This is a genomic window from Microbacterium sp. S1037 (assembly GCF_048381605.1).
Classification (GTDB): Bacteria; Actinomycetota; Actinomycetes; order Actinomycetales; family Microbacteriaceae; genus Microbacterium; species Microbacterium testaceum_B.
The window spans coordinates 1,397,521-1,453,414 of the sequence record NZ_JBLWIG010000001.1; the positions used below are offsets into that span (position 1 = coordinate 1,397,521).

General features: G+C 65.0%; 63 protein-coding genes (1 of these 63 cut by a window edge). 48 read left to right on the forward strand and 15 right to left on the reverse strand.

All coding sequences use genetic code 11. The annotated features are described in order from the left end of the window. Nucleotides 1-65: 65 nt before the first annotated feature. From rpsG to ACMW4R_RS06160, 4 genes are all read left to right on the forward strand, one after another. Nucleotides 66-536: a 30S ribosomal protein S7 gene (rpsG, locus tag ACMW4R_RS06145; protein WP_058595427.1), complete on the forward strand. Its 471-nt coding sequence runs from the start codon at nt 66-68 to the stop codon at nt 534-536. A gap of 86 nt (nt 537-622) precedes the next feature. Beyond that, nucleotides 623-2,737 (forward strand): elongation factor G, encoded by a 2,115-nt coding sequence (fusA, locus tag ACMW4R_RS06150; protein ID WP_418299440.1) that lies wholly within the window; start codon nt 623-625, stop codon nt 2,735-2,737. 159 nt (nt 2,738-2,896) lie between these two features. After that, nucleotides 2,897-4,090 carry an elongation factor Tu gene (tuf, locus tag ACMW4R_RS06155; protein ID WP_058595425.1) on the forward strand — a complete coding sequence of 398 codons (1,194 nt, stop codon included), beginning with the start codon at nt 2,897-2,899 and terminating at the stop codon, nt 4,088-4,090. Between the two features lie 241 nt (nt 4,091-4,331). Further along, nucleotides 4,332-5,171, forward strand: coding sequence for a hypothetical protein (locus tag ACMW4R_RS06160; RefSeq protein WP_418299441.1), 840 nt, complete (start codon nt 4,332-4,334; stop codon nt 5,169-5,171). A gap of 31 nt (nt 5,172-5,202) precedes the next feature. Here ACMW4R_RS06160 and ACMW4R_RS06165 read toward each other — a convergent pair whose 3' ends face one another. Genes ACMW4R_RS06165 through ACMW4R_RS06180 form a run of 4 tightly spaced genes read right to left on the reverse strand, consistent with a single transcriptional unit; the run spans nt 5,203 to nt 9,584 of the window. Further along, on the reverse strand, nt 5,203-6,432 hold the full coding sequence (locus ACMW4R_RS06165) for a hypothetical protein (RefSeq protein ID WP_418299442.1): 1,230 nt from the start codon (nt 6,430-6,432) through the stop codon (nt 5,203-5,205). Further along, a complete protein-coding gene (locus tag ACMW4R_RS06170) occupies nt 6,413-7,795 on the reverse strand; it encodes a hypothetical protein (protein ID WP_418299443.1) in 1,383 nt (460 codons plus the stop codon). Before ACMW4R_RS06170 ends, ACMW4R_RS06165 begins: the two co-directional genes overlap by 20 nt. Beyond that, the gene (locus ACMW4R_RS06175; protein WP_363338072.1) at nt 7,792-8,886 is read right to left on the reverse strand and encodes a glycosyltransferase family 4 protein; all 1,095 of its coding nucleotides are present in this window, start codon (nt 8,884-8,886) and stop codon (nt 7,792-7,794) included. The genes ACMW4R_RS06170 and ACMW4R_RS06175 overlap by 4 nt, the downstream gene beginning before the upstream one ends. Next, complete coding sequence (locus tag ACMW4R_RS06180; protein ID WP_363338074.1) at nt 8,883-9,584, reverse strand: acyltransferase; 702 nt, start codon at nt 9,582-9,584, stop codon at nt 8,883-8,885. The genes ACMW4R_RS06175 and ACMW4R_RS06180 overlap by 4 nt, the downstream gene beginning before the upstream one ends. Before the next feature lie 345 nt (nt 9,585-9,929). Between ACMW4R_RS06180 and ACMW4R_RS06185 the strand changes: the two genes are divergently transcribed. Further along, entirely contained in the window at nt 9,930-11,696 is a 1,767-nt protein-coding gene (locus ACMW4R_RS06185) for a DUF4012 domain-containing protein (RefSeq protein ID WP_418299444.1), read from the forward strand. A gap of 43 nt (nt 11,697-11,739) precedes the next feature. Here ACMW4R_RS06185 and ACMW4R_RS06190 read toward each other — a convergent pair whose 3' ends face one another. Beyond that, complete coding sequence (locus tag ACMW4R_RS06190; RefSeq protein ID WP_418299445.1) at nt 11,740-12,021, reverse strand: hypothetical protein; 282 nt, start codon at nt 12,019-12,021, stop codon at nt 11,740-11,742. After that, entirely contained in the window at nt 12,018-12,449 is a 432-nt protein-coding gene (locus ACMW4R_RS06195) for a GtrA family protein (RefSeq protein WP_418299446.1), read from the reverse strand. The genes ACMW4R_RS06190 and ACMW4R_RS06195 overlap by 4 nt, the downstream gene beginning before the upstream one ends. Before the next feature lie 114 nt (nt 12,450-12,563). On the opposite strand from ACMW4R_RS06195, the gene ACMW4R_RS06200 reads away from it, so the two are divergent. Genes ACMW4R_RS06200 through ACMW4R_RS06210 form a run of 3 tightly spaced genes read left to right on the forward strand, consistent with a single transcriptional unit; the run spans nt 12,564 to nt 15,354 of the window. Continuing rightward, nucleotides 12,564-13,343 (forward strand): glycosyltransferase family 2 protein, encoded by a 780-nt coding sequence (locus ACMW4R_RS06200; RefSeq protein ID WP_363375535.1) that lies wholly within the window; start codon nt 12,564-12,566, stop codon nt 13,341-13,343. 8 nt (nt 13,344-13,351) lie between these two features. Next, nucleotides 13,352-13,822, forward strand: coding sequence for a VanZ family protein (locus tag ACMW4R_RS06205; protein ID WP_363375537.1), 471 nt, complete (start codon nt 13,352-13,354; stop codon nt 13,820-13,822). After that, nucleotides 13,819-15,354: a hypothetical protein gene (locus ACMW4R_RS06210; protein ID WP_418299447.1), complete on the forward strand. Its 1,536-nt coding sequence runs from the start codon at nt 13,819-13,821 to the stop codon at nt 15,352-15,354. The genes ACMW4R_RS06205 and ACMW4R_RS06210 overlap by 4 nt, the downstream gene beginning before the upstream one ends. Before the next feature lie 44 nt (nt 15,355-15,398). Here ACMW4R_RS06210 and ACMW4R_RS06215 read toward each other — a convergent pair whose 3' ends face one another. Then, nucleotides 15,399-16,004 carry a low molecular weight phosphatase family protein gene (locus ACMW4R_RS06215; protein ID WP_418299448.1) on the reverse strand — a complete coding sequence of 202 codons (606 nt, stop codon included), beginning with the start codon at nt 16,002-16,004 and terminating at the stop codon, nt 15,399-15,401. Beyond that, nucleotides 16,001-17,425 (reverse strand): polysaccharide biosynthesis tyrosine autokinase, encoded by a 1,425-nt coding sequence (locus tag ACMW4R_RS06220; RefSeq protein ID WP_418299449.1) that lies wholly within the window; start codon nt 17,423-17,425, stop codon nt 16,001-16,003. The genes ACMW4R_RS06215 and ACMW4R_RS06220 overlap by 4 nt, the downstream gene beginning before the upstream one ends. Nucleotides 17,426-17,584: 159 nt before the next feature. Between ACMW4R_RS06220 and ACMW4R_RS06225 the strand changes: the two genes are divergently transcribed. From ACMW4R_RS06225 to ACMW4R_RS06235, 3 genes are all read left to right on the forward strand, one after another. Further along, nucleotides 17,585-18,985, forward strand: a complete 1,401-nt coding sequence (locus ACMW4R_RS06225) for a hypothetical protein (RefSeq protein WP_418299450.1) — start codon at nt 17,585-17,587, stop codon at nt 18,983-18,985. A gap of 149 nt (nt 18,986-19,134) precedes the next feature. Beyond that, nucleotides 19,135-20,859 (forward strand): DUF4012 domain-containing protein, encoded by a 1,725-nt coding sequence (locus ACMW4R_RS06230; RefSeq protein WP_418299451.1) that lies wholly within the window; start codon nt 19,135-19,137, stop codon nt 20,857-20,859. 113 nt (nt 20,860-20,972) lie between these two features. Then, entirely contained in the window at nt 20,973-21,905 is a 933-nt protein-coding gene (locus ACMW4R_RS06235; RefSeq protein WP_418299452.1) for a nitroreductase family protein, read from the forward strand. Nucleotides 21,906-21,924: 19 nt separating this feature from the next. Here ACMW4R_RS06235 and ACMW4R_RS06240 read toward each other — a convergent pair whose 3' ends face one another. The 3 genes from ACMW4R_RS06240 to ACMW4R_RS06250 form a co-directional block, all read right to left on the reverse strand. Beyond that, nucleotides 21,925-23,712: a hypothetical protein gene (locus ACMW4R_RS06240; protein ID WP_418299453.1), complete on the reverse strand. Its 1,788-nt coding sequence runs from the start codon at nt 23,710-23,712 to the stop codon at nt 21,925-21,927. A 371-nt stretch (nt 23,713-24,083) separates the two neighbouring features. Beyond that, on the reverse strand, nt 24,084-25,529 hold the full coding sequence (locus tag ACMW4R_RS06245; protein WP_418299454.1) for a lipopolysaccharide biosynthesis protein: 1,446 nt from the start codon (nt 25,527-25,529) through the stop codon (nt 24,084-24,086). Nucleotides 25,530-25,557: 28 nt separating this feature from the next. Beyond that, on the reverse strand, nt 25,558-26,871 hold the full coding sequence (locus ACMW4R_RS06250) for an O-antigen ligase family protein (protein WP_418299455.1): 1,314 nt from the start codon (nt 26,869-26,871) through the stop codon (nt 25,558-25,560). A 367-nt stretch (nt 26,872-27,238) separates the two neighbouring features. Between ACMW4R_RS06250 and ACMW4R_RS06255 the strand changes: the two genes are divergently transcribed. From ACMW4R_RS06255 to ACMW4R_RS06275, 5 genes are all read left to right on the forward strand, one after another. Continuing rightward, on the forward strand, nt 27,239-29,230 hold the full coding sequence (locus ACMW4R_RS06255; protein WP_418299456.1) for a glycosyltransferase: 1,992 nt from the start codon (nt 27,239-27,241) through the stop codon (nt 29,228-29,230). Then, on the forward strand, nt 29,227-30,351 hold the full coding sequence (locus ACMW4R_RS06260) for a glycosyltransferase (RefSeq protein WP_418299457.1): 1,125 nt from the start codon (nt 29,227-29,229) through the stop codon (nt 30,349-30,351). The genes ACMW4R_RS06255 and ACMW4R_RS06260 overlap by 4 nt, the downstream gene beginning before the upstream one ends. A 332-nt stretch (nt 30,352-30,683) precedes the next feature. Further along, nucleotides 30,684-31,463: a glycosyltransferase gene (locus tag ACMW4R_RS06265; RefSeq protein WP_418299458.1), complete on the forward strand. Its 780-nt coding sequence runs from the start codon at nt 30,684-30,686 to the stop codon at nt 31,461-31,463. Then, a complete protein-coding gene (locus ACMW4R_RS06270; RefSeq protein ID WP_363375570.1) occupies nt 31,450-32,355 on the forward strand; it encodes a glycosyltransferase family 2 protein in 906 nt (301 codons plus the stop codon). The genes ACMW4R_RS06265 and ACMW4R_RS06270 overlap by 14 nt, the downstream gene beginning before the upstream one ends. Continuing rightward, complete coding sequence (locus ACMW4R_RS06275) at nt 32,352-33,407, forward strand: hypothetical protein (RefSeq protein ID WP_418299459.1); 1,056 nt, start codon at nt 32,352-32,354, stop codon at nt 33,405-33,407. Before ACMW4R_RS06270 ends, ACMW4R_RS06275 begins: the two co-directional genes overlap by 4 nt. Here the strand turns inward: ACMW4R_RS06275 and ACMW4R_RS06280 are convergent. The 3 genes from ACMW4R_RS06280 to ACMW4R_RS06290 form a co-directional block, all read right to left on the reverse strand. Beyond that, a complete protein-coding gene (locus tag ACMW4R_RS06280) occupies nt 33,371-34,051 on the reverse strand; it encodes a glycosyltransferase (protein WP_363375576.1) in 681 nt (226 codons plus the stop codon). The genes ACMW4R_RS06275 and ACMW4R_RS06280 overlap by 37 nt on opposite strands. Before the next feature lie 430 nt (nt 34,052-34,481). Further along, the gene (locus ACMW4R_RS06285) at nt 34,482-36,476 is read right to left on the reverse strand and encodes a hypothetical protein (protein WP_418299460.1); all 1,995 of its coding nucleotides are present in this window, start codon (nt 36,474-36,476) and stop codon (nt 34,482-34,484) included. Nucleotides 36,477-36,761: 285 nt separating this feature from the next. Continuing rightward, nucleotides 36,762-37,223 carry a DUF732 domain-containing protein gene (locus ACMW4R_RS06290; protein WP_418299461.1) on the reverse strand — a complete coding sequence of 154 codons (462 nt, stop codon included), beginning with the start codon at nt 37,221-37,223 and terminating at the stop codon, nt 36,762-36,764. A 156-nt stretch (nt 37,224-37,379) separates the two neighbouring features. Between ACMW4R_RS06290 and ACMW4R_RS06295 the strand changes: the two genes are divergently transcribed. After that, complete coding sequence (locus ACMW4R_RS06295; RefSeq protein ID WP_058596249.1) at nt 37,380-37,595, forward strand: hypothetical protein; 216 nt, start codon at nt 37,380-37,382, stop codon at nt 37,593-37,595. Nucleotides 37,596-37,651: 56 nt separating this feature from the next. On the opposite strand, the gene lepB is transcribed toward ACMW4R_RS06295, so the two are convergent. Next, on the reverse strand, nt 37,652-38,290 hold the full coding sequence (gene lepB / locus ACMW4R_RS06300) for a signal peptidase I (protein WP_241490565.1): 639 nt from the start codon (nt 38,288-38,290) through the stop codon (nt 37,652-37,654). 607 nt (nt 38,291-38,897) lie between these two features. Between lepB and rpsJ the strand changes: the two genes are divergently transcribed. The 31 genes from rpsJ to truA form a co-directional block, all read left to right on the forward strand. Beyond that, the gene (gene rpsJ / locus ACMW4R_RS06305; RefSeq protein WP_013584016.1) at nt 38,898-39,206 is read left to right on the forward strand and encodes a 30S ribosomal protein S10; all 309 of its coding nucleotides are present in this window, start codon (nt 38,898-38,900) and stop codon (nt 39,204-39,206) included. Between the two features lie 8 nt (nt 39,207-39,214). Then, nucleotides 39,215-39,874: a 50S ribosomal protein L3 gene (gene rplC / locus ACMW4R_RS06310; RefSeq protein ID WP_058596247.1), complete on the forward strand. Its 660-nt coding sequence runs from the start codon at nt 39,215-39,217 to the stop codon at nt 39,872-39,874. A gap of 4 nt (nt 39,875-39,878) precedes the next feature. Continuing rightward, on the forward strand, nt 39,879-40,541 hold the full coding sequence (rplD, locus tag ACMW4R_RS06315; RefSeq protein WP_058596246.1) for a 50S ribosomal protein L4: 663 nt from the start codon (nt 39,879-39,881) through the stop codon (nt 40,539-40,541). Continuing rightward, on the forward strand, nt 40,538-40,837 hold the full coding sequence (rplW, locus tag ACMW4R_RS06320) for a 50S ribosomal protein L23 (protein ID WP_058596245.1): 300 nt from the start codon (nt 40,538-40,540) through the stop codon (nt 40,835-40,837). The genes rplD and rplW overlap by 4 nt, the downstream gene beginning before the upstream one ends. Before the next feature lie 24 nt (nt 40,838-40,861). Further along, entirely contained in the window at nt 40,862-41,701 is an 840-nt protein-coding gene (gene rplB, locus ACMW4R_RS06325; RefSeq protein WP_013584012.1) for a 50S ribosomal protein L2, read from the forward strand. A gap of 12 nt (nt 41,702-41,713) precedes the next feature. After that, nucleotides 41,714-41,995 (forward strand): 30S ribosomal protein S19, encoded by a 282-nt coding sequence (gene rpsS / locus ACMW4R_RS06330; protein WP_013584011.1) that lies wholly within the window; start codon nt 41,714-41,716, stop codon nt 41,993-41,995. Between the two features lie 25 nt (nt 41,996-42,020). Next, nucleotides 42,021-42,419, forward strand: coding sequence for a 50S ribosomal protein L22 (gene rplV, locus ACMW4R_RS06335; protein ID WP_013584010.1), 399 nt, complete (start codon nt 42,021-42,023; stop codon nt 42,417-42,419). Then, a complete protein-coding gene (rpsC, locus tag ACMW4R_RS06340) occupies nt 42,419-43,177 on the forward strand; it encodes a 30S ribosomal protein S3 (protein ID WP_013584009.1) in 759 nt (252 codons plus the stop codon). The genes rplV and rpsC overlap by 1 nt, the downstream gene beginning before the upstream one ends. Then, the gene (rplP, locus tag ACMW4R_RS06345) at nt 43,177-43,596 is read left to right on the forward strand and encodes a 50S ribosomal protein L16 (protein ID WP_013584008.1); all 420 of its coding nucleotides are present in this window, start codon (nt 43,177-43,179) and stop codon (nt 43,594-43,596) included. Before rpsC ends, rplP begins: the two co-directional genes overlap by 1 nt. Then, nucleotides 43,596-43,907, forward strand: a complete 312-nt coding sequence (gene rpmC / locus ACMW4R_RS06350; RefSeq protein WP_013584007.1) for a 50S ribosomal protein L29 — start codon at nt 43,596-43,598, stop codon at nt 43,905-43,907. Before rplP ends, rpmC begins: the two co-directional genes overlap by 1 nt. Next, nucleotides 43,907-44,233, forward strand: a complete 327-nt coding sequence (gene rpsQ / locus ACMW4R_RS06355; protein ID WP_058596244.1) for a 30S ribosomal protein S17 — start codon at nt 43,907-43,909, stop codon at nt 44,231-44,233. Before rpmC ends, rpsQ begins: the two co-directional genes overlap by 1 nt. A 35-nt stretch (nt 44,234-44,268) precedes the next feature. Beyond that, nucleotides 44,269-44,637 carry a 50S ribosomal protein L14 gene (rplN, locus tag ACMW4R_RS06360; protein ID WP_013584005.1) on the forward strand — a complete coding sequence of 123 codons (369 nt, stop codon included), beginning with the start codon at nt 44,269-44,271 and terminating at the stop codon, nt 44,635-44,637. Nucleotides 44,638-44,639: 2 nt separating this feature from the next. Further along, complete coding sequence (gene rplX / locus ACMW4R_RS06365; protein ID WP_058596243.1) at nt 44,640-44,999, forward strand: 50S ribosomal protein L24; 360 nt, start codon at nt 44,640-44,642, stop codon at nt 44,997-44,999. A 2-nt stretch (nt 45,000-45,001) separates the two neighbouring features. Beyond that, nucleotides 45,002-45,592, forward strand: a complete 591-nt coding sequence (rplE, locus tag ACMW4R_RS06370) for a 50S ribosomal protein L5 (protein WP_058596242.1) — start codon at nt 45,002-45,004, stop codon at nt 45,590-45,592. Between the two features lie 91 nt (nt 45,593-45,683). Further along, on the forward strand, nt 45,684-46,082 hold the full coding sequence (gene rpsH, locus ACMW4R_RS06375) for a 30S ribosomal protein S8 (protein ID WP_058596241.1): 399 nt from the start codon (nt 45,684-45,686) through the stop codon (nt 46,080-46,082). A 6-nt stretch (nt 46,083-46,088) separates the two neighbouring features. Beyond that, nucleotides 46,089-46,625, forward strand: coding sequence for a 50S ribosomal protein L6 (gene rplF / locus ACMW4R_RS06380; protein ID WP_058596240.1), 537 nt, complete (start codon nt 46,089-46,091; stop codon nt 46,623-46,625). 2 nt (nt 46,626-46,627) lie between these two features. Beyond that, nucleotides 46,628-46,987 (forward strand): 50S ribosomal protein L18, encoded by a 360-nt coding sequence (gene rplR, locus ACMW4R_RS06385; protein WP_058596239.1) that lies wholly within the window; start codon nt 46,628-46,630, stop codon nt 46,985-46,987. Continuing rightward, nucleotides 46,984-47,664, forward strand: a complete 681-nt coding sequence (gene rpsE / locus ACMW4R_RS06390; protein WP_013583999.1) for a 30S ribosomal protein S5 — start codon at nt 46,984-46,986, stop codon at nt 47,662-47,664. The genes rplR and rpsE overlap by 4 nt, the downstream gene beginning before the upstream one ends. Beyond that, nucleotides 47,664-47,849: a 50S ribosomal protein L30 gene (rpmD, locus tag ACMW4R_RS06395; protein WP_013583998.1), complete on the forward strand. Its 186-nt coding sequence runs from the start codon at nt 47,664-47,666 to the stop codon at nt 47,847-47,849. Before rpsE ends, rpmD begins: the two co-directional genes overlap by 1 nt. After that, on the forward strand, nt 47,849-48,382 hold the full coding sequence (rplO, locus tag ACMW4R_RS06400; RefSeq protein ID WP_058596238.1) for a 50S ribosomal protein L15: 534 nt from the start codon (nt 47,849-47,851) through the stop codon (nt 48,380-48,382). The genes rpmD and rplO overlap by 1 nt, the downstream gene beginning before the upstream one ends. 109 nt (nt 48,383-48,491) lie before the next feature. Beyond that, nucleotides 48,492-49,814, forward strand: coding sequence for a preprotein translocase subunit SecY (gene secY / locus ACMW4R_RS06405; protein ID WP_058596253.1), 1,323 nt, complete (start codon nt 48,492-48,494; stop codon nt 49,812-49,814). Further along, nucleotides 49,811-50,407 (forward strand): adenylate kinase, encoded by a 597-nt coding sequence (locus ACMW4R_RS06410; RefSeq protein ID WP_058596237.1) that lies wholly within the window; start codon nt 49,811-49,813, stop codon nt 50,405-50,407. The genes secY and ACMW4R_RS06410 overlap by 4 nt, the downstream gene beginning before the upstream one ends. Nucleotides 50,408-50,409: 2 nt before the next feature. Next, complete coding sequence (map, locus tag ACMW4R_RS06415) at nt 50,410-51,252, forward strand: type I methionyl aminopeptidase (RefSeq protein ID WP_418299462.1); 843 nt, start codon at nt 50,410-50,412, stop codon at nt 51,250-51,252. Continuing rightward, nucleotides 51,249-51,953 carry a DsbA family protein gene (locus ACMW4R_RS06420; RefSeq protein ID WP_058596236.1) on the forward strand — a complete coding sequence of 235 codons (705 nt, stop codon included), beginning with the start codon at nt 51,249-51,251 and terminating at the stop codon, nt 51,951-51,953. Before map ends, ACMW4R_RS06420 begins: the two co-directional genes overlap by 4 nt. A gap of 141 nt (nt 51,954-52,094) precedes the next feature. Then, nucleotides 52,095-52,316, forward strand: coding sequence for a translation initiation factor IF-1 (infA, locus tag ACMW4R_RS06425; protein ID WP_013583992.1), 222 nt, complete (start codon nt 52,095-52,097; stop codon nt 52,314-52,316). 61 nt (nt 52,317-52,377) lie between these two features. Next, the gene (gene rpmJ / locus ACMW4R_RS06430) at nt 52,378-52,494 is read left to right on the forward strand and encodes a 50S ribosomal protein L36 (protein WP_005050492.1); all 117 of its coding nucleotides are present in this window, start codon (nt 52,378-52,380) and stop codon (nt 52,492-52,494) included. Between the two features lie 179 nt (nt 52,495-52,673). Further along, entirely contained in the window at nt 52,674-53,048 is a 375-nt protein-coding gene (gene rpsM, locus ACMW4R_RS06435; protein WP_013583991.1) for a 30S ribosomal protein S13, read from the forward strand. 36 nt (nt 53,049-53,084) lie between these two features. After that, complete coding sequence (gene rpsK / locus ACMW4R_RS06440) at nt 53,085-53,483, forward strand: 30S ribosomal protein S11 (RefSeq protein ID WP_013583990.1); 399 nt, start codon at nt 53,085-53,087, stop codon at nt 53,481-53,483. Between the two features lie 178 nt (nt 53,484-53,661). Continuing rightward, the gene (locus ACMW4R_RS06445; RefSeq protein WP_013583989.1) at nt 53,662-54,651 is read left to right on the forward strand and encodes a DNA-directed RNA polymerase subunit alpha; all 990 of its coding nucleotides are present in this window, start codon (nt 53,662-53,664) and stop codon (nt 54,649-54,651) included. Between the two features lie 43 nt (nt 54,652-54,694). Continuing rightward, nucleotides 54,695-55,255 (forward strand): 50S ribosomal protein L17, encoded by a 561-nt coding sequence (rplQ, locus tag ACMW4R_RS06450; RefSeq protein ID WP_418299463.1) that lies wholly within the window; start codon nt 54,695-54,697, stop codon nt 55,253-55,255. 78 nt (nt 55,256-55,333) lie between these two features. Next, nucleotides 55,334-55,894, forward strand: partial view of a tRNA pseudouridine(38-40) synthase TruA gene (gene truA / locus ACMW4R_RS06455; protein WP_058596234.1) — the 5' portion only. The gene runs 297 nt beyond the window's last position; only the first 561 of its 858 coding nucleotides appear in the window; it begins with the start codon at nt 55,334-55,336; its stop codon lies beyond the right edge, outside the window.

Here is a 55,894-nt window from a genome sequence, read left to right on the forward strand (position 1 = left end):
ACCCAGGCTGTCAAGAACCGTAAGCAGGCTCGTAGCCGCTACGGCGCGAAGAAGGGCTGAGAACCATGCCTCGTAAGGGTCCCGCCCCGAAGCGTCCCGTCGTCAACGACCCGGTGTACGGCGCTCCCGTCGTCACCCAGCTGGTCAACAAGATCCTCGTCGACGGCAAGAAGTCCATCGCCGAGGCGATCGTCTACGACGCCCTCCGTGGCGTCGAGGCGAAGAACAGCCAGGACGCCGTCGCCACGCTCAAGAAGGCGCTCGACAACGTCCGTCCCACCCTCGAGGTCAAGAGCCGCCGCGTCGGTGGCTCGACCTACCAGGTTCCCGTCGAGGTCAAGCCGCACCGTGCGAACACCCTCGCGCTGCGCTGGCTCGTGAGCTACGCGAAGGGTCGTCGCGAGAAGACGATGACCGAGCGTCTGCAGAACGAGATCCTCGACGCCTCGAACGGCCTCGGTGCCGCGGTCAAGCGCCGCGAAGACACCCACAAGATGGCCGAGTCGAACCGCGCCTTCGCGCACTACCGCTGGTAAAACCCGCGGAGGGTCTGTGACCGAACCCGGTCGCGGACCCTCCGATGGGCCCGGCACCAACCTCCCAACAGGTAAGGAAGACACCCGTGGCACAAGACGTGCTCACCGACCTGCACAAGGTCCGCAACATCGGCATCATGGCGCACATCGATGCCGGCAAGACCACGACGACCGAGCGCATCCTGTTCTACACGGGCGTCAACCACAAGATCGGTGAGACGCACGATGGTGCGGCGACCACCGACTGGATGGAGCAGGAGCAGGAGCGTGGCATCACGATCACCTCCGCTGCTGTGACCTGCTTCTGGGAAAAGAACCAGATCAACATCATCGACACCCCCGGTCACGTCGACTTCACGGTCGAGGTGGAGCGCTCGCTCCGCGTCCTCGACGGTGCCGTCGCCGTCTTCGACGGCAAGGAGGGCGTCGAGCCCCAGTCCGAGACCGTGTGGCGTCAGGCCGACAAGTACGACGTCCCCCGCATCTGCTTCGTCAACAAGATGGACAAGCTGGGCGCCGACTTCTACTTCACGGTCGACACCATCGTCAACCGTCTGAAGGCCAAGCCCCTCGTCATCCAGCTCCCGATCGGTGCCGAGAACGACTTCGTCGGCGTCGTCGACCTGGTCTACATGCGTGCCCTGGTCTGGCCCGGCGACGCCAAGGGTGATGTCACCATGGGCGCCAAGTACGAGATCCAGGAGATCCCGGTCGACCTCGTCGAGAAGGCGCAGGAGTACCGCGAGAAGCTCCTCGAGACCGTCGCCGAGTCCGACGACGCGCTGCTCGAGAAGTACTTCGGTGGCGAAGAGCTCACCCACGAGGAGATCAAGGGCGCCATCCGCAAGATGACGATCGCCAGCGAGGTCTACCCCGTGCTGTGCGGCTCGGCGTTCAAGAACCGCGGCGTGCAGCCCATGCTCGACGCCGTCGTCGACTACCTCCCCTCGCCCCTGGACGTGCCCGCCATCGAGGCGCACGACCCCAAGGACGAAGAGGTCGTCATCGAGCGCCACGCCGACCGCGACGAGCCCTTCGCGGCCCTCGCGTTCAAGATCGTGACGCACCCGTTCTTCGGTCGCCTCACCTACATCCGCGTCTACTCGGGTCACCTCGACTCCGGCGCCCAGGTCGTCAACGCGACCAAGGGCAAGAAGGAGCGCATCGGGAAGATCTTCCAGATGCACGCCAACAAGGAGATGCCGGTCGAGTCGGTCACCGCGGGCCACATCTACGCCGTCATCGGCCTCAAGGACACCACCACCGGTGACACCCTGTGCGACCCGGCCAACCAGGTCGTCCTCGAGTCGATGACGTTCCCGGAGCCGGTCATCGAGGTCGCGATCGAGCCCAAGACCAAGGCCGACCAGGAGAAGCTGGGTGTCGCCATCCAGAAGCTCGCTGAGGAAGACCCGACGTTCCGCGTCGAGCAGAACGCCGAGACCGGCCAGACCGTCATCAAGGGCATGGGCGAGCTCCACCTCGACATCCTGGTCGACCGCATGAAGCGCGAGTTCAAGGTCGAGGCCAACGTCGGCAAGCCCCAGGTGGCGTACCGCGAGACCATCCGCAAGTCGGTCGAGCGTCACGACTACACCCACAAGAAGCAGACCGGTGGGTCGGGTCAGTTCGCGAAGATCCAGTTCGCGATCGAGCCCCTCGAGGTCACGGCCGACAAGACCTACGAGTTCGAGAACAAGGTCACCGGTGGTCGTATCCCGCGCGAGTACATCTCGCCGACCGACCAGGGCTTCCAGGACGCCATGAACGTCGGCGTGCTCGCCGGCTACCCCATGGTGGGTGTCAAGGCGATCCTCCTCGACGGTGCCTCGCACGACGTCGACTCGTCGGAAATGGCGTTCAAGATTGCCGGCTCGATGGGCTTCAAGGAGGCCGTCCGCAAGGCGAACCCCACCATCCTCGAGCCGATCATGGCCGTCGAGGTGCGTACTCCCGAGGAGTACATGGGCGACGTCATCGGCGACCTGAACTCGCGTCGTGGCCAGATCCAGTCGATGGAAGACGCCGCCGGCGTCAAGGTCGTCCGGGCCAACGTGCCGCTGTCCGAGATGTTCGGCTACATCGGCGACCTGCGCTCGAAGACCTCGGGTCGCGCCGTCTACTCGATGGAGTTCGACAGCTACGCCGACGTCCCGAAGGCCGTGGCTGACGAGATCATCCAGAAGAACAAGGGCGAGTAACACCGCTCTCCGGATGCCGGGAACTCGGGTTCCTGCTCGGGTTCCCGGCATCCACTCAAACTCAATACCGACTCTCTAGTAACCTGAGAACCATCCCCGTGGAGAATCGGTCGCAATCCAGCGCCCGAGACTTCGCAACTACGTCCTGAGGAGGACCCAGTGGCTAAGGCCAAGTTCGAGCGGACCAAGCCGCACGTGAACATCGGAACGATCGGTCACGTCGACCACGGCAAGACCACGCTCACCGCTGCCATCTCGAAGGTGCTCGCCGACAAGTTCCCGTCGGCCACCAACGTCCAGCGTGACTTCGCGTCGATCGACTCGGCGCCGGAAGAGCGTCAGCGCGGTATCACCATCAACATCTCGCACGTCGAGTACGAGACCCCGAAGCGTCACTACGCTCACGTCGACGCGCCCGGCCACGCCGACTACATCAAGAACATGATCACCGGTGCCGCTCAGATGGACGGCGCGATCCTCGTGGTCGCCGCCACCGACGGCCCGATGGCTCAGACCCGTGAGCACGTTCTGCTCGCCAAGCAGGTCGGCGTTCCCTACCTGCTCGTCGCGCTGAACAAGAGCGACATGGTCGACGACGAGGAGATCCTGGAGCTCGTCGAGCTCGAGGTTCGCGAGCTGCTGTCGTCGCAGGACTTCGACGGCGACAACGCCCCCGTCGTCCGCGTCTCGGGCCTCAAGGCTCTCGAGGGTGACGAGCAGTGGGTCAACTCGATCGTCGAGCTCATGGAAGCCGTCGACGAGTCGATCCCCGACCCGGTGCGTGACAAGGACAAGCCGTTCCTCATGCCCATCGAGGACGTCTTCACCATCACCGGTCGTGGAACGGTCGTCACGGGCCGCGCCGAGCGCGGTACCCTCGCGATCAACTCCGAGGTCGAGATCGTTGGCATCCGCCCGACGCAGAAGACCACGGTCACGGGTATCGAGATGTTCCACAAGCAGCTCGACGAGGCCTGGGCCGGCGAGAACTGTGGTCTGCTCCTCCGCGGCACCAAGCGTGACGACGTCGAGCGCGGCCAGGTCGTCGTGAAGCCCGGTTCGGTCACCCCGCACACCAACTTCGAGGGCACGGCGTACATCCTGTCCAAGGAAGAGGGCGGCCGCCACAACCCGTTCTTCACGAACTACCGCCCGCAGTTCTACTTCCGTACCACGGACGTGACCGGCGTCATCACGCTGCCCGAGGGCACCGAGATGGTCATGCCCGGTGACACCACCGAGATGTCGGTCGAGCTCATCCAGCCGATCGCCATGGAAGAGGGCCTCGGCTACGCGATCCGTGAGGGTGGCCGCACCGTCGGTGCCGGTACCGTCACCAAGATCCTCAAGTAAGTCTTTCCAGACTTCACTCGGCAAGGGCCGGGCCTTCGGGCCCGGCCCTTCGTCGTTCCCGGATGTCGTTCCCGGATGCCGGTCCTTCACGCCGCTACCGGGTGCAGTGCCGGATGCCGACACCCCGGGCCGCCGTGAGAGGAGCACGTCGCACGGCTTCGGCGCCTGAGCGAGACGGCGGTGCGGGGGAGCCGATGCCCGGGAGGTGGGGCCGATCGGGTGAAACCCGTAAGCTGAACGGGTGAGTGACACCCCCTTCGAGCCGAGTCGGCGCTCCCGTCGCGAGGCCCGAGCGGCCGTCGACACCCCCACGACAGACCGAATCATCGGTGTCGATAACGGTGATGCCCCCACTGAGCAGACGCGCTCTTCGCGCGCCGAGACCGAAACGCGGCCCGGGTCGCGGGCGGTGGAGCGGCCCTCCGGGAGTTTCTTCGGCACGTGGAAGCCGCTCGTCGCGGCAGCAGCCGCGTTGGTCGTGGCCGTGGTTGTCGGGCTGATCGTGACGGTGGCTTTCGACGGCGCGGCCGGTCGCAGCGCGGGCAGCATGTTGGCATCCATCGTCGTCGGCGGCACCGGGCTGGGCCTGATGGCGCGCACGCGTCCCGCCGGATTCTTCCGGGTGCGCGGCCTCGACGTGCTGTGGGGGCTCGTCCTCGGGGCGATCATGCCCTTCATCGCCGGGATCGGCGCGGTCTCGCGTGGGTGGCCCGCCTTCGAGGCGCTGTCGCTGCGGTGGTTGATCCTGGGGGTCGCGGCACCGTTCCTCGTCGTGATGATGCTCACGTTCTTCGCCATCGGTTTCGTCTATCCGGCGGCTCTCGCCTACGCGTCGACGCGCTTCTCGCCGACCATCGCCCGTGTCGTCTCGGGCGCGGTCTCGGCCGTCGCTTTCGCCGTCATCCCGATCGTCTTCGCGGGGAACGTCTCGGGTATGCCGTTCGCCCTCCCCGTCGGGCTGGGGATCGCGGCATCCGTGTTCGTCGCTCTGTCGCGCCGCTTCTGGGGACCGCTCCTGATGGGCCTGGTCTTCACGAGCGTGTGGGTGATGCTCTCGATCGCGGGGTTCGTCCTCGCCTGAGCGAGGGTTCGCGACACCCCCACGTGCCTGGTCAGCGGTTGCGCAGAACCGGAAACGCCGTGACGGCGAAGACCGTCATTACGAGCAGCTGAACCGCGGCGACCCCGCCCGCCGCCCCGGCGACGCCAGCGAGCGATGAGCCCACGAGCACCGCCGGAACGATGAGCAGCGCTCCGACGCAGACGGCGGTCAGGTAGGCGCCGTCGCGGCCCGCGGGGAGGACCACGCACATCCCCATGGCGGTGGCCAGCGTCATCGCAGCCAGCGCGATCCCTCCGAAGAGGGCCGTGAACGTCGAGATCTCGAAGCCGGGTCCCAGCACCACGGGCGTCGCCCACGGCACGACCAGGGCGAACCCCGCGCCGAGGGCGACGGCGAGGACGACGTGGATGCCGACGGCCCGGCGCATGCGTCGGAGGCCCGCGTCACCGGAGGCCGACGACACCCAGCCCTGGAAAGAGCCGGTGATCATGTAGACGCCGATGTAGCCGTACTTGAGCACGCGGTCGAACGGGGCGAATCCGATGGCGGCCGGAGAGCTCGCCACGCCGAGCGTGGAAAGGGGAGCCGTCTCGGAGAAAGTGAGGAGTCCCGCGGCCAGTGCGGTACGCCAGCCGCCCCGGTAGGCGCCCCGCGCGTCGGCGAGGGCCGCTCGCACGGAGAAGCGTTCCCGGAGGCCGATGAACCAGGTCGCGGCGAGGAAGGCCGCGAGAGTGCCGACGAGCAGGATCGCGGGGTACAGCAGCGGTGTGGCCGTGAGGAGCGCGGCGAGCGCCCCGGCGAGGTTGAGGACGATGCGCGGCACGGCGTCGAAGATCAGGGAGAGCAACGGTCGGCCGACGCCCACCGCGTACCAGCTGAGCGACAGTCCCTGCAGCGAGAAGGCGAGCGCGGACACGATCGCCAACGCGTGGTCGTCGGCGTGACTCGCGAAGGCGGCGACGATGGCGACGAGCGGCAGGACGAGCAGACTGTTGGCGCCTCGGACGACGATACTGGCGCGAAAGACCCGGGCGGGGTGCGACGAGCGCGCGGCTTCGACGGGGCCTCGGACGGCCCATCCGAACGTGATGATCGTGGCCGCCAGGGTGCCGAGCGCCTGGCCGATCGCGATCTCGGCGAAGCCGTCAGGCCCGGCCGCGCGGGTGATGAGCGGCAGCGCGATGAGGGGCGAGATCGCTGACACCGCCGAGACGGCCGTCAGCAGCGCGACGCTCCGGGCACGGTGCGGGCGCGGTGCCTCAGACGCGGTCGAGGTCACGTTCGTCCTCGGTGAGGGGCCGCAGAAGCACCGCGATGAGGATCCACGTGACCGCGAACCAGAACATGCTCGTCAAGGTCGCCGAGAGCAGGTACGACGCGAGGAGGCCGGCTGCGACGGGCTTCCGCTCCCGGGGCACGCAGACGAACACCGTCACGAAGAAGAGGACCAGCACCCCGAGGCCGACGATCCCGCCGTCGTAGAGCACCTGGACGGGCAGCATGATGATGTGCCCGCTGATCCCCGGCGTGCCGGGCTGCTCGTGGCGAAGGCCGAACGTGTTCGTCCCGTTGCCGAGCCAGAGGTTGACGCCCTTCATCTCCTGGGCGGCGAGCCCCGCGACCTCGAGCCGGAACCCGATCGTGCCGCCCACGAAGTCGACGTCGCCGATCTTGTTCTGCTGCTCGGGGTTCGTCGGGTCGGGCTCCCGCGTGGGCGCGGGTGACGGCGTGGTCCCCGTCGAGGATGTGGAGACGGATGCCGACGGGCTCGCCGTCGCGGGAAGGGTGCGGTCGGCGGGCGCGGTGCCTCCCATTGCGGCGATGATTCCGTACGTGACCACGAGCGTCGCGATGAGGATTCCCGCGGGGAGGATGCGGGTGATGCGCTCTCGCCACGAGGAACGCAGCGAGAAAAGCGTGAAGACGGCGAAGATGCCCAGCCCCAGAACGAGGCTGAACACGGCGGTCCGCGTCTGAGAGGCGACGAGCCCCAGCGGCACCGCCACCGCGACGGCGGCGATCTCCCACCGGCCGATACCCCTGCGGGTGATCGTGAGAAGGGTCCAGAAGATGAGGATCGACGCGTAGATGTTCGCCTCGATCGCGGTCACCCGCGCGACGTACACCTCGTAGAGGTAGTCGAAGTCGGTGCCGAGCGCGACCTGCCCGCGCGTGAGGTTCGCCACGGCGTATGCCGCGAAGCCGACCAGGGCCCACGGCGCCACGGACAGACGACCGAGCCGCGCGGCGAGATCCGCGCCTTCGGCCAGCGCCATCATCGACACCAGCAGGAGCAGGTCGATGACGAGCCAGATGAGGATCGATGCACTCCAGGTCAGGCTCGGCGAGAAGAGCAGAGTCGTGACGACATTCCATACGACGAAGGCCGCATACACGAGCGGGACGGGATGCCGCAGCGCACGGAAGAACGCTCCCCGCAAGACGGGGTGCACGAGCATCCAGCCGGCCAGGAGCAGGGGCACGACCTGTTCCACCCGCACCCGGAAGCCGACGATCTCGGCGTCGTAACGTCCGAGGAACGAACTCACCACGACCGCGGCGATCAGCCCGAGCGTGATCAGGCGCGTCCGGGCGGTGAGACTCGGTCGCGCGTAGGCCGTGGAGGCGGTGAAGAGGCTCATGATCGGGGCACCAGGTCCCAGAGCTCGGCGCGGATGCGGCGGTCGAAGGTATCTCTCGCGAAAAGCCGATCGAATCTCTCTCGCGCGGCGGCGGCGGCCGCACGGATCGCGCCCTCGTCCAGCGCATCGAGGGCCTTCGCCCAGGCGTCCGCGTCGCCGGGAGTGACGAGCAGCGGGCTCTCGCCCACGATCTCGCGGAGTCCGCCGGCATCGCTGACGAGCAGGGCGCGACCCGCACCGAGCGCTTCGATCGCGATCGTCGGCAACGGGTCGGGTAGCACGCTGGGAACCACGACGACATGTGCGGCGTCGAGGTGGGCGCGGACGTCCGTTGTGCGACCGATCACGTCGATCTGCGACCGTCGCGGCGATGCCTCGACGAGAGCCCGCACGTCCACCGCCTCACCGATGGGCGGGGCGTCGCCGAGGATCTCGAGATGAAGGTCCGTCCGCGCCATGCGGTTCCACGCGTCCAGGAAGACGCGATGACCCTTCCACGCGTTCCAGCGGCTCGCGATCACGACGCGGATGCCGTTCGCGAACGACGGGAGATCGGTTGGCGGGGCGTTGTCGAAGCCGTTGTGGACGACCGTCGTGCGCCCGCGCAGGTGCGAGGGGAGCGCCCGGGCCACCGCGGAGCTGACCGCGATGATGTGATGGGCGTATCGCAGGAACGGGATCACGGCGCGTGAGCTCGACCCGATGTGCTCGTGAAGGTGGAGGACCACACGGGCGCCGGCCAGTCGAGCGGGCGGCGCGGTCAGCGCGGCGGCGGCGGTGTTGACGTAGACCAGGGCCGGACGCGCGGCGATCAGTCGCATGCCGGTCGCCATGGCGCGGCGGGCGAGTCCGAGAAGACGTGACGGACGCAGGTAGGCGCGACGCATGATCGGGAGGGGGAGATGCCGAACCCGGATGCCCTGCTCGGCGAGCCGGCGCGAGAGTTCGCGTTCCGGGTAGTCGAGGTCGGTCGGCAGCCACACCTCGAGGTCGAGATCGTCGGGGACCGTGCGTAGGACTTCGAGGAGCACCCGGTCGGCGCCGTACATCTCGTCGGAGGGGTGCACGACGATCGCGCGGCGACGACTCACGAGGTGACCCTCTTCTTGAGCTCGCGGGCCGGGATGCCGCCGTAGACGGCTCCCGCCGGCACGTCGCGAGTCACCACCGCTCCGGCAGCGACCACTGCACCGTCGCCGATCGTCACGCCGGAGGTGATCGTGACACCGCTCGCGATCCAGCACCCGGAGCCGATCGTGATCGGCGCCCACTCCACGCCCTGGGACTTCACATCTCGCGAAGGGTCGCTCATGACGTGGTCCTCCGCGAACACACGGACCCCGGGCCCGAGCATGGTCTTCTCGCCGATCGTGACCCCGCCGGAACACCCGATGTAGCAGCCGGGCGAAAGGCTGCTACCGTCCCCCATGACGAGTCCGACCCCGATCGCGCGCGAGTAGTAGCTGCTCGGGCGGATGAGCGTTCCGGTGCCGATCGAGACGCGGTCACCGAAGCGGATGCCGTCCCGGCTCAGGCCCTGGATCTCGGCGAAGTCCTCGACGATGAGGTCCGTGCCGGCGTGAACGAGGTGTGCGTTGCGCACGCGCACGCCACGCCCGATGAGAGGGAGGCCGCGTGCGGAGCCGAGGCGCGGGCGAAGAGCTGCGCCGCGCAGGGCCATGGGCCCGACCTTCGTCGCGAGTTGCGCGCTCACGATCTGCCACCGATCGCTGCCGACCTCGCGCAGTCGCTCGCGCTGTTCGCCGACGATCTTGTGCAGAATTCCCATTGTTCAGCGAGTCCTTTGGCAATGCGGGCGAGGACGGAGGCTGAGAGGTCGGACCGAAATTGTCCATTCGTTCAGACCGACCACGAAGCGCCGCACGACGATCCCTGTCGAGCCCCCCTGTGAAGTATCCCCGGAATCCACGGTGAAATCTGGGATCTTCCCGAGAGCAGAACCCCCTCGCCGGGGAAGAAAGGCGAATGCCATCGCGTCCCGCCCTTGTATTTCCCGGCCGGACTTGCTCGTTCCCGGAATGCTCTGAACCGACTCAGGTAGCATACCGATCGCGCGGCAGGTGCCCGTCGCGCCCGACGCCGGATGACCGACTCGCGGCGTGATCGGATGAAAATGTCACGTAAGCCCACGCGCCGCCTTCGACCTCGCACGATCGCCTGGATCTCCCTCGGGGCTCTGAGCGCGGTCCTTGTCGCCCTGGCCGCCGCGGTGGCCATCGGAGGCTTCATTGCGCAGAAGGAGCTGCGAGCGGCTGTGCCCGTCGTGTCGAAGATGCAGGAGCAGTTCGGGTCGGATGACCGTGCCGCGCTGGCATCGTCAGTGTCGGAGTTGCAAGGGCACGCGGCCTCTGCTCGCGGTGCCGCTGACACGCCGCTGTGGTGGATTGCCGAACAGGCTCCTTTCATCGGGCCGTCCCTGCACGCCGTCCGCGAATCGACCGTGGCCGTTGACGAACTGGCGCAAGGGATTCTGCCCGCGCTCGTCGACGTTGATCCAGCGATCCTCCGCCCGACCGGCGGAGCGTTCGATGTGAATGCGATGTCGCAACTCGCTGGGCCCGTTTCGGAAGCTGCGGCTTCAGGTGAGCGTGCGGCGGACGCGTTGTCCGGTGTAGACCTTCAAGACACGCCAGGAATGCTGCGCGGACCGCTGTCACAGCTGACGGGCGCCGTGGCCACTCTCCAGCCGGCGCTCTCCCGGGCGAACGCTCTGATGCCGCAGCTGGCTTCGCTTATGGGACAGGACGGCCCCAAGAACTACCTCCTCCTTGTCCAGAACAACGCTGAGGCACGCGGTACCGGCGGGATTCCGGCCTCTGTGGTCGAACTCCGTGTGGAGAACGGCAAGATGGAGATTGTCAAGCAGGCCACGAGTCGAAGCTTCAAGAACAAGCGCGAAACGCCGATTCTTCCGCTCGATGGCGATGTCGTGAAGCTCTACGACGACAAGGTCGGCCGCTGGTCGCAGGACATGACGTCCACGCCTGACTTCGAGTTGTCCGCTCATCTGGCCGAGGCCTACTGGAAGGAATCTTTCGGCACCTCCGTTGACGGTGTGATGTCTATAGATCCGGTTGCGCTCTCGTACGTTCTTCGAGCGACGGGGCCCGTGAAGCTGAAAACCGGGGACGAGCTGACAGCAAGCAATGCCGTTCAGACGCTGCTCAGCGACGTTTACGCTCGATATCCGAACAACGCGGACCAAGACGAGTTCTTTGCCTCGGCCGCGGTGGAGATCTTCGACGCGGTGTCATCGGGCGATTTCAAGCCCGTCGCGTTCGCCGAAGCAGTCAACCAGGCGGTCAACGAGAATCGACTGTACTTCTACCCGTTCGACGACGCGACGCGCGGTGCTCTGGCAGGCTCGCGCCTGCTAGGGCCGCTTCCGGCGAACGAGCGCGACGGGCAGACGACTCTGGGTGTATTCGTCAATGATTTGACTCAGTCGAAGCTGAGCTTCTACACGAGCATTGCGACCGAGGTGCAGGTGAATCGCTGCTCGGCCACGCCTACGTACACCACGGTGATGACGTTTGCGAACACTTTGGACCCGTTGACCGCCGAGGGTTTGGTCCCGTACGTCGACACCGCCAGCAGGTACGACAAGGGAACGGTAGGTACGGACTTGCAGTTTTACGGCCCCGCGGGAGGCAAGTTCGTCAACGCAGCGCTCGACGGAGTGGATGTCTCGATCACGACGGGTGAACACTTGGGGCGTCCGGTCGGGCGGATGTGGATTGTGAATCCGATGGGCACTCAACACACTCTTGCCGTGAAGTTCGAGGGCGAACCGGATGACGGTGGCACTGTCTCGCTTGTGCACACCCCGATGGTGAATCCCGTTACGGCTACCGTCGTCGAGGTCCCTTGCGGCAACTGATGGCCGTGGCGTCGTAGCGCCGACTTCAGGGAAGCGATCGCCGTCAGAGGACGGAGAACACGTACGCGTAGCCCGCCAGCAATCCGAGATTCATCAGACCTGCAAGAGGTGCGAGCAAGCCGACCCCGCGGCGGACGATGACCGCCGCGACTGCGAGAGCGAGGCCTAGGAAGGCGCCTGCCGTCCCGAGGGCGAGCGTGTTCGTCAGAGAGATCGTTTCGATGAAGACCGCCCATAGGCGCAGCACCACGATCAGCTGGAAGCCGAGGGACGCCAGCGCGGCGAGCAGGGAGAGGGTTCCGAGGACTCGGGGGGCGGTCTTCACGGGCCGAGCCTACCCGAGCGCTGTTCAGCCGCCGGAATCGGCCGGGCGGGTGGGAAGACGAAGAAGTGGTAAAGCGCGAAGCGCAGAACGGTGACAAATGCGATCGACACGAGATTGACGATGTTGAGCCCCAGGGCCCCCGCCTCCCCGTAGATCGCCTCCAGAGCGCGCTCTCCGCCCCACACGCCCGCGGCGCCGGCGCCAGTACAGAGCGCGTTGACGAGGAGGAAACGAACGATTTGCCGACCTGTGCCCGTACGGGAGCGGGAGCGGAACGCCCACTCTCTGTTGCCGAAGTAGGCGTTGATGAGGGCGATGAGTGAGGCGATCACCTTCGCCGCGACCGGGCCGACCCCCGCGATCATCAGCAGGTTGAAGGCCGCAATCTCGATCCCGGTGCTGATCGCTCCCACGATGAGGAACCGCACGGACAGTGCGCCTGCGCGACGAAGATTCCTGGTGCGCCCCACGAGTGTCATACGCTACAGGTTCGGGGGAGATGGCGGGTGAATCGAGCCCCGGAGAGAAGCGGGGATGCCAGGGTGCAGGCGCAAGATCATGTCACGGTTGTGATACCAGCCTTCAACGAGGCCGAGGCGCTGCCGACATTCCTTGCCGAGATACAGGCTTCGTTTGCCGCTGTGGGCCGAACCGCAACACTCATCGTCCTGGACGACGCGTCGACTGACGAGACGGCCCGAGTCGGTTCCTCCTTCGCGCGGGTAGTTCGGTCTCCAATCAATCGCGGTCATGGCCCGACCGCGCTCGCGGCCTACGGCGAAGGTCTGCGCAGCGCTCCGGGGGCGATCGTCCATGTCGACGGTGACGGTCAGTTCTATGGTGACGACATCGTCCGTGTCGCGGTCGCTCTAGACCAATCGCAGGCCGATGTCGTCCACGGTGTGCGGCGCGGACGCTCCGATCCGTGGTTCCGTCGCTGTCTGAGCGCTCTGGTGAGGTTTGCAGTTGTTTTCTTGTGCGGTCAGTCCGTTCCTGATGTGAACACGCCCCTTCGTGCGTATCGTCCTGACGCCCTCGCTCGTCTGCTCGACGGGGTTCCCGCCGACGCGCTCGTCCCGCATGTCCATTTCTCTATCGCCGAGGCACGAGATCGACTCCGGGTTCGGTACGTCGCCGTCGAGAGCATCCCTCGTCGGGGGGCGGTTGCACAGGGCACGATGTGGGGAGGCGGTCATTCGCGCGTCATTCTTCCCCCTCCCCGTCTCGTGCGCTTCGCCGGTCGTGCGCTCGCCGAACTCTGGTGGATTGATATCGTCGGTGCGCGGTCTCGCCGACCTTCCTCAGGAGATGTGCGCGGTTGAGCATGCGCGTGAAGATCGCCGTCACGGGTCTCGCTATCTGCATGATCGTGGTTCTCCTGGCTACGTTGTCGCCGACACCTATCGACCGCGGATATCGTCCTGTCATCGAACGCTTCTTGTCGGTTCTCCGCCGCAGCGGTGCACCGGAATGGTTCGGATATCACTGGTTCGAATTCTTCGCGAATGTCCTCATGTTCATTCCAGTCGGCTTCTTCCTGGCGCTGATGTTCGCGACAAAATTCCGCTGGATCTCGTTGCTGCTGGTTTCGGCGCTGTCCGCAACTCTGGAACTCGCACAGTTCTTCTTCCTGCCCGCGCGATTTGCCGCAGTCGACGACGTTGTTGCCAACTCGCTGGGTGGGTGGGTGGGCGTCGCCGCGGCAGCGCTTGTCGTCACCTTGGTCCACGTTCGCGACCGCCGGGTTATCGACACATGGCGCGAGCATAATCTCGTCGCCGTGAGAGGCCCGGCCCAATGACCCGTCATTTCTCACTCGCGGGCTTTGCGACCGCGTCAGCTGCGCTCCTCGTCAGCACCGCGGCGTACCTCCCGATGCTCGTCAGCGGACATCTCACCCGAGACTCGGGTGTTTTTCTCTACACCGGGATGGTCATCTCCCGAGGAGGAATGCCGTATGTCGACTCGTGGGACCATAAGGGCCCTCTTCTGGCGGCCATCGAGGCTGTGGCATGGCAGCTTGGCGGGGGGATCGCAGGTGCCCCGCTCCTTGAGGGCATCGTGCTCTTCACTGGCCTGGCCATAGCCGGACTCGTATGGGGTCGCCTCATCGGGCGGGCGGCCGTTCCCACCGTCTTGGTAGTGGGAGTCACATATCTTGGCGTCTTCGAAGGCGGCAATTTCACTGAAACCTGGCTTTTCCCGCTGCAGCTCGTCGCGTACTCCGTCGTCGCACACATCGTTCTCCGGTTCGGTCGAGAGGCGTCGTCCCGAGCCGCCAGCTTCGCAGGTCTCCTGATCGGATGCGCCCTCGCGGTCGGGTTGTTCACCAGGATGAACAACGTCGTAGGACTTGTGCTCGTTGCGGTGAGCGGTGCGATTTTCTTTCGACGTCGACTCATCTTCAGCGTGGCAATCCTCGCGGTGGTCGTCGCCGTAGGCGCCGCTTTGTCGCTCTGGCTATGGAGCGGGAATGCGCTCCGTGCCGCTGTAGATCAGTACCTGCGCTATAACCTGTTCTATTCAGGCGGAGCGAGCATGGGGGAGCGTCTGAGCGCCTTCGGTTCCCTTGCGCAATTGCTCGTTTCCGGCGCCGCCGTTGCGGCGGTTCTCGCGCTCACGGGAGCATGGCTTCTTCGCGAACGGACGGCGGATGGCGCCACCGGAACTCGCCCTCTGGTCGTGGCGGTGTTCATAGCGGTCGGGGGCGTGGATGCGCTCTCCCAGATGATCTCCGGCCGGCCGTATCCGCACTATCTCGTCGTCGCCATCGCCGGCTTCGTGGTCGCGGGTGTTGTCATGCTGGCGCACCTTCTCCTCGAGTCGTCCAGCGTGAGCCAGTGGCAGGGCGGTCGCCGGAACCTCTCCCGCTGGATCGCCGCCGGGGGAGTGGTCCTGCTCGTCCTTGCGAGCTCGTCAACGAACGCACTCCAGTGGACGCGCATCGCCCTGGGGGCAGGGGTCGCCGTGCCGGGCTCCTACCAGGCGCAGCTCGTCGACCGCGTCATTGCCGAGACGAGCTCGAACGATCGCGTGCTCGTGCACGGGGCCGAGACATGGATTCTTGCTGCATCCGAGCGGCTTTCTCCGACCTCCATCACTTACTCGCTCCCTGTCGAGCAGGGATACGACGGACTGCCCGCACAGTATCTGTCCGACGTGGTGTCATTCCCTCCGGCTCTCATCGTCGAGTCTCCCGAGTCGTGTGGGATTTCGATCGAGTGCCCTCCCGAGGAAGCTCACTTCGAAGGACTGGCGCCATTCGTGGCGTCGTCCTACCAACTTGAAGGTGACATCGTCGGATTCCGGTTCTGGCGCCGCAATGCAGAATGACCCCGACAAATTGTCGAGGTCATTCTGTGCGGGACTGTGTCGTCTCAGCGGGAGGTGGCGTAGCGCGCCGCCGCCTCCAGGTAGGACGCGACTCGATCGGCTGCAGGAGCGAGTTCGAGGAACGACCGCTCGTAGGTCTCGTCTGACCGGCGGTAAGGGTCCACGACGTCGAAGTCCTCCGGGCTCGACGGCGGCTCCACGGTGCCCCGGAGGGCCGCTGCAAGGGCGACGCCGGCTCGCATCCCGTCTTCAGCGCTGGTGGCTCCGGACTCGGCGACAGCCTGCGGAAGACGCGGCTCGACGGCTTCTGCGATGCGGGCGAGTTCTCTCAGAGTGAATGTCCGGCGCATGGCGGCCGGAAGTGACTCCACGATCAGGCGTCGATGCTCGCGAGCCATAGCGACGATGAGATCGGCTCCGCGGATGAGGCTGTTGTCGATCTGGCGTGCACGGTGCATCGAAGCGTTGATACTGCGGGAGGCGGCCAGACGTTGGGCCTGCTCGGGGACCCCGCTGCCGACGAGCGCCCCCGTGCCGGCGCTCTCCACCCGCACATCTGCCACGGGCGACAGGGCGTGTGCGAGCAGCAACTCGGCGACGGGGGATCGACAGATATTGCCCGTGCACACCGAGAGGATGGAGAAGGTCACTTCTCGTCCGCCCTCTCACGCCGCGAGCGCCGCTCACCCTTGCTCGTCCCGGCGGGCTCCTCCGGAGCGCTGTAAGAGTACGCGCCGTAGCCGTAGCTGTCCGGTCCCTTCGAGGGCAGCATTGTCACGATGACACCGAAGAGGCGGCTCCCGATCGCTTGGAGCTTTTCGACGGCTGCGGTGAGCTGAGGCTTCTTCGTCGTGCCGGATGCGGCGACCATGAGGACACCACTCGTGAATCGCGAGATCACCGCGGCGTCTGTGACGAGGAGGAGCGGAGGCGCGTCGACCAACACGTAGTCGAACGCATCCGCCAGGGCCGCGAGCGTCCGCTGCATGGCCTGGCTGCCCAGGAGCTCGGAGGGGTTGGGGGGCGTCCGACCCGAAGGCAAGACGAACAACTTGCCGGTGCCCCACTGCTGCAGGACGTCGACGAGCTCCGCGCGGCCGATGAGAACGTCGGTCAGGCCCACCCCGCCCTCGATACCCATGTAGTCGGCGACGCGGGGGAGGCGGAGGTCTCCGTCGACCAGCACGACGCGGGCGCCCGTCTCGGCGAGAGCGATCGCCAGGTTCGCCGTGGTCGTCGACTTTCCTTCACCGGGGCCGGCGCTCGAAACGACGAAGGAACGCGAAGTCCCGTCCACGTCGATGAACTGCAGGTTTGTGCGCAGGCTGCGGAACGACTCAGCACGCGGGTTGCGAGGGTCGGCGTGCACGATGAGCGGTCGCTTCTTGGCATCCGGGTCCAGAGCGATGCCGCCGAGAACCGGTGCCTCCGTCGCTGCCTCGATGTCGTGCAGGGAGTGTATGCGTGTGTCGAGGACCGAGCGGAGCAGGGCAATTCCGAGCCCGAGCGCGATGCCAAGGACCACTCCGACAGCAATGTTCAGCGCGGTATGGGGCGATGCCGGCGAGGTGGGAACGAGAGCTGGCTCGATTGTCTCCACTCGGACGAGGCTGGCCGCTTCGCCCTCCGGCTTCTCAAGCTTGTTGACGACGACATCCGCGAAGTTTGAGCCGACCGAATTCGCGATCGCCGCGGCGAGCTCGGGGTCGGTGTTGGTGACTTTGACGGAGATGATTACCGAGTTGAGGGGCGACGAGGCCTCCACCGAACGCGCAAGCTGTTGCGCGCTCATATTCAGGTTCAGGTCGTCTACGACGCGATCCAGCACGACGGCACTGTCTACGACGTCGACGAAACTCACCGTGGCCTGTCGTGCGAAGTTCGTGCCTTGGGCCAGCTCGCTCACCCCGGAACTGTCGGAGCGAACCGACACATAGAGCTGCGTGTTTGCTTCATACGAAGGTGTCTGCAGCAAGGAGTAGCCGAAGGCTCCGGCCCCGCCGAGGATCGTCAGCGCAAGGATGAGGATCCAGTTGCGGTGCAGAATCCTGAGATAGTCGCGCAGTTCCAAGCCTCGTCCATTCCCTGGTGGAAGATGATGGAGGGCCGTTTAGAGTCCGTAGATTCTCGGGATATCCTTTCCCTAGGAAATCCGCGCTGAACTGGGCGCCCCCTCGACTACCCTACGACATTCGACGAACGGCGCCGGAGATGGCGCCCAGGAGACTCCATGAACGACCTGCGAACCTTGCTCTGGTCGACTGTGGAACGCGATGGGGCGGAGTCGATCAAAAGTGTCCCGTCACCCGACTCGGCCTCATTGAAGGCGTTGGTAGGCGTGACGACGCAGAACGTGCCGTCAAGTTCTTCGCGCACCATTCGAGAATTGGTGGGCGCGTCGTCGATGGCTTCTTCCTCCGCTGTTCCCGATCTCTCGGATCTCGTGGGGCCGCCTCGTGCTTCGGAAACGGCAACCACCGCCGACTTGACCGCGCTCGTAGGCGCGCGGGAGACGTCGGGCCAGGCCGGAGCACGACTGGATCTGTCGAAATTGATTGATTCCAGCGCAGACCTGCGAGGTGCGGACGAGGGTTGGCGGGCGCCCGACCTCGCGCAAGCAGGTCGCAGACCATTGTTTGGTGGCCGCAGGAAAGCGGGCGCCGTCAACTACATGAGCGTGGCCGTGGCGGCGCTAGCCGTCATCGTGCTCGTCGGAACCGCGTCGTTCGCCGTCGTCCAGCGCGCAACAGCCAACCCCGCGGATGCGGCCATGATCAGTTTGCGCGAGCGGGAAGCGGAACTGGCCAACGAGACGAAGGTGCTGCAGACCGCAGTCGACCTCTACGCGGGTTCTATTGCGGATGCCGCATCGTTGGCCGAGGCCAGCGCTCCCGTCCTCGCTGGGCTTCAGGGACGCGTTGATGCGGCGGTTTTGGCTTCCGCGGAAAGCACTCGTCTTGCCCTGCTCCAGAAGGCGACGCCGTCGGCGCCCGTCGCTGTCCCGATATACGCACGGGACCAGATCGACGAGCAGTCCTTCGACCAGGTCGGCAAGGCGATCGACGACGTCCGCCTCGCGCGTGAGACACTCCCGCCATTGGTTGCCAAAGCTCGTGACGCTCGTTCAACCGTCGTTTCGGCACTTGACGAGTACAGGTCGGCGCTTGCCTTGGTCGGGACGGCGATCCAGGCGGAGGCAGAGAAGCTCGTTGCTGAGAACGATTCGGCAGGGTCCAGCTTCCGATCTGCGGTGACCGACGCCGCGGCACGCATCGTGACTGCTCAGCGCTCTGGCGGTGACGGCCTCTCCGACATGCCGGCGTACGCCGCGGCGGTCGACGCGCTGCGCGCCGAGAATGCGCGTGTCGTCGCCGTTGAGGAGGCGGAGCGGGAGGCCACGCCGAACCGGCCGAGCAATCCGAACGGCGGAGCCGACAGCGGCAGTGGTTCGGACTCTTCCAACCCAGGCACCCCCTCGCCGGAGCCGTCTCAGCCCGCTCCCTCGCCGAACCCCGAGCCGTCGCCGGAGCCCACTCAACCGGAACCGACGCCGGACCCCGAGCCCGAACCGACGGAACCGTCGATCCCGAACCCCGACCCGACCGCTCCGATTGAAGGTGGCACCGCATGACGGCGGTGCCCGAGCATCCGACGCGTCGCAGCCAACGTCGGGAATCACCGGAGCCGATCTCGCGCGATCGAGGCAGGGTTGCCGGCGCGATTTTCGGGTGGACCTTGGGTGTCCTCGGCTTCGCGCTGTGCGCAGTAGGCGTCGTGGCCATGGCGTTCATGCAGCAAGCGGGTGTCGTGCGCACCGACCTCCTCGGAGCCCAGACCAAGCTGTCCTTCGTTCCGCAGATCGTGGCCAACCGAGACATCAACGGGCTGAACCAGGTCTCCGGCGAAGTGCTCCAGATGACGGAACGCGCGGATGCCGGATCCTCGGGCCCCCTGTGGGACCTGGCGTCGTCGATCCCTTTCGTGAAGGACAACACCCAGGCGGTCCAGGAGCTCACGGCGATGACGCGCGACCTCACCGGCCGCGCCCTGCCGCCGACGGTCGCCCTGTTGTCGGCATCCGACTTCTCTTCTCTCGCCGTCGAGGGTGGGGGTATCAATCTCGAGCCGTTCCGGCAGGCGGAGGGCGCTCTTCCGGAGATCACGAGCGCCTTCACGGATGCCAAGGCGGTCACCGACGGTATCGACCGGACCAACCTGCTCCCGATCGTCACCGAGCCACTCGACCAGGTGGCGCAGATCGTCGATCAGGCGGCTCCCTCCCTGACCCTGGTCCAGAAGTACCTCCCGTCTTTGCTTGCCGCGGCGGGCGGGGACGGCCCGAAGACGTACCTGGTGGTGTTCCAGAACAACGCCGAGATCCGCGCCACCGGCGGCAACCCGGCTGCCTCCAGCGTGATGGTCGTCGACAACGGACGAATCGAGCTCAAAGAGCAGTCCGATTCGATGGCCTTCTACGCGGCGGGCCAGGCCGGGCGCTCCGTGCTCGATCTTCCGGAGTCCACCCTCGCCCTCTACCCCGATACGTTCACGCGTTACTCGCAGGACTACACCTTCACCCCCGACTTCCCCACGACCGCGCGCCTGTTCGAGTCGTTGTGGAAGCGAACCGACGGCTCGCAGTTCGACGGCGTCATGTCGATCGATCCGGTCGTGCTCGCGCACATGCTCGAGGTGCTCGGGCCGGTCGATCTGCCGACGGGCGAGCAGATCACCTCTGAGAACGCCGTCAAGCTCCTGCTGAGTGACGCCTATCAGCGCTTCGGGGATGCCGGTGATAATGGGCGTTCGTCCGACGAGTTCTTCGCGATGGTGTCGTCCACCGTTTTCTCCCGCCTCGCGGGAGGCCAGTGGAACCCCATCGCCATGTTCGATCAGCTGACGCGGAGCGCGCAGGAACAACGCATCAATCTCTGGTTCACGGATGAGCAGGCCCAGGCGCTCGTGACGGAGGTGGGGCTCGATGGGGGACTGCGTCCCGACAACACGACCTCGACGCAGCTCGGGATCTACTTGAACGACTTCTCGATCGGGAAGCTCGAGTACCACCTGACCACTGATGTCTCTGCCACGTGCAACGCGGCTGATCGCACGGTGAACGTCTCGATGAACATGCACAACGGCATCACCGATGACATCACCAATGCCTACACCCTCGGGTTCCGGAACAGTGACTACGGTCTGCCGAAGACCACGATGATGCTCAACGCGCTCTTCTTCGCCCCTCCGGGGGCGACGATCACCGCGATGGACCCGGGTGACGGCGACATCCCGTCGCTCTCACGCAGCGGCGTCGAGGACAACAACACGGGCGAGAGTCGGATGGTCACCCTCGGCCAGAACGAGAACCGGACGATCTCGTACACGGTGCAGCTGCCGGCCGGACCGCTGGGTCCGCTCGACCTGCGTCACACGCCGACGGCGAACGACACTCCCGTGACGATCGACGCGTCGTGCGACCCCTTCCTCGCCGGGTTTGCTGAATAGAGCGAGCTGAGCGTGAGCCATGCGGTGCGCTAACGCGTATTGTTGTGAGGGTCCTTGGCTGTCGCATCTCTGACGGCTGATCCGGAAGCCGGTCGTCATTTCGTGAGGAAGTCATGCCTTCATTGAATAAATTGGCGCCGCGCGCGCTCCGACGGTTCATCAAACGTGTCAAAATTCACCAGGATGTCCGCCGGGAGTTCGCTGCTGATCGGCGGCGATATGCCGCGTCCATGCTCCCCGATGACAGGGCGATCGGTCTCTCTCTTTCAGGAATGAATCTCGAGGCGCAGATAACGAAGGACTACCACCGCATCGAGAAGGGGTTGGCTCTGAAGGAGCCACGCCGGCCGTTTGGTCTCGAAGTGCAGAAGCGCCTCGAGCGGCTCCTGCCGATGGCCGATCCGACCGCGCCATACGTCCAGCACGCTCAGAGTGCGCTTGCCGCACTCCAAGAGTGGAATGCCGGAGGCGGTGTCGCCGAAGAAATCAGCCCCGTGCGACAGCTCGCCAATGACCCTGCTCTTCCTGACCCCGCCTCGTTCTTCGGAACTCGTCACAGTGTGCGCGATTTTTCCACCCGTGCGGTCGAGCCGGACGTCCTTGAGCGCGCGGTAGCACTCGCGTTGAACTCACCATCCGTCTGCAATCGCCAGAGCTGGCGCATCTACTTCCGTCACGGGGAAGAGGCGAGGCAGACGCTGACGTTCCAGAACGGGAGCGCAGGCTTTCGAGACATCGTTCCTGCGGTGGCTGTCATAAGCGTTGACGCGCGCGCCTTCGCAGGCGCGAAAGAGCGCAATCAGGGATGGATCGATGGTGGCATCTTCGCGATGTCCTTCGTGTGGGCTCTGCACGCACTCGGCCTGGACTCCTGCATGCTGAACATGAGTGTGCCCACGCCAAAGGCAGAGGCGCTGAGACGCCACCTGAACGCGGAGGACTCGGAGTTGATCATCATGATGGTGGCTATCGGGTACGGTCGCGGTGGCCACAGACGTGCGCGGTCGCCTCGGCGCGAGGTTTCGACAGTGATCGTGGATCACTGAGCAATTTGTTACATGCGGCTTACGCCGTTGTGGTCCAACCGCGGCTAGACCACACAAGTGTCACGGCTTGTCCGGGCTGAATCGATCGGGCTGTCTCGCTCTGCGTATTCAACGGTGCCGTCGGAGAGCCCACCAGCTGAAGGGCGACGCTCTCAGGTGCGCAAATAAGGGTCAACAACTGGAACTGTCGTTGCGCCGCCTGCAGTGGCACCGAGGAAGCGCGGTCGCTGTCCGCGCTGAGCTCAACGACGACGTGTGCGTCAGCCGACTTCCATACTTCAGGCATTTGACTCGCCAGGTCGCCACTGAACTTGTGGGCCGCGGAGGACAGCGATGGGGTCCTGAGACCGGATGACTGAGTCTCCCACTGCAACGAACTTCCTTCTTCGACCCCGCCTATACCGTTCGGAGGAAGGTCTGAGAACGTCACAGCGCGGAGGTCCGCCCTTGGCGCCGCGCCGGTGAAGATCGTGTCAGCCTGGGCCATTGATGAGGGGCTCATCTGGAAGGCCACATTGCGTAGTGAGAGTCTCACGCTTCGACCTTCCGCTGCGGTCGAGGCGATCGGTGACCACTTCGCGGTCACGTCAGCGCGGAACGACGAGTCGTCGATGTACAAGTCGGAGCCTTCGTTCTGAACAAAGCTCGATCCTTCTTGATCCGCCGTCACGGAAATCGACGCATCGCGAACGAAGACGGATGCGTTCCTCGCTCGGATCGCGTTCATAACACCGTCGACGGTTACCCCCGTGATCGTCAGCACAGGGCGCGACTCCAACTTTCCCGCACTAGGGTGGCCCGTCGGGTTGATATCGGCGGCTACGGCGGCCCCGCGTATCGTGCGCGCGCTGAAGGACTGCACGATGTGGCCGAAGGATTCGCCTCCACGCGTCGCTTCGGTGAAGGCGCGAACGCCGGTGCCCACATCCTCTGCCGAGCAACCGATCACGCGGTGGTTTCTCCCACGAAGAGAGAACGCGGCGACGTCATCCGCGGCGGCACTGACTGAACACCCCAGAAACAACGTTCCCTCGCTCGGGTGGTGCGTGTCGAATCCCGATCGCGAAGGCGAGACGGCGCTGCAAGCGACGACCTTGTTTCCGTAGGAGCTTCCATATCCATGAGGATCGGCGCTGCTGGCGGGGATCGGTGGCGCGTCGTCCGTGTATGCGTGTCGTGCATGTCGCACGGTGCTGTTCTGCACCGTGCCGAACGCACTGCAGTTATCTAGCACGCCATAGCCGAGGAGTCGGGGCGCGTCGTCCTCCGCGAACGCGACATCGAGTCGCGAAACGGTGAAGGCGTAGCAACTTTTCATGTGGATGACCGGACCGTGCGCACTGATGCACCGGATGTCATCCACCGACGGGGCGAGTAGCCCAGCCAGATAGATCAGTGGTGCGCCAACGACCTTCGCAGTGGGAGATCGTCCCTCGACAGTGAATCCGCGAATGTCGGCGGTCCGACGACTGACTTCGACGACGCGCGTGTTGTCCGAATGCTTTTGACGAAGCGGCGCCATCGTCAGCACCTCGCCGCCACTGCTGGAGGCAACGATCGCGTATTCACCACTTCGTGCGACGCGATCGCCCGACGCTGAGCGCGCTCCGGGGATGGGATCGTTGGAGAACACCTTGATGAGCGTTCCGGCGCGCCAGCCAACACTGCCATCGATCGTGATCTTTGTGGTCGACCCAGCCGCGCTGTCACGCGTCCTAACTGACGTTAGAGACTTCACCGCGAATGGCGTCCCCCACTCCGCCTTTACTGAAATGACGGGCGCGGCGCCGACCTGCACCAGTGTCACACCGTAACCAGACAGCCGCAGCACGTCAGAAGAGGCCGTGATGGGACTGCTCAATTGATAGGTACCGGGAGCGATGATGGCTTCCCACCCGGAAGGGACGGTCCGCAGTGCGTCTGACAGTGCACGGCCGGATTCATTCCTCCCGGTTGGGTCTATCCCCGGATAGGTGTCCGAGGATATGTACACCGAGGCGCTGGAGGTCGATGACGAGCTGGGTCCCGTTGACGGCCGAGGCTGCAGAGTGGTCCGTAGGGCTCGATCTAGGATGACTGCACCACTTGCGGCGACGAGCCCGCCGGCAAGAAGTTCGCGGCGGCTGTGCGATGTCATTCCCGCCGGAATTGGGTCGGCGTCTTGGGGCGGCGGCTTCGTCACCGTCGACCCCGCTTGGCCATCCGTAGGACATCCGCAACGTCGACGCGGATGGCGGGAACGGTGAGGTAGGCGACCAGCAGTACTGCGCTCATCGTGGGCAGAATGGCGAGGACCTGCCACCAGGGGGCGAGATCCCACGTCAAACAGATGACGGGCGCAGTAATCAACAGCATCACCGTATAAAGAGCGACCGGTCGGGCGGCAGCCACGACCATCGGGCGGGGGGCAAGCCCAGCTCTTGGCATCGCGCGGAACGTCAAGATCGCCCAGTTCAGCAACAGCCCGATCGTCATGCCGATTGCGACCCCTATGGCGCCCCACGGGACGCCTGCGAACATGAGAGCGATCATGAGACTACGAGACAGGAGGGTGTATCGCAGTTGCATTCCTGTGAGTGCCTTCGACAGGAAGACCCAGTAGTACACGTAACCCAGCGTCTGGAAGACACCGCCAATGGCCAAGATGGCGAAGAGGCTTTTTGTCTCATCCCACTCAGGTCCCAGGACGATTTCCACGAGCGGGGAGCACAGGGCTGTAGCTGCGAAGAACACGCCGCCTATGACATAAGTCTGCAACAGTTGCGCTTGTCGCACATATCGCTGGAAAGTAGCGTCGTCCTCGATCTTGGAGAGTACAGGAAAGGCGACCCGCGTCATCGGCGCCGCCAACTGCTGTAGCGGCAATCTGTAGAGCTGGTACGCGCGGCTGTACAGACCTAATTGCTCGACGCCCCAGAATCGCCCGATCAGTACTGAGTCGATGTTGTTGCTCGCGTATGTGACGAGCTGTACGCCTAGGTTGTTTACGCCAAAACTGATGAAAGAGCGAATACTGGAATTGCGTGATGGCCAGGTCGGCGTCCATCGAGACGCGACCCAAAGGAAAATCAAAAGGAGGAACGCAGACAGAACCTGCTGGAGGACGAGTGCCCAGTATGTAGCACCGAAAATTGCTGCGACGATGGCCGCCGCAAACGACAGTAGCTGAGCTGAGACATCGGCAATTGCCATCGCCTTGAAACGGAGCGCCTTCGACGCTTCTGCTCGAAACTGCGCGGTAACAGCGTAGAGGAGAAAGACCACAGAGAGCGCTTGAGCGACCTGTACGAGTTCGGGCCGGCCGTAAAACCAGGAGATGGGGTAAGCGGCGAAGAAGACGACGATAGATACGAGAACGCCGACTACCGTGTTCAGCCAGAACAAATTGGACTTTTGTTGGTGCGTGATCTCGCGCGCCTGAATCGCGGCCGAGGAAAGGCCGAAATCGGCGAGGAGAAGCGCCAATCCCGTGATAGCCGTGACCAGAGCCACGGTGCCGTAATCTGCGGGCGTCAACAGCCTGGCGAGAATCATCAACGCACCGAATTGAATGGCGAATCTCAGGAACTGAGCCAACAGTGTGTGCGCGGCGCCCCGAGCGGCGGCTCCTGCAAGCGAAGTCATCCGGCGCGCTTCATTCCTGTCATGAGCATCATGCCGCGCTCACTCGTGCTTGACGAGTGCGGGTACCTCGTTTGGCGCGAGCCGTGGCTGCTGTGGGCCCAAACTCTGGCGAGCCCCGCCGCCCCAGCATCCCAAAGCTGAACCCCATGCAGAGGAACCAGATCATGAAGATCGACCCGTTCATTAGGCCCCAGCCGGTCACCGCGGTCACGAGGGTTCCTGCGGCTGCCGCGATAGCGCCTCGCGCCCAGGCTCCGGTCTCATCCACTCGACGCATCAGACGAATGCTCAGAATGATGAGAACCACGGCAGGCAGGAAGAAGAACAGCGCGGTCGGGATCCCGAGTTCCGTGATCTCGAGGAGGAACACGTTGTGAACCCGCCATCCTTGGGCGGTCAAGTTGTCAGTCTGCCCGACGACCGGTATGTAGTTTCCTGGGCCCACGCCCAACCAGGGGTTCTTGGAGATGGCCTCGAGAGCGACCTCGACGAAGTGTTGACGTGCACCTCCCTCGGGGTCACCTGTGAAGCGGTCGATGATGGTGCCAGAGAAGATCAGGGCTCCCGCGAGCACGACAGCCGGCACGACGAATCGAGAAGCCTTTGCTGACCTCGCAGGCATGATGATGAACCACACGAGGAGCGCGAGGAGATAACCCACGAAGTTCGCCCGGCTTTCCGACAAGCCAACGGGTACCAGAGCCACGAGGACCGCAAAGTAGGCGAGCCGGCGAGTGCGGGCCGTCGCCGATCCCGTTAGCGGGAGCAGGATAGCCATGAAAAGGATCATGACCTTGCCGACGGTTCCAGGATGACTGAAGGTCCCGCTCGCGCGGCCGCCTTCAAGCTCGGCAGTGCGGCCCTGGAGCGCGAAGATGGGAACTCCGCTGGCCTGAAGCACGGTGACTACCGCCTGAAAGAGGATGAGGACGGTTAGAGACACGATCAGTACGGTTTCGTGCCGACTTCCAGGAACGTAGTGCTTAGCGAAGTAGGTGCCCACGGCCCACGCTGCGACGCCGACCAGGAGGTACAGCACGTTGGTTGATAGTTGCGGGTCGGGCTCCCACTCGAAGATCGCACCTAGGACCAGCAGAACGAGGAACGGGAGGAAGAGCGCGAAGTTCGGGCGACGGCTGACGACGAACCCGATCACGAAGACTCCGACGATGACGACGTCGTATGTCTGCAGGGGGACTCCAGCGATCTCGACGCCGATGGGTCGCGGAACGAGCGTCGTCGCGATGATGACTGCGATCAGCGCGGTCGACCACCATCTGAGCGTTCCGAGCATCACGATAAATACGGCGACGGCGATCAAACCCAGAAGGAGAGTTGGCACGTTCGTCCTTCCGGCTCGTAGAAATCGCACGTGTGTCCAGCTCGATCGTAAATCACTCGACGGTTCTCGCACGCCGAGCGATGAGGCCGGACGCTGATTTACGGGTCTACACGTCCCCGAAGTTGGAGGTTCTGGGCTTCCTCATAGAATGGTGGAGATCGCGTCGTGTGCCGTGTCGTGCGTCGTTGACTGAGATGGGGGCTTCGAGGCGATGGTGAACCCGAGAAAATTTGCTTTGTCTGTGTTGGAAGGTGTCAGAGGGGCCGCGCTTAGTCTCTCCGTGCGGAGCGCGTTGGCTGGCCGACGGCGTGGTCGATACCACGTCCTGTTCGCAGCTCCTGGTGGAGGCAACATCGGTGACCAGGCTATGGCCGATGCTTTCTGCGAGCAGGTCGTCGGCGACGTGCACATGATCCTCATGAAGCCAGATGCCGTCGTGGTTCCGCAATATGGGAACGGCGCCCGGGAAGGCGTCGTGATTGCTGGCCTGATGTCACGCAACCCGCTGACCTTCGTCCCTGCCTTCTTCCGTATCGCGCGGGTGCTCCGTGGTGCCCAGACGCTTTCTGTTACCGGCGCGGACATCATGGATGGCGGCTACAACGCCGACGCGAGTCTCTTTCGGTGGAGGCTTGCTGTCGCAGCTCAGCGCGGAGGGGTGGAAAGCCGAATCCTGGGTTTCAGCTGGAACGGCAAGGCTCCGCGAGCCGTGTCCTACGCGGCGGCGACGGCCGCTAGAGCTGGAGTCCAGCTCTACGTGCGTGACCCGCTCAGCCGAGCCCGCATGGCGAAGGCGTCTATCGGGCCCACCGTTGGGGCGAGCGACACGGTCTTCTCGCTTCACGAGCAAGACCCGGATACCGACGTCTTCGCCCGGTTGAACCAGGCCCGCGCGGCGGGCGGGCGAATAGCCCTCGTGAACGCGAGCGCGCTGGTTTCGAAGCGGGTCGACCAGCCCTCCGAATACAGCCGTGTTCTCGCCGCGCTTCGCGACCAGGGCTATCTCCCCGTACTGCTGCCTCACGTGCACAGGGGCGCGGGAGGAGACAAGGCGGCGGTGCAGGCGGTCGTCGACGCCAGCCCCGGTGAGGCCTGGTACGTCGTTCAAGAGTTGCTGAGGCCTGCGCAGATCCGAGCGCTGCTCTCCCTGACAGACGTGGTGATTACCGGGCGCATGCACTTGGGTATCATGGCTCTTTCGCTCGGAGTTCCCGCCTTCGTTATTTCGACCCAGGGAAAAGTCGAGGGCCTGGGGCAGCTGTTCGGATGCGATGAGATTGCCGTTTCCGCTGAGCGTGGACTCGGCGAGGTGATTGCGGAGCGTGTCGCTAACTCGCGTCTCCTGGAGTCGATGAGAAGCCGAATCGCGGACCGGCTGCCCACCGTCAACGCTCTATCAGCCAAGAACTTCGACGGGCTTGCGCCGTTGCGCAGCGAGGGTGAGACAGCGTCGGTGGCTGCTTCCGACCCAATCCGGGACGCCTCGCGGGTCTCGGTGGTCATTCCCACTCATCAGCGCGCCCACTTCTTGCGCGCCTCCGTCGGTTCGGTTCTGGCGCAAACTAGGGCTCCGCTGGAGATCATCGTCTGCAGCGACGTTGAGGATGCCGCAACGGAAGCAATGGTCACGGAGTTGGCTGCGTCGACCGCAGTTCCATTGCGGTACATCTATGACCCCGAGACTCTGGGAGGGGCCTCGGCGTCGCGGAACGGCGGTGCGAAGGTCGCGCAAGGCGACGTCCTCGCTTTCCTGGACGATGACGATTCATGGGAGCCTGAATACCTACGGGTGGCGATCGAGGCTGGGGCGGCCGCGGCCACGGACATGACCGTCGTCGCCCGGTGGATGGTCAAGGGCGACGTGCGCGTCGCGGCTCCGCGATTGGAGTCCGGCAAGACTGCACAAGACGTCGTTGCCGTGAGCCTAGGGACGACAGGCAGCAATATGGTTGTTACTCGCGACGCATTCCTCCGGGTGGGTGGATTCGACGAGGCCATCCCTGTGAAGAATGACACTGACTTCTTCTTCAGGTTCTTGCTCGCCGGTAACACATATGTATCCGTCCCTGACCGCCTCGCCCTGCAGGTTAAACACGGCACGGGTCAGCTGACGGGGAACACTGAACGTCGCGCTGCCGGGACCAAGGTCTACATGGCGAAGCACGCAGCACACCTGCGCCTGCGGGACAGGCGTCATCTGCGCCTTTCCTATTACAGGATCAAGTATCACCTAGCGAAGAACCCACTGATGAAGTACGCCTATCTCGCGTTGGCTCTCACTAACTACTCGCCGAAGAAGTACTTGGAAGAAAGATCGGTGAGACGTGCATGGATTGAGTTGGAGAGTGCGGGGAAATGAATGACTCTTCATCGTCGCGGCGGAGCGTCGCCATCCTCGGAACGCGCGGGTATCCAAGCTTCTACGGAGGCTTTGAGACGGCGGTTCGTTCGCTTGCGCCGTACCTTGCCGACAAGGGATGGGACGTCACGGTGTACGGGCGGCCTGGGGGAACTGCTGCGAGTTCAGGTTTCGTCCCGGACTCTCGAGTGACAGCACGCACGACGCGGGGAGTAGAAACGAAGTCGCTGAGCACATTGTCGTATGGAGCGACTTCGGCCCTCGACTCTATGCGCCGTCGACCGGACGTCGCCTTGGTGATGAACGTAGCCAACGGCTACTGGCTGCCCCTCCTGAAAGCGCGCGGAATCCCAACGGTCGTCAACGTCGATGGGATCGAGTGGGAGCGTGAGAAATGGGGTCGTCTAGCCAAGGCCGTCTTCCGGACGGGCGCGCTCGCGACCGCGAAGTGGGCGGATTCTCTCGTATTCGATGCCCGCGCAATCGGCGACTACTGGGCGAAGGAGTTCCAACGCACGGGAGTTTTCATCCCCTACGGCGGTGATGTGCCGAAGGTCGGCGCGCCTCCTGAGGGTATGGAAAGCGGAGCCTACGTCCTTATTGTCGCCCGGTTCGTCCCGGAGAACACGATCGGCGAGTTCTTTGACTCCGTCCCACTGATTGCGCAAAGGCATCGTGTCGTGATCGTGGGTTCGTCCGGGTACGGAGGCGAGTTCGACCAGCGGGCCAAGTCGCTCGCTGAGGGGAACGCGAACGTAACCTGGATGGGGCATGTACGCGACGACGATCTTCTCCTCTCGCTTTGGCAACACTGCGGCGTTTACTTCCACGGGCACAGTGTCGGCGGAACTAATCCGGCCCTTGTGCAGGCAATGGCATGCGGTGCCCCAACGGTGGCCAGGGACACCGTATTCAACCGGGAGGTTCTTTCGGAGCAGGGTGGGAAATTTGTACTGCCGCGTCCGCAAGAGATCGCTGACGGCGTGAACTCGCTGATGAACGACCCAGAGGAGCGCGCTCGGCTCGCGGCGGTCGTCACGGCCAGAGCGGCCGATTACTACTCGTGGAATCTCGTGTGTGCGGCGTATGAAGCCGAACTCGATCGTGTGAGGCGGAAGTGACCATGGAACAAAGCCTTGTGACCTTTCCGATGCATGGGCAGCGCAAGCTCTCTAATGAGGGATATCGAACACGGGACGGACACTTCATCGAATGGTTCGGTCGTCTTCTTGACGGCAGCGGGCCTGTGGCTGTCCGATCGAGACCCGAGCCGCAGGCACTCCGTCCGGTCCATCGGACGGGTGCTCTGGCTCAGAACACGATCGCTGTAGACAGCTGGAGCTGGCGGGTACCAACGAAGGGTCCGCGCCAACGATGGTGGTGGACCTCGCGCGACTCGTACTCCACGCATGGTCTGGACACGTCTTCCCCGACGGTCATCTGGAATCCCTTCGTGAGCGTATCGAACGTATGGGACACGGTTGCTCACACGGGGCGCAGGGTAGCGTTCGACATGCTGGATGACTGGACTGACCACTATGCGTTCGAGGTGATCCGCAGTGAGGTGAAGCTCGCCTATCAGCGTCTCTTCGACCGCGTCGATATCGTGACAGCTAATTCGGAAGCGACCTTGGCGACAGCTCACGCATTCGGTCGATCTGACGCTCATTTGGTCACGAACGGGTGTGATCCCGAGCGTTTCCCCACATCATCCCTTGCTCAAGGACCGACAACAGTCGGGTACGTCGGCAAGATCGGCAAGCGAGTAGATCTCGAGCTCGTCCTCGGCATTGCCGCAGCGTTTCCCCAAGTCGTTTTCACTTTCGCGGGGCCGATTCTCGACAGGGAGTATGAGGCGCCACTGCGATCCCAAGCAAACATTCGCCTTCTTGGCGATGTTCACTACGACCGAGTGCCGGCGCTGCTCCAGACGTTCGACATCGGCTGGGTTCCGCATCGTGTCGGAGCAGGGGAGGTCGGTGGCGACGTCATCAAGACTTATGAATACCGAGCAGCTGGATTGCCCGTGGTGACGACACCCGTACTGGGAGCGAACGACAGAGGATTGACGGGTGTCCGTGTCGCGGGCCGTGAAACCCAGAAGTCGGTCTTCGCTGCGCTCATCGCCGGGGGTGAGCGCGTCCCACGCGAGACGACCACAATTCCTGCCGGAACTACCTGGCGGTATAAGGCCGTTGCGCTCTTGGATCGGCTGGGCGTTGAGCATTCCTGATCCCATCGCAGTGTGCGTCGCAACCTACCAGCGACCCAGCCAGTTGCGCACGCTTCTGGACGCCCTGAGCAAGCAAGAAGACGCAGGCCCATTTCGCGTCTACGTCGTCGACAACGACCCTGCCGGCACGGGAGAACAGGCCGCGACCGACTCGAACATTGACGTGGAGTACTTGAGGGAGCCTGAACCGGGCATCGTCGCGGCTCGCAACGCCGGACTTGCAGGCTCAACAGAGCCCCTCGTCGCGTTCATCGACGACGATGAGTACCCCGATGCGCGCTGGCTACGAACACTTCGCGACTGCCTCGCCCGAAGCGGAGCCGATGCCGTGTGGGGTCCGGTCGTATCTGTTTTTCCACCCGAGACACCGGCGTGGGTCCACCAAGGGGGATTCTTCAGTCGATCGAGATACGCAACGGGAACCATCTTCGATCAGGCCGCGACGAATAATGTGCTGGTGCGTCGCGCCTCCATCGATAAGCTGGCGCATCCTTGGTTCGACGAAAGCTTCTCGGAGAGTGGCGGCAGCGACTCGCACCTCTTCCATCGCATCCATAACGCGGGCGGGAGCATCGTGTGGTGCGACGAGGCGATCGTGTACGAGGACGTTCCGCTGAGCCGAATGAGCCTCCCCTGGCTTCGGCAGCGCGCTCGTCGAACCGGAAACGTCAGGGGTCGGCTCCTCGTCGAGGACGGGCGGCGGTCGCGCGCGTGGATCGAAGGTGTCGCTCGTATCGTCGCAGGCTCCGCCAAGTTGATGTTTGATCGTGTGCGGCGTAATCCGCTGAACAGTTCGTCACTCAACACGTGGATGCGGGGTTGGGGCGTCTTGGATGCGGCGCGAGGTCACGTGGTCGTCGAGTACCGCCGACCGCAGGGAGATAAGTCTTGAGAGTATTCATTGCCGCGCACGGCCAGCCCGACAACCTGGGAGATTCGGTTCTTCGGCGAGCGATGTTGGACGCGTTCATTCACACGAGAATCGAGCGTCACGTACTTGTCGAGCATGGCGGCAGCGATTACACCGCTGGTCTTGGCCTTACCGGTGATGACCGCGTGTACGCCTCGCGAGCCCGGTGGCAACGCGCAGCCCTGTCCTCGGCGGTACAGCAGAGAGCGGGCTTTGTGACCAATGCGGGCGAGGTGCAGTTGAACAGAAGACGCACCAAGATTGCCGTCGCGGACATACCTACTGCTGCAATTGTGCGCGCCCGCGGGGGCGTGCCTATTCAGACAGGGATGGCCTTCCGTGAGCCGCATGGTCCCTTTCCGTGGCAGATCGCCATCGTCTCCCGTCTGAGCAAGATCGCCACGTGGAGGGATCAGCCGAGCCGCGATTACGCGGGGGTGGGTGAAGTGACACCGGATTGGGCCTTCGCGCTCCACGGGTCGGGCGCGAGGTCGGGAGTACGGGATCTGCTCGTTGTGACCATGCGCGGCGACCGTCCAGAGCCGACTCCGGCGTTCTTCGAGTCAGTGAAGACGCTCGCCACGGCACGCGGCTTGCGTCCCGTCGTCATCAACCAAGTCGTGCGGGATAAGGCCCGCTCCGCCATGATGGCGCACGCCATGGACGTGGAATACATCGCACCATGGTCCGGAGGCCCCCACGACGACTTCGAGCGCGTTGTTCGCGATGTTTACGCGCGAACTCAGCTCGTCATGAGTGACCGTCTCCACGCCTTGGTGATCGGGCTTACCGAGGGCGCCCTTCCCATCGGGACGACCAGCGGTTCCTCCGAGAAGCTCGACCGGACTTTTGCAGCAGCTGGCATCCACGATGTCTCGTTCGACTATCGCGGTCTCGAGGCGGAAGAGATTGTCCGGCGCGGGATGGTCATTGCCGATCGTCGAGAGCAACTCATCGATGCAGTGGCAAGCGCCCGTAACCGCCTCGAAACGCTCGGTCAGCGCGTGCGGTCTGAGCTGCTTCCGTCCTCCTGATCGGATGGACCGCGAGTGATCTGACGGTAGAGCCGTCCGTACTCGGCACCGACGGCGGACCACGATCGGCGGGGCAGAGCGTTCCTGCCGTCGCGCCGGGAAGCAGTCGATTCGAACGATTGCGATGCTGCGCGCAGGATCTCCGGAGTCAGATCGCCGTCGTAGGTCTGCACCCACTCGGGGCCAGACTCCTCCATCAGGTCGTTCATCGTGGCTGAAGTGGGCACGAGGATGGGAGTTCCGCAACTCAGGGCGAGGAGCGCGGCTCCCGAGTTGTACATGCGCCGGTATGGCAGTACGACGAATGCGCTACGACGAATCTCGGCGACGAGCTCTTCGTACTCCAGGAGCTCGGCGCGGAACTCGACGTCGGATCCTGTTGATTGGAGCCGCGTCTCAACCTCTCGCCCGTATGCGGGATCGACCGGCCGCCCCATGATGGCAAGGCGGAACGTCTTATCCGTGAGGTGAAGCGCCGTAAATGCGTCGACGAGCTGCTCGATGCCCTTGTAGGGTCTCAGGAGTCCGAACAAGAGCATGCGACGCGCATCCCGCGCGAGGTCGGGACCGGTGGCTAGCTCGTTCGCGACCTGGCTGTAATCGCCGAAGGGGATGAACACCGCTTCCGGCGCATCGGGCGTCACGGAGGGATACAAGTAGACCCGTCGGGTGGCGGATGACTCCCACCATTTCAGAAGCCGTGACTCTGCGGACGTTCCTCGCTCGTGTGGTGACTCGTTATGGACAGTCCACACCGAAGGCTTTCGTCGTGCTCGGATCCTCAGCATCAGGGTCGCGAATAGAGCGTACTTGATCCACCGGCGCGTCTTCGATGACGCGCGAATGGTCGATTCCGGCCAGTGCAAGTGAATGACATCCCACCGTCCGAGGAGAGCCCGTCTCCAGGAGAACTTGACCACTCGGATGTCATCGGGTAGCGCGGAGACCAAGGCGTGTATCGGGGCACGAGGATTGGTGCCTTTCGAAGGGCGCATGAGAACTTCGATTGGCGGCCGGGGTTCTACTGAATGCTGGCTCTTCACCAGATCACTGTAGCCATGGTCCTTCGCTCGCCTATGCGAGCTGTTGCCAGATGGTTCCGGTCCAGACGAGTGACATCATCGAGTTCGGCGTCATGCGCCGGTTGGCGGCTCCGCGCAAACTGGTCAGATAGGTGGCACCGTGTCGCACGGTCACGGTAGCTGAACTCTCGCCGGAATTCACAACGTAGAGAATCTGGCCAGGCACGGCGCTCGCGACAAGTGCGGGTACGGTCCGACCGTCCGTCACGGTGCACAACAGAATCACCTGTGGGTCCCCGGCGCGGTAGATGAGTCGAACCGTCTCGCTGTTACTCACCTCATCTTGTCGTCGGGTGATGAGGCGTGACGCTTGTGTCTTTGTGGTCCAGTCAATCGTCGACCCTCGCGCGAACCCCACGGAAGGCGTGGAAAGCGACTCCGGGAAGCGAGCATTTTTCACTGTCACTGTGACGGACGACTCTCCGACAACCACGCCCTGAATTCGGCCACCGTCCCCGTCGCGCCAACGAAGCTCGATCCCGTCAACGCTCACTTCGCCCGTCTGCCTGCTCTGCAGCCCGCGCAGCGATGATCCAGAGGTGACGTTCTGCAGATCGATCGTCCAATCCTTCGCCTGCACAACGCTGTTGCTCAGGATCGCGCCGTTCGCGACGTCGTCGACCTGCGCTCGTGCTGTGGCATGCAGGCCGTGTACATCGAGCACGATGTTGTTTGCCTGAAGAAAGGGCATCGCGGAGTTCCGGAGGGTGATGTTCTGCAAGAGAACCCCTCGCGTCTCACGCCGGTTGTACTGGGAGTGGGAAGACGACGTACGCGGGATGATGCGGATGCCAGCGCCCGAGAGCCCGTCACCGAGGAAGCCTGTGATGATATGGCCCCATGATGCATCCGCCCCGCTCGACTCGGTGATCACCTGAGCCCCGGTGGTGCAGCGTACCGCCGTGCAGTCCTTAACCACGTGCTTGCGTCCCCGCAGAGAAAAGCCCTCGCGGCTATCCACGGCCATGCAGTTGTCGAACGTCACCAGTTCCGAGCAGGAGTGAGTGTCGAAGGCTGCCGCGGAAGCGCCATGGCACACCGAGTCGACGATGCGTGTGCCGTAGGTTGCTCCATACAAGACCACGGAGGAGTTCGTCGCGATGCGGGGAGTGTCGTCCGAGTAGGCGTGTCTTACTCGTCGGGCATGGAGATTGCGGACAACGCCGTAAGCGCTCGAGTTGTCGAGAATTCCATATCCGAATTGACCGGCAGACGGGTTGTCCACCGCTCGATCGATCTGCACGTTCTCGACGTCATAGGCGTAACAGCCGCGCATGAGTATGGCGGTTGCCGTCGACACGCGAACGTGTATGTCGCGCACGGCGGGGCGCATGAGCGCGGAGACGACGATCGTGGTTCCCCCCCAGCCCGCGCTCAGGCCGTTCGGGTCCGTGTCGACTCGGAAACCCTCGAACCGCACCGGAACGTCGCGTAGACGCGCTGCTCTGATGTTCGACGTGAAGGGTCCGTTGGGCGTGCCGACGAGAACCGCGGAATTTCCTGACGTTCGGTCGACGATCATGAAGTCACCTACTCGTGACTTGTTTCCCGAGTCCTGCCTCACCTCGGGGATCTCGTCGTCTGCATAAACCTTGACGACGTCGCCGCGCGCCCATCCAGGTGCTGACGTCATCGCCAGCTGCACCCCGGGTTGCTGGCCACCGCCCAGTTCAACGGTTACCGGTGTGATCGACGTCACCTGTATCGGATCGTCGTATGCGCCTGTCAGGAGCACTGCGGCCGCCGTGGGGTGCGCGCGAACGAGCGTCGCCTCGTTGCCGAGGAGCGTGATGCTCTTCCCCTCATTCGAGAGTGTTGATGCGAGGCGGTAGGTTCCCGCGGGAACGATGAGAGTCCCACCATCTGGGCAAGCTCCGATGGCAGCCTTCAGCGCGGGGGCGGAGTCCGCGGCCCCGCTCGGATCGAGACCCGGGAATCGTTCCGGGGTCGCCACCACAGCGATGAGATCGACAGTCTCGGAATCCACCGCCGAAACGTCTGCCGCGGTGAGGGCGACCCGCCCTGACCGGCCGTTCACGGAGGAAACCGAGCCGTCCGCCGCGCGCGCCCGAGCCGAGGGCAGGAGCGCTCCCGCTCCCATTCCGCCGACTACTGCTACCCCGGCAGCGAGCAGACCTCGGCGGGACTGCGTCGTGGCGCTCGCATGGGGGGAGGGGTGTTCGGACGCTGTCATGTCTGTTCCTCGATCGTTCTGCGGTGCAAAAGGTGTCTAGGGGTCTTGCTTCGGGCGGAGGTCAAGATCGGCCCGCGATCATCCGAACTGAGGGCAGAGGTTCTTCTGCGCTTCAGAGACGATGAGGGTGTTGTTGGAGCGGGCGGCGTCCGAGTCCTCGTTCACGATGTTTACCTCGGCGAGGGGGATGCCGGATTCGAGGTCGGAACACGCGTTGTTTCCGAGTTCGATCCACGAAGATTCGGAAGACGCCTCGCCTTGCCATCCATTCGAGACTGCGCTCAAAAAAGCTTCTTCGGGACCAATGGCGAGCTGCGCTTCGTTTTCGGGTGTGATGGGTTGCGCTTCATTCGGCGCATCTTGAACCGAAGATGACGGGCCTTCGTCCGGAGAAGTGGATCGGGTGGGCGCACTATCGCTCTGCAACGGCGAAGCGGGCTCGGACGCTGTTTCGCCGAAGGAGCACCCCGAGCACGACAGGAGTAATGCCAGCGCGCAGATTCCGACTTTGATGCCCTTCACCATCACGACCTTACGCATACCTGAAAGTTGGTTATGAATGTAAACCTGCTTCCCGCAGGGGCAAAAAGTCATTCACCTCGCACCCGGCGGGGTGGTGGGGGGCATGCCGATTCATAAGAATGAACCGCAACCCGTCGGCATCCCCGCCGGCACCGGTCCTGAAGGGAGACGCGCATGGGCGTGGACGACATCATCAACAAGGGCAAGAAGCTGCTCGATGAGAACCGCGACAAGATCGAAGAGGCGCTGAAGAGCGAGAAAGCCGAAGAAGTCAGCGACAAGATCCTCGACGGCGCCGCGGATGCCATCAAGAAGGTCGTTCCGGCGGAACAGCACGCGAAGATCGACGACGTGCGGCAGAACGTCGACAAGCACATCGGCAACGCCTGACCCGAAGCCACACGAAGCGGCGCCGCCCGAGGACGGGCGGTGCCGCATCGTCGTCGTCAGCCGAGTGGTGAGGAGAGCCGGTCGAGCGGCCAGACGATCGCGAAGACGGTCCCGATGACCTGATCGCGAGGGACGAAGCGCGCGCATCCGTCGGTCGACGCCGTGCCGCGACACTTCACCACCGAGTCCGACGAACTCGCCCGATTGTCGCCCATGACCAGGAAGGAGCCGTCCGGGACGGTGACGGGGCCGAAGCAGCGCGACGACGCCGGGACGCTGTCGCAATCCAGCTGCCCGGGAGCGAAGGCGAGGTCGTTTCGGACGTAGTCCTCGTCGAGCGCGGTCCCGTTCACTTGGACCCGGCCGTCCGCCGTGCAGCACTGCACGGTCGTCCCGGGCTCGCCGATGACCCGCTTCACGAGCGCATCGAGATTGCTCGGACCGAAGCCCACGAGATCCCCGACCCAGCCCGCCGCCCGACGGAGTGGGCTCGGCGCCGTGGCATCCGTCTCCCACGCCTCGGGGCGAGAGAACACCACGACGTCGCCCGGGCGAGGATCGGATGCGATGAGGGTGATCCGGTCGGCCAGGATGCGATCACCCGCCTCGAGGGTCGGCGACATCGATTCGGACGGCACCTGGAACGGCTTCACGACGAACGCCTGCAGGAGAAAGAGCACCAGCAGTGCGGCCACCAGATGCAGGATGGGGGAGCGGCGTACGCGCTGCCACCGGGTGCGCATCCTGGACGCGTCGGGATCACGGGCGCTCATGTGCCTGCCGCCAATCGGGTTCTCCGGCCGCACGGACGTCCGCGCGCGCCGACATGGTAGGCAGGAAGCGAACTCGTCGATGGCCGGGTGGCGGCGCTCTCACGAGCGGTTCACCCTCATAGGAAGCACCGCGCGCACCGGCGGCCGGGCGAGCGATGCTGAGGATATGCCGCGCGCGACACGCCCGGGTTTGCGACACGCCCGACGGGTCCGTAGACTAGTCCAGTTCCACATTCCGGCGTGCGCTCGGCGCGCGCCAGGATCACTGTCAGGGCAGTGCACAGGCGGCGCGTGAGCGCAGGGTCCTGGGCCGCGGGCAGCAGAACACCACACCGAACCCCCTCTTCCTTCACAGGATTCGCGCGCGTGCGTGCGAGGGGCGGGCCGGATGCCATGGCATCCGGTTTGACAGCTGAACAGCGGTGCAGCATCTCTCGCGTCAGCGAGGGGAAGTGCCAGGGTGCGTCAGCACCACCGTGCGTCCAATGCCCCAGGTCGGGTAAGACGCGAGAAAGAGAGAGAGCAGACAATGGCGGGACAGAAGATCCGCATTCGCCTGAAGTCGTACGACCACGCCGGGCTCGACTCGTCGGCGCGCAAGATCGTCGACACCGTGACCCGTGCCGGCGCCACCGTGGTGGGCCCGGTTCCCCTGCCGACCGAGAAGAACGTCGTGTGCGTCATCCGGTCGCCCCACAAGTACAAGGACAGCCGCGAGCACTTCGAGATGCGCACCCACAAGCGCCTCATCGACATCATCGACCCGACGCCCAAGGCCGTCGACTCGCTGATGCGCCTCGACCTCCCGGCCGATGTCAACATCGAGATCAAGCTCTGAGGTTCGACATGGCTGACATCAACTCCAAGATCTCCAAGGGCCTCCTCGGCACCAAGCTCGGCATGACCCAGGTGTGGGACGAGAACGGCAAGCTCGTTCCCGTCACCGTCATCGAGGTCGCTCCGAACGTCGTGACCCAGCTCCGCTCGGTCGAGAAGGACGGCTACAACGCCGTGCAGATCGGCTACGGCCAGATCGACCCCCGCAAGGTGAACAAGCCCCTCACGGCCCACTTCGAGGCCGCGGGCGTCACCCCCCGCCGTCACCTCACCGAGGTTCGTACCGCGGATGCCGCGGACTACTCGCTCGGTCAGGAGCTCACGGTCGACGGTCTCTTCGAGGCCGGCCAGCTGGTCGACGTCGTCGGCACCAGCAAGGGCAAGGGCACCGCGGGTGTCATGAAGCGCCACAACTTCAAGGGTGTGTCCGCTTCGCACGGTGCGCACCGCAACCACCGCAAGCCCGGCTCGATCGGCGCCTCGTCGACCCCGAGCCGCGTGTTCAAGGGCATGCGCATGGCCGGCCGTATGGGTGGCGAGCGCGTGACCGTCCTCAACCTCACGGTGCACGCCGTCGACGCCGAGAAGGGTCTGATGCTCGTCAAGGGCGCCGTCCCCGGTGCTCGTGGCCGCATCGTCTACGTCCGCAACGCAGTGAAGGGTGCCTGATCTCATGGCTGACTCGACTCTCGCGCTCGACGTCCTGAAGGTCGACGGCAAGAAGGCCGGCTCCGTGGAGCTGCCCGCCGACATCTTCGACGTCAAGACGAACATCCCCCTCATCCACCAGGTCGTCGTGGCGCAGCGCGCCGCGGCTCGCCAGGGCACGCACTCGACCAAGCGTCGTGGCGAGGTCTCGGGTGCCGGCCGCAAGCCCTTCAAGCAGAAGGGCACCGGTAACGCCCGTCAGGGCTCGATCCGCGCGCCGCACATGACTGGTGGTGGCATCGTCCACGGCCCCAAGCCGCGCGACTACGGCCAGCGCACCCCCAAGAAGATGATCGCCGCCGCCCTCCTGGGTGCGCTCAGCGACCGTGCTCGTGGCCAGCGCCTGCACATCGTCGACAGCTTCGGCATCGAGGGCGCGCCCTCGACCAAGGCTGCCGCCGCGGTGCTGACCGGCCTCGGTGCCGTCAAGAACGTCCTCGTGGTCATCGACCGCGACGACGAGCTGACGATCAAGAGCGTGCGCAACCTCGCGTACGTCCACGTGCTGACCTTCGGCCAGCTGAACGCCTACGACGTGCTCGTCTCCGACGACATCGTCTTCACCAAGGCCGCCTACGACGCCTTCGTCGCGTCGAAGTCGGGCGCCACCGAGGAGGTCTCGGCATGACCGCCGTCAACAAGGACCCGCGCGACATCATCCTGAAGCCGGTCGTCTCCGAGAAGAGCTACTCGCTCATCGACGAGGGCAAGTACACCTTCCTGGTGGACCCCCGTTCGTCGAAGACCGAGATCAAGCTCGCGATCGAGAAGATTTTCGGCGTCAAGGTCGCTTCGGTGAACACGCTGAACCGCGCGGGCAAGGCCCGTCGCACCCGCTTCGGTATCGGCAAGCGCAAGGACACCAAGCGTGCCATCGTCACGCTGAAGTCCGGCACCATCGACATCTTCACGTCTGTCGGCTGACGGTCGGGATAGAGGACAAGAACAATGGCTATTCGCAAGTACAAGCCCACGACCCCCGGTCGCCGCGGCTCGTCGGTGGCCGACTTCGCCGAGATCACCCGATCGACGCCTGAGAAGTCGCTGCTGCGCCCGCTGTCGAAGACCGGTGGCCGCAACAACCAGGGCCGCATCACCACGCGTCACATCGGTGGTGGCCACAAGCGTCAGTACCGTCTGATCGACTTCCGTCGTAACGACAAGGACGGCATCGACGCCAAGGTCGCGCACATCGAGTACGACCCCAACCGCACCGCGCGCATCGCCCTGCTGCACTACGCAGACGGTGAGAAGCGCTACATCCTCGCTCCGGCGAAGCTGTCGCAGGGTGACGTCGTCGAGTCGGGTGCCGGCGCTGACATCAAGCCCGGCAACAACCTGCCGCTGCGCAACATCCCCACCGGTACCGTGATCCACGCGATCGAGCTCCGTCCCGGTGGCGGCGCGAAGATGGCCCGTTCGGCCGGCGCCTCGGTGCGTCTGGTCGCGAAGGACGGCCCCTACGCGCAGCTGCGTCTGCCCTCGGGCGAGATCCGCAACGTCGACGTGCGCTGCCGCGCGACGATCGGCGAGGTCGGCAACGCCGAGCAGTCGAACATCAACTGGGGCAAGGCCGGCCGCATGCGCTGGAAGGGCGTCCGCCCGACCGTGCGTGGTGTCGCCATGAACCCGGTCGACCACCCGCACGGTGGTGGTGAGGGTAAGACCTCCGGTGGTCGTCACCCTGTTTCGCCGTGGGGCAAGGCCGAGGGCCGCACCCGTCACGCGAACAAGGAGAGCGACAAGCTCATCGTCCGCCGTCGTACCGCCGGCAAGAAGCGCAAGTAGGAGTAGAGGAAGATGCCTCGCAGCCTTAAGAAGGGCCCCTTCGTCGACGAGCACCTGCTTCGCAAGGTCGTCTCGCAGAACGAAGCCGGTTCGAAGAACGTCATCAAGACCTGGTCGCGCCGTTCGATGATCATCCCCGCCATGCTGGGACACACCATCGCCGTGCACGACGGTCGCAAGCACATCCCCGTGTTCGTGACCGAGACCATGGTCGGCCACAAGCTGGGCGAGTTCTCGCCCACCCGCACCTTCCGCGGCCACGTGAAGGACGACAAGAAGGGCCGCCGCCGCTGACGCGGGGGCGCAAGAGGAGAGAGAAATGGTGGAGTCCATCGCACGCGTGCGACACATCCGCGTGACCCCTCAGAAGGCTCGTCGTGTCGTCGCTCTCATCAAGGGCAAGCAGGCCGAAGAGGCCCTTGCCATCCTGAAGTTCGCGCCCCAGGGCGCGAGCGAGCCGATCTACAAGCTCGTCGCCTCGGCCATCGCGAACGCTCGCGTCACGGCCGACAAGACGAACGAGTACCTGGATGACGCTGACCTGTACGTGAAGAACGCGTACGTCGACGAGGGCACGACGCTGAAGCGTTTCCAGCCCCGCGCTCAGGGTCGCGCCTTCCAGATCAAGAAGCGCACGAGCCACATCACGGTCGTGCTCGCGACGCCCGAGACCGCTGAGGCGGCCCCGGCTCGCGCCAACAAGAAGGCGAGCAAGTAATGGGACAGAAGGTCAACCCGTACGGCTTCCGCCTCGGCATCACCACCGACCACGTGTCGCGGTGGTTCTCGGACTCGACGAAGGCCGGTCAGCGCTACGCCGACTACCTCGCCGAGGACATCAAGATCCGTCGCCTGCTGACCACGTCGCTCGACCGCGCCGGCGTCAGCAACATCGAGATCGAGCGCACGCGTGACCGCGTCCGCGTCGACATCCACACCGCCCGTCCGGGCATCGTGATCGGTCGCCGCGGCGCCGAGGCCGAGCGCATCCGCGCCGACCTCGAGAAGCTCACCGGCAAGCAGATCCAGCTGAACATCCTCGAGGTCAAGAACCCCGAGGCCGACGCTCAGCTGGTGGCGCAGGGTGTGGCTGAGCAGCTCACCGCTCGCGTGGCGTTCCGCCGCGCGATGCGCAAGGGCCTGCAGGGCGCACAGCGCGCCGGCGCCAAGGGTGTCCGCATCCAGGTGTCGGGCCGCCTCGGCGGCGCTGAGATGAGCCGTTCCGAGTTCTACCGCGAAGGCCGGGTGCCCCTGCACACGCTCCGCGCGAACATCGACTACGGCTTCTACGAGGCCAAGACGACCTTCGGCCGCATCGGCGTGAAGGTCTGGATCTACAAGGGCGACCTCACCAACAAGGAGCTCGCCCGCGAGCAGGCCAACGCGCCCAAGTCGCGCGGTCGTGACGACCGCGGTGGCGACCGTCGTCGTGGCCCGCGCAACGAGGCCCCCGTGGCAGAAGGAGCGTCGGCGTAATGCTCATCCCCCGCAAGGTCAAGTACCGCAAGCAGCACCACCCCGGCCGTTCGGGCCAGGCCACCGGTGGCACCACGGTGTCGTTCGGTGAGTTCGGGATCCAGGCGCTCACCCCCGCTTACGTGACCAACCGTCAGATCGAGTCCGCTCGTATCGCCATGACGCGTCACATCAAGCGTGGTGGAAAGGTGTGGATCAACATCTACCCCGACCGTCCGCTCACCAAGAAGCCGGCCGAAACCCGCATGGGTTCCGGTAAGGGCTCGCCCGAGTGGTGGGTTGCGAACGTCAAGCCGGGTCGCGTCCTCTTCGAGGTCGCCGGTGTCAACGAGGAACTCGCTCGTGAAGCACTGACCCGTGCCATCCACAAGCTGCCCCTGAAGGCACGCATCATCAAGCGCGAGGAGGGCGACGCGTAATGGCGATCGGCACCAAGCAGCTCGCCCCGAGCGAGCTCGACACGTTCGAAGACCAGCGCCTCGTCGAGGAGCTGCGCAAGGCCAAGGAAGAGCTGTTCAACCTGCGCTTCCAGTCGGCCACCGGCCAGCTCGAGAGCCACGGCCGCATCCGTGCAGTCAAGCGCGACATCGCGCGTCTGTACACGGTGATCCGTGAGCGCGAGCTCGGCATCCGCGCCACCCCGGCTCCGGTCGAGGCGACGAAGGCGAAGAAGAGCAAGGCGAAGAAGGCGGATGCCGCTGACGACGCCGCGAAGGAAGAGGCGGAGTAATGGCTACCGCGAAGAAGGCCGAGGCGCAGGTCGCCGGTCACGAGCACGCCGAACACGATGTCCGTGACGAGAACGCCCGCGGTTACCGCAAGGCGCGTCGTGGCTACGTCGTCAGCGACAAGATGGACAAGACGATCGTCGTCGAGGTCGAGGACCGCGTGAAGCACCCGCTCTACGGCAAGGTCATCCGTCGCACCTCGAAGGTCAAGGCGCACGACGAGACCAACTCGGCGGGCATCGGCGACCTCGTCGTCATCAACGAGACCCGTCCGCTCAGCGCCACCAAGCGCTGGCGCCTGGTCGAGATCCTCGAGAAGGCCAAGTAAGCCTCGCGGCTTGCTTGGAACCCAAGGAGTAAAAAGTGATTCAGAACGAATCCCGGCTGAAGGTCGCCGACAACACCGGCGCCAAGGAGCTGCTCACCATCCGCGTGCTCGGCGGCTCCAACCGTCGTTACGCCGGCCTGGGTGACGTCATCGTCGCCACGGTCAAGGACGCGATCCCGGGTGGAAACGTCAAGAAGGGCGACGTGGTCAAGGCCGTCGTCGTCCGCGTCGTCAAGCAGACCCGCCGTCCCGACGGCTCGTACATCAAGTTCGACGAGAACGCCGCCGTGATCCTGAAGAACGACGGGGAGCCCCGCGGCACCCGCATCTTCGGACCGGTCGGTCGTGAGCTTCGTGACAAGAAGTTCATGAAGATCGTCTCGCTCGCCCCGGAGGTCATCTGATCATGGCGAAAATCAAGAAGGGTGACCTCGTTCAGGTCATCTCGGGCGCCAAGCCCGAGCGCGGCGGCGACCGTGGCAAGCAGGGCAAGGTCCTCGAGGTCCTTCCCGAGCAGAACCGCGTCATCGTCGAGGGCGTGAACTACGTCACCAAGCACAACCGCGTGGGCCAGTCCCAGCGCGGCACCAAGACCGGTGGCATCGAGACGTTCGAGGCCCCGATCCACATCTCCAACGTCGCGATCGTCGACCCCTCGACCAAGAAGCCGACCCGTGTCGGCCACCGGGTCGAGGAGCAGGTCAAGGACGGCGTCAAGCGCACCGTCCGCGTGCGCTTCGCGAAGAAGTCAGGCAAGGACCTCTGAACATGAGCACCGTGACTGCCGCGGAGACTGGCAAGATCCAGCCCCGCCTCAAGCAGAAGTACAACGCCGAGATCAAGAAGGCGCTGCAGGACGAGTTCGGCTACGAGAACGTCATGCAGATCCCCGGCCTGGTCAAGGTCGTCGTGAACACCGGTGTCGGCGAGGCCGCTCGCGACAGCAAGGTGATCGATGGTGCGGTCGACGACCTCACCAAGATCACCGGTCAGAAGCCTGTCGTCACCAAGGCCCGCAAGTCGATCGCCCAGTTCAAGCTGCGCGAAGGCCAGGCCATCGGCGCGCACGTCACCCTCCGTGGTGACCGCGCGTGGGAGTTCGTCGACCGCCTCGTCAACCTCGCTCTGCCGCGCATCCGCGACTTCCGCGGCCTGTCGCCCAAGCAGTTCGACGGCAACGGCAACTACACCTTCGGTCTCCAGGAGCAGTCCGTGTTCCACGAGATCGACCAGGACCGCATCGACCGTGTCCGTGGTTTCGACATCACCATCGTCACCACGGCCAAGACCGACGACGAGGGCCGTTCGCTGCTGCGTCAGCTCGGTTTCCCGTTCCAGGCGGCGGACGCTCAGGCCTGATCCTTGGGCCCCCGGGTTTCCGGGGGCCCATCATCGAAGGTCGCCTGTCGTGTAACGGCAGGCGAAACCTCATGAACGAAAGAAGCAACACATGACGATGACAGACCCGGTCGCAGACATGCTGACCCGTCTGCGCAACGCGAACTCGGCGCACCATGACTCCGTGTCGATGCCGAGCTCGAAGCTCAAGACCAACATCGCTGAAATCCTCAAGCAGGAGGGTTACATCGCCGACTGGAACGTCGAAGACGCTCGCGTCGGCCAGACCCTCAACATGACGCTGAAGTACGGCCCGAACCGCGAGCGGTCCATCGCCGGCATCAAGCGCGTCTCGAAGCCCGGCCTCCGCGTGTACGCGAAGTCGACCGAGGTCCCCACGGTCCTCGGCGGGCTCGGCGTCGCCATCCTGTCCACCTCCTCCGGTCTCCTCACCGACCGTCAGGCCGAGCAGAAGGGCGTCGGCGGGGAAGTCCTCGCCTACGTGTGGTGATCTGACATGTCGCGTATCGGACGTCTTCCCATCGACATCCCCGCCGGAGTCACCGTCACGGTGAACGGCCGGGAGGTCTCCGTCAAGGGCCCCAAGGGCGAGCTCGCGCTCACCGTTGCGCAGCCCCTCGAGGTGTCGGTCGAGGAGAACCAGGTTCTCGTCACCCGCCCCGACGACGAGCGCGAGTCGCGGTCGCTCCACGGCCTGACCCGCACGCTCATCAACAACAACATCATCGGTGTCACCCAGGGCTACACCAAGGGCCTCGAGGTCGTCGGCACGGGTTATCGCGTGGCGCAGAAGGGCAGCTCGGTCGAGTTCGCCCTCGGCTTCTCGCACCCCGTCTTGATCGACCCGCCCGCGGGCATCACCCTCACGGTCGAAGGCAACAACAAGCTCACCGTGAGCGGCATCGACAAGCAGGCTGTCGGCGAGGCCGCCGCCAACATCCGCAAGATCCGCAAGCCCGAGCCCTACAAGGGCAAGGGTGTGCGCTACGCGGGCGAGGTCGTCCGCCGCAAGGCCGGAAAGGCTGGTAAGTAAGCATGGCTGTGCAGTCGAAGTCTGTTGCTCGCGCACGTCGCCACGCGCGCCTTCGCAAGAAGGTCGTTGGCACCGAGCTGCGCCCCCGTCTGGTCGTGACGCGTTCGGCGCGCCACGTGTTCGTCCAGGTCGTGGACGACAGCAAGGGCCACACCGTGGCCTCCGCCTCCACCCTCGAGACCGACCTGCGCGGCTTCGACGGTGACAAGACCGCCAAGGCCCGCAAGGTCGGCGAGCTCGTCGCCGAGCGTGCGAAGGCCGTCGGCGTGTCCGACGTCGTGTTCGACCGTGGCGGGAACCGGTACGCCGGTCGTGTCGCCGCGATCGCCGACGGTGCCCGCGAAGGAGGGCTGAACCTGTGAGTGACAACAAGGAGACCGAAGTGACCGAGCAGACTGCACCGGCTGAGGGTGCGGCTGCGGCCACGGCCCCCGCCGAGCGTGAGCGCGAGCCGCGTCGCGGTGGTCGCGAGCGCAACACCAACCAGCGCGACCGTGGTTCGCGCGACCGCAACGAGAGCCAGTTCCTCGAGCGCGTCGTGACGATCAACCGCGTGTCGAAGGTGGTCAAGGGTGGTCGCCGCTTCAGCTTCACGGCGCTCGTCGTCGTGGGCGACGGCAACGGCGTCGTAGGTGTCGGTTACGGCAAGGCCCGCGAAGTCCCCCTCGCCATCTCGAAGGGTGTCGAAGAGGCCAAGCGCAACTTCTTCCGCGTTCCGCGCTCGGGCTCGACCATCCCGCACCCCGTCCAGGGTGAGGCCGCTGCCGGTGTGGTGCTCCTGCGCCCCGCCGCCGCCGGTACCGGTGTTATCGCCGGTGGTCCCGTCCGCGCCGTCCTCGAGTGCGCCGGCATCCACGATGTCCTCTCGAAGTCGCTCGGCTCGTCGAACACGATCAACATCGTGCACGCGACCGTCGAAGCGCTGAAGTCGCTCGAGGAGCCCCGCGCCGTGGCCGCCCGCCGTGGCCTGGAGTTCGACCAGGTCGCCCCGGCCCGCCTCGTGCGCGCCGAGGCCGCCGCTCAGAAGGTAGGTGCCTGATGGCCGAGCGTCTGAAGGTCACGCAGATCAAGTCCAAGGTGAGCGAGAAGCAGAACCAGCGTGACACGCTGCGCTCGCTCGGTCTCAAGCGGATCGGCGACTCGGTCGTCCGTCCCGACGACGCGCAGACGCGCGGCTACGTCAAGACCGTCGCCCACCTCGTCAAGGTTGAGGAGATCGACTAATGGCTGACAAGAAGGACGAGACCGCCACGGTCGCCGCCCCGAAGAAGGCCTCGGCCCGTAAGACGGCTGAGAAGAAGGAAGCTCCCGCGGCCCGCCCCGGCGTGCTGAAGGTCCACCACCTGCGTCCCGTCCCGGGCGCCCGTACCGCGAAGACCCGTGTGGGTCGCGGTGAGGGCTCGAAGGGTAAGACGGCCGGTCGCGGTACCAAGGGAACCAAGGCCCGTTACCAGGTCAAGGTCGGCTTCGAGGGTGGGCAGATGCCGCTGCACATGCGCACCCCGAAGCTCCGCGGCTTCAAGAACCCGTTCCGCGTCGAGTACCAGGTCGTGAACCTGGAGAAGCTCGGCGAGCTCTACCCGCAGGGTGGCGACGTGACCGTCGCCGACCTGGTGGCCAAGGGCGCCGTGCGCAAGAACGAGAAGGTCAAGGTGCTCGGCACCGGCGACATCTCGGTCGCGCTGACCGTCTCGGTCGACAAGGTCTCCGGCTCCGCAGAGCAGAAGATCGTCGCCGCGGGCGGCACCGTCAACTGACGCCCGAACCCCGGAGGGGCCGGCGGCCTTACGGCCGTCGGCCCCTTCTGGGTTAGTCTGATTTGGTGTGCGCCTGCGGCGCGCCGAGATCGTTCTGGAGGAATCCCCTTTGTTCAGCGCCATCGCGCGGGTTTTCCGCACGCCCGACCTGAGGCGCAAGATCGCCTTCACGTTGGGGATCATCGCCATCTACCGGCTCGGTGCTCACGTCCCGTCGCCGTTCGTCGACTTCCCCAACGTTCAGCAGTGTCTGAGCGACTCCGGAAGCACCGAGGGTCTGCTGTCGCTGGTCAACCTCTTCTCTGGCGGCGCCCTGCTGCAGCTGTCGATCTTCGCGCTCGGCGTCATGCCGTACATCACGGCCACGATCATCGTGCAGCTCCTGCGCGTCGTCATCCCGCACTTCGAGACGCTCTACAAAGAGGGCCAGGCGGGACAGGCGAAGCTGACGCAGTACACGCGCTACCTGACCATCGCCCTCGCACTGCTGCAGTCGACCACCCTGGTCACCGTCGCACGTTCCGGCCAGCTCTTCGGCTCGGCCGGCATTCCCGAGTGCCAGCAGCTCCTGACGAATGACGTCTGGTGGGCTCAGCTGCTGATGATCATCACGCTCACCGCCGGTACGGGCCTCGTCATGTGGTTCGCCGAGCTGGTCACCGAGCGCGGCGTCGGCAACGGCATGTCCATCCTGATCTTCACCTCGATCGCCGCGACCTTCCCGGCCGCCATGATGTCGATCCTCAACTCGCGCGGTGTCGAGGTCTTCCTCCTCGTCCTGGCCGTCGGGATCCTGGTCGTCGCGCTCGTCGTCTTCGTCGAGCAGTCGCAGCGCCGCATCCCGGTGCAGTACGCCAAGCGCATGGTCGGCCGCCGCACCTACGGCGGTACCAACACGTACATCCCGATCAAGGTCAACATGGCCGGTGTGGTGCCGGTGATCTTCGCGTCGTCGCTGCTGTACATCCCGGCGCTCATCGCGCAGTTCAACCAGCCCCAGGCCGGTCAGGAGCCGGCCCCGTGGGTCACCTGGATCTCGCAGTACCTCACGCGCGGTGACCACCCGCTGTACATGCTCATCTACTTCCTGCTGATCGTCGGATTCACCTACTTCTACGTCGCCATCACGTTCAACCCCGTCGATGTCGCCGACAACATGAAGAAGTACGGTGGGTTCATCCCCGGCATCCGCGCGGGACGCCCGACCGCCGAGTACCTCGACTACGTGCTGACGCGCATCACGCTCCCCGGCTCGATCTACCTCGGCCTCATCGCGCTCCTGCCGCTCGTGGCCCTCGCCACGGTCGGCGCGAACCAGAACTTCCCCTTCGGCGGCGCCTCGATCCTCATCATCGTGGGTGTCGGTCTCGAGACGGTGAAGCAGATCGACGCGCAGCTCCAGCAGCGCCACTACGAAGGGCTCCTCCGATGACGGCACGCCTGTTGATCGTCGGCCCACAGGGCTCGGGCAAGGGAACGCAGGGCGTCCGCATCGCGGAGGCCTTCGGTATCCCCGTCGTCTCGACCGGCGATGTGTTCCGTGCGAATGTGGCCGCAGGCACCGACCTCGGCAAGCAGGTCACCTCGATCATCGACGCCGGCGACCTCGTCCCCGACGAGCTGACCAGCGCGGTCGTGCGTGACCGGCTGTCGCAGCCGGACGCGGGGGAGGGGTTCCTTCTCGACGGCTACCCGCGCAACCTCGCGCAGGTGATGCACCTCGATGAGTTCCTGGGCGGACGCGACGAGGCCCTCGACGCCGTCATCGCACTCGTGGTTCCCCGTGACGAGTCTCTGGCGCGCCTCACCGCCCGCGCGGCCGAGCAGGGCCGCGCCGACGACACGGCCGAGGCGATCGAGACCCGCTTGAACATCTACGAGCGCGAGACCGCCCCGATTCTCGGGGTCTACGGGACGCGAGGGATCGTCGACGAGATCGACGGTGTCGGCGGGCTCGACGACGTCACGGACCGGATCTTCGCGGCGCTGGACGCGCGCGGACTCCGCCGTCGTTCGGCTGACTGACAGTGGTCTTCCGCTCCTCGATCTACAAGAAGCCCGCTCAGCTGCGCGCGATGGTGGAGCCCGGGCTGATCACCGCCGCCGCGCTCGACGCCGTGCGCGCGCTGATCGCTCCGGGCGTCACCACGCTCGAGCTCGACGAGGCCGCCGCCCGGATCATCGCCGAGCGCGGTGCCGAGTCGAACTTCCAGATGGTGCGCGGCTACCGGCACACGATCTGCGCGTCGGTGAACGAGCAGGTGGTCCACGGCATCCCCAGCGAACGCCCCCTTCGGGCGGGCGACATCCTGTCCATCGATGCGGGGGCCCAGTTCCGCGGGTGGAACGGCGACTCGGCCTTCACAGTCATCGTGCCGGGCGACGCGCCGGAAGATGTCGTCGCTCCCCGGCGCCGCCTGTCGGAAGTCACCGAAGGCTCGCTGTGGGCGGGCATCGCGGCGCTGAGCCGTGCTTCGCACCTGGCGGAGGTCGGGGCTGCCATCGAGGCGTACATCGACGACAACGCGCCGGAAGGCGGCTACGGCATCCTGCGCGATTACGTCGGGCACGGGATCGGGCGGAAGATGCACGAATCGCCGAGCGTCTTCAACTACGCCGTGGCCGACAAGGGCCCGGAGGTGCGCCCCGGTCTTGCTGTGGCCATCGAACCGATGGTCGTCATCGGCGATCAGGCCACCGAGGTCGAGGACGACGGGTGGACCGTGTCGACGATCGACGGCACAGCCGGCTCCCATTGGGAACATAGCGTCGCCGTGCACGATGGAGGCATCTGGGTTCTCACCGCTCCCGACGGTGGTGCAGAAAAACTGGCGCCCTTCGGTGTGGTGCCGAAGGAGATCGATTCATGATGATGGCTGCGGCACGTAAGGCCACGAACTGGTTCGCGATCGGCATCACCGCTGCCGCGGTGGTGGTCGTGCTCGTCGTGGGCGGTGTCGTGTGGTTCGCCAACAGCCAGGCGACCTCGCCCGGGACCCTCCCGCAGTCCTCGGCGGTCAACACGGACACGGGTGCGATCTCGGTGGGCTCCGGCTCGAAGACCGTCGACACCTATGTCGACTTCATGTGCCCCATCTGCAACTCGTTCGAGCAGTCGTACGGACCGACCCTCCAGCAGCTCGTCGACGATGGCACGATCACGCTCAACATCCACCCGATCTCCATCCTCGACCGGTCATCGCAGGGGACCCAGTACTCGACGCGTTCCGCCAGCGCGGCCTACTGCGTCGCGGTCGACGACCCCGCGAACATTCCCGCTTTCGTCAAGGCGATGTACGCGCAGCAGCCCGCAGAGGGAACGTCGGGCCTGGACGACGCCACGATCGCGTCGATCGCGACGAGCGCCGGCGCATCGGATGCCGTGACCTCCTGCATCAACGACGGCACCTACGAGAAGTATGTGACGGCGATGACCCGTCAGACCCCGATCCAGTCGGGCGCGAGTGGTGTCTCCACTCCCACCATCGTCGTGAACGGGACGCTCCTCACCAACAAGACCGACCTGACCGGTGACCCGCAGAAGGACATCGTCGCCCGTCTGAACGGCTGACGACACTCCCGGCGAGTTGCCGGGTTGAGCATTACCACGTATGCTTGATCTTTGGTGCGTTGCGCCTTCATTGGCGTGTCGAAGCACCGAACCCCCATCCACCGCAGACCGGCCGGTCTGCAACTGAGCGTGAGCGAGTTTATGGCGAAGAAAGACGGTGTCATCGAGATCGAGGGCACGGTGTCCGAGGCACTGCCCAACGCGATGTTCCGTGTCGAGCTGACGAACGGGCACAAAGTGCTCGCGACCATCTCGGGCAAGATGCGGCAGAACTACATCCGCATCATCCCGGAGGACCGCGTCGTCGTCGAACTGAGCCCGTACGACCTCACCCGTGGTCGTATCGTCTACCGCTACCGCTGAGTCCGGCCGAGAAGTAACGAACCGCACCTCGCGGCTTCGAAGACAGCGAAACAGGAACATCATGAAGGTCAACCCCTCCGTCAAGCCCATCTGCGATCACTGCAAGGTGATCCGCCGCCACGGGCGCGTGATGGTGATCTGCAAGAGCAACCCGCGCCACAAGCAGCGCCAGGGCTGAGCTTCCAGCTCGACGTCGTTCCACTCGACGTCATCTCCAACTGAATACACACCGGCAGGATCAGATCCGCCACTCGGACGCTTCGACGAGCTCAGCGACCGAACGGCGGGGACACCTCGGGGCGGAGGCCCGAGCACCGATCCTGCTCCACACCTCCAGCACACTCTGAGGAGAGCCGCATGGCACGTCTTGCCGGCGTCGACATCCCGCGCGATAAGCGCGTGGTGATCGCACTTACTTACATCTACGGCGTGGGCCGCACCCGCTCCGTCGAGATCCTGAACGCGACCGGCATCAGCCAGGACGTCCGCGTCAAGGACCTCACCGACGACCAGCTGGTCGCGCTGCGCGACCACATCGAAGGCACCTACAAGGTGGAGGGTGACCTCCGTCGCGAGGTCGCCGCCGACATCCGCCGCAAGGTCGAGATCGGTTCCTACGAGGGCCTGCGCCACCGCCGCGGCCTCCCCGTGCGCGGTCAGCGCACGAAGACGAACGCGCGTACCCGCAAGGGTCCCAAGCGCACCGTCGCCGGCAAGAAGAAGGCGCGCTAAGCCGCGGGCTGAGCGTCAGGATTCAGGAGAACGCACATGGCACAGGCCAAGTCCGCCGCGCGCAAGCCGCGCCGCAAAGAGAAGAAGAACATCGCTGTGGGTCAGGCCCACATCAAGTCGACGTTCAACAACACGATCGTTTCGATCACCGACCCCTCGGGTGCCGTCATCAGCTGGGCCTCGTCCGGCGGTGTCGGATTCAAGGGTTCGCGCAAGTCGACGCCGTACGCCGCCGGCATGGCCGCCGAGTCGGCCGCCCGCCAGGCGCAGGAGCACGGCGTCAAGAAAGTCGACGTCTTCGTGAAGGGTCCGGGTTCGGGTCGTGAGACCGCGATCCGTTCGCTCACCGCGGCCGGCCTCGAGGTCGGCTCGATCCAGGACGTGACGCCGCAGGCCCACAACGGCTGCCGTCCGCCCAAGCGTCGCCGCGTCTGACGCGTCTGTTCCCGGGGAGAGTTCTTCGCTCCCCGGGAACGCCGCGCTCACGCGCGATTCAGACTTCCGGATGCCGAGACCCGCGGTCGCGGTCGCGATGGCATCCCGCGAGTACAACTCAACACCTCACCCCATTACACGTGTCATATAGCGGGCACGTGATCGAAAGGAACACATAGTGCTCATCGCACAGCGTCCCACTCTGACCGAGGAGAAGGTCGGGGAGTTCCGCAGTCGTTTCGTCATCGAGCCCCTCGAGCCCGGCTTCGGTTACACCATCGGCAACGCCCTGCGTCGTAGCCTGCTGTCGTCGATCCCCGGCGCGGCCGTCACGAGCATCCGCATCGACGGCGTCCTGCACGAGTTCAGCACGATCCCGGGCGTGAAGGAAGACGTCACCGAGATCATCCTGAACATCAAGCAGCTCGTCGTCTCGAGCGAGCGTGACGAGCCCATCACCGCGTACCTGCGCAAGACCGGCTCCGGCGAGGTCACGGCCGCGGACATCTCGGCTCCGGCCGGGGTCGAGGTGCACAACCCCGATCTGGTCATCGCGACCCTCAACGACACCGCGAAGTTCGAGCTCGAGCTCACCATCGAGCGGGGCCGCGGCTACGTCTCGGCCACGCAGAACCGCAACGAGTACGCCGAGGCGGGCCAGATCCCGATCGACTCGATCTACTCGCCCGTTCTCAAGGTCAGCTACCGCGTCGAGGCGACCCGTGCCGGCGAGCGCACGGACTTCGACAAGCTCGTCCTCGACGTCGAGTCGAAGCCTTCGATCGCTCCGCGCGACGCCGTCGCTTCGGCCGGGCGCACGCTCACCGAGCTGTTCGGCCTGGCCCGCGAGCTGAACGTCGAGGCCGAGGGCATCGAGATCGGTCCCGCGCCGGTCGAGACCGTTCTCTCGAACGAGCTGTCGATGCCGATCGAGGACCTCGATCTGTCGGTTCGTTCCTACAACTGCCTCAAGCGCGAGGGCATCAACACGGTGTCCGAGCTGGTCGCCCTCTCGGAGACCCAGCTGATGAACATCCGCAACTTCGGTCAGAAGTCGGTCGACGAGGTGCGCGACAAGCTCGTCTCGCTCGGCCTCTCGCTCAAGGACTCGGTGCCCGGCTTCGACGGTGCCCAGTTCTTCGGCGGCTACGACGAAGAGACCGTCTGACCCCGTCAGACCCGACCGAACCTTCCTACTGGAGTAACACGAAATGCCTAAGCCCACGAAGGGTCCCCGCCTCGGAGGCGGCCCGGCCCACGAGCGTCTGCTTCTCGCGAACCTCGCCGCAGCGCTGTACACGCACAAGTCCATCAAGACGACCGAGACGAAGGCCAAGCGCCTTCGCCCGCTCGCTGAGCGCCTCATCACGTTCGCCAAGCGTGGCGACCTGCACGCGCGTCGTCGCGTGCTGAGCGTGATCGGTGACAAGGAAGTCGTGCACACCCTGTTCACCGAGATCGCGCCGCTGGTGGCCGAGCGTGACGGCGGGTACACCCGCATCACCAAGGTCGGCAACCGCAAGGGCGACAACGCCCCCATGGCTGTCATCGAGCTCGTCCTCGAGCCCGTGACCAAGAAGCCCTCGTCGTCGAAGCCCGCCGCGGCTCCCGCTGCTGCCGCCCCGGCCGAGGAGCCCGCCGCCGAGGAGACCGTCGTCGACGAGACCCCCGCTGCCGACGAGTCGGCGGAGGCCGGCGCCGAGTCGCAGGACGAGGGTGCCGCTGCCGAGGCTGCTGCCGAAGACGCCGTCTCGGACGACGCCAAGGCCTGAGTTCCGCTCTCCGACGAAGCCCTCACCCCACCGGGGTGAGGGCTTCGTGGTGTTTCCGGGTCGCCGTAGGCTGGAGGGGTGCGTCTTCGACTCGACATCTCCTACGACGGAACGCACTTCCGGGGGTGGGCCCGACAACCGGGATTGCGCACCGTGCAGGGAACCCTCGAGGATGCCCTCGCGCGCATTCTGGGCGGTGACCCGCGTCTGGTCGTGGCGGGACGAACGGATGCCGGCGTGCACGCGTCCGGACAGGTGGCGCACCTGGATCTCGACGACCACCAGATGGCGAGATTGCCGCGTCGTCGCCGCGAAGGCGACGAGGACGACGCCGTCGCTGCCCTCGCGGGGCGTGTGCGCGGCGTTCTGGGCGCGTACCCCGACGTGACCGTGCACCGCACCACGCTCGCCCCCGCGGGCTTCGACGCGCGCTTCTCGGCGGTGTGGAGGCGGTACACCTATCGGGTCGCGGACGCGAACTCGGGATACGACCCTCTGGAACGCCTGCGCACGACCACGGTCAAGGCTCCTCTCGACGTCGAGGCCATGCACATCGCTGCTCAGCGCCTCATCGGCCTGCACGACTTCGCGGCCTACTGCAAGGCTCGCGAGGAGGCCACCACGATCCGCACCCTGCTC

Coding starts and splice junctions, on each gene's coding strand:
- rpsK (WP_013583990.1), top strand. CDS start 53,085: ATGGCACAGGCCAAGTCCGCCGCGCGCAAGCCGCGCCGCAAAGAGAAG.
- ACMW4R_RS06230 (WP_418299451.1), top strand. CDS start 19,135: ATGGCGTTCATGCAGCAAGCGGGTGTCGTGCGCACCGACCTCCTCGGA.
- rplX (WP_058596243.1), top strand. CDS start 44,640: ATGGCGAAAATCAAGAAGGGTGACCTCGTTCAGGTCATCTCGGGCGCC.
- rplD (WP_058596246.1), top strand. CDS start 39,879: ATGGCTGACTCGACTCTCGCGCTCGACGTCCTGAAGGTCGACGGCAAG.
- rpmD (WP_013583998.1), top strand. CDS start 47,664: ATGGCCGAGCGTCTGAAGGTCACGCAGATCAAGTCCAAGGTGAGCGAG.
- ACMW4R_RS06180 (WP_363338074.1), bottom strand. CDS start 9,584: ATGGGAATTCTGCACAAGATCGTCGGCGAACAGCGCGAGCGACTGCGC.
- ACMW4R_RS06420 (WP_058596236.1), top strand. CDS start 51,249: ATGATGATGGCTGCGGCACGTAAGGCCACGAACTGGTTCGCGATCGGC.
- rpsH (WP_058596241.1), top strand. CDS start 45,684: ATGACGATGACAGACCCGGTCGCAGACATGCTGACCCGTCTGCGCAAC.
- ACMW4R_RS06170 (WP_418299443.1), bottom strand. CDS start 7,795: ATGAGCCTCTTCACCGCCTCCACGGCCTACGCGCGACCGAGTCTCACC.
- rpsQ (WP_058596244.1), top strand. CDS start 43,907: ATGGCTACCGCGAAGAAGGCCGAGGCGCAGGTCGCCGGTCACGAGCAC.
- rplE (WP_058596242.1), top strand. CDS start 45,002: ATGAGCACCGTGACTGCCGCGGAGACTGGCAAGATCCAGCCCCGCCTC.
- ACMW4R_RS06235 (WP_418299452.1), top strand. CDS start 20,973: ATGCCTTCATTGAATAAATTGGCGCCGCGCGCGCTCCGACGGTTCATC.
- ACMW4R_RS06410 (WP_058596237.1), top strand. CDS start 49,811: ATGACGGCACGCCTGTTGATCGTCGGCCCACAGGGCTCGGGCAAGGGA.
- rpsM (WP_013583991.1), top strand. CDS start 52,674: ATGGCACGTCTTGCCGGCGTCGACATCCCGCGCGATAAGCGCGTGGTG.
- ACMW4R_RS06290 (WP_418299461.1), bottom strand. CDS start 37,223: ATGCGTAAGGTCGTGATGGTGAAGGGCATCAAAGTCGGAATCTGCGCG.
- rplF (WP_058596240.1), top strand. CDS start 46,089: ATGTCGCGTATCGGACGTCTTCCCATCGACATCCCCGCCGGAGTCACC.
- ACMW4R_RS06225 (WP_418299450.1), top strand. CDS start 17,585: ATGAACGACCTGCGAACCTTGCTCTGGTCGACTGTGGAACGCGATGGG.
- rplR (WP_058596239.1), top strand. CDS start 46,628: ATGGCTGTGCAGTCGAAGTCTGTTGCTCGCGCACGTCGCCACGCGCGC.
- rplP (WP_013584008.1), top strand. CDS start 43,177: ATGCTCATCCCCCGCAAGGTCAAGTACCGCAAGCAGCACCACCCCGGC.
- rpsS (WP_013584011.1), top strand. CDS start 41,714: ATGCCTCGCAGCCTTAAGAAGGGCCCCTTCGTCGACGAGCACCTGCTT.
- rplW (WP_058596245.1), top strand. CDS start 40,538: ATGACCGCCGTCAACAAGGACCCGCGCGACATCATCCTGAAGCCGGTC.
- rplB (WP_013584012.1), top strand. CDS start 40,862: ATGGCTATTCGCAAGTACAAGCCCACGACCCCCGGTCGCCGCGGCTCG.
- ACMW4R_RS06260 (WP_418299457.1), top strand. CDS start 29,227: ATGAATGACTCTTCATCGTCGCGGCGGAGCGTCGCCATCCTCGGAACG.
- ACMW4R_RS06255 (WP_418299456.1), top strand. CDS start 27,239: ATGGCCGATGCTTTCTGCGAGCAGGTCGTCGGCGACGTGCACATGATC.
- rpsG (WP_058595427.1), top strand. CDS start 66: ATGCCTCGTAAGGGTCCCGCCCCGAAGCGTCCCGTCGTCAACGACCCG.
- ACMW4R_RS06245 (WP_418299454.1), bottom strand. CDS start 25,529: ATGACTTCGCTTGCAGGAGCCGCCGCTCGGGGCGCCGCGCACACACTG.
- infA (WP_013583992.1), top strand. CDS start 52,095: ATGGCGAAGAAAGACGGTGTCATCGAGATCGAGGGCACGGTGTCCGAG.
- rplV (WP_013584010.1), top strand. CDS start 42,021: ATGGTGGAGTCCATCGCACGCGTGCGACACATCCGCGTGACCCCTCAG.
- ACMW4R_RS06295 (WP_058596249.1), top strand. CDS start 37,380: ATGGGCGTGGACGACATCATCAACAAGGGCAAGAAGCTGCTCGATGAG.
- rplC (WP_058596247.1), top strand. CDS start 39,215: ATGGCTGACATCAACTCCAAGATCTCCAAGGGCCTCCTCGGCACCAAG.
- ACMW4R_RS06185 (WP_418299444.1), top strand. CDS start 9,930: ATGTCACGTAAGCCCACGCGCCGCCTTCGACCTCGCACGATCGCCTGG.
- rplO (WP_058596238.1), top strand. CDS start 47,849: ATGGCTGACAAGAAGGACGAGACCGCCACGGTCGCCGCCCCGAAGAAG.
- rplQ (WP_418299463.1), top strand. CDS start 54,695: ATGCCTAAGCCCACGAAGGGTCCCCGCCTCGGAGGCGGCCCGGCCCAC.
- rpsJ (WP_013584016.1), top strand. CDS start 38,898: ATGGCGGGACAGAAGATCCGCATTCGCCTGAAGTCGTACGACCACGCC.
- ACMW4R_RS06210 (WP_418299447.1), top strand. CDS start 13,819: ATGACCCGTCATTTCTCACTCGCGGGCTTTGCGACCGCGTCAGCTGCG.
- rpmJ (WP_005050492.1), top strand. CDS start 52,378: ATGAAGGTCAACCCCTCCGTCAAGCCCATCTGCGATCACTGCAAGGTG.
- rpsC (WP_013584009.1), top strand. CDS start 42,419: ATGGGACAGAAGGTCAACCCGTACGGCTTCCGCCTCGGCATCACCACC.
- rpmC (WP_013584007.1), top strand. CDS start 43,596: ATGGCGATCGGCACCAAGCAGCTCGCCCCGAGCGAGCTCGACACGTTC.